Genomic DNA, 57,671 nt, shown 5'->3' with positions numbered 1-57,671 from the left:
TTGGCGGGTTTGACCCAAGCCTCTAGAGTGATGGCCCCAGCAAAATTGAGGTGAGTAGCATTGGGAATGCGCACCAGGTCAGTGCTGCCGTTGAGGGCGATCGCTGTGGTCAGCTCCTCACGCTTCAGCCCCAGCAGGTAGCGAGTATCGGTGGTATTTGCCGCTGGTTGGTAGTGGAGCAGGCGCGATCGCAGACTGGCCTCGGCGATCTGACTGGGGCGCACCCAGGCTTCTAGCGTTAGGTCAGCCTGGGGCGAAAACCGCCGCAGCTGCTGGTCAAAATCGGCCCTGGAGGCCTCCAGCCGAGCGTGGCTGTCTTGGCCATCGAAGGCATAAGTGTGGCCCGGAGCCTCAGAGACCCAGCGGCTAGAGAGCGTCAGTCCGCTGTGCACGGTGCCATTCTTCACCGCTTGGCCGGCGCCGTTGGCGATAAAAGCCAGCAGCTTAGAGCCGGAGGAGAGGTCAGCACCGCCCTGGGTGGTACTGGCCTGCACCGCATAGTCGTATTCCAAAAAGAACACGGGTAGCGGTTCGGTAGTGGAGCTGGCAGCCTCAGTGCGAATGGCCAGCTCCGTTGCGCCCTGATCTACCGCGGTTTCAAGAGTGGCCTTAAAATCACCAATAAACAGCGTGGCCCCAGCCGGTAGCGAGCGGTGAATGCCCCCCGCTACGGTCAGAGTGTCGGCGCGCCCAGGGGTGAGGGCAATTTCGCCGCGACCGACAAAGGTGCGATCGCCCGCCAGGCCATTTAGCACCTTGGCAAAGCCCTCGGGGGCGCGAGGTACTTGGTGCCAGGTTTCAATAATTGTCTGGTCGCTGGCTTTGCTCTGAATGGTGACAATGCAGGTGAAGTCAACTGCCTCCCCAACCACATCGAGGCGAATGCGATCCATCTCGGCCTCGGTGGAGCGGGCAAAACCCACCACCGCCTCTGCCCCCAGGGCATCGTTTAGGGCATAGCGCGCCCGCTGGGTCAGGGTTTTGTAGTAGGCGACAAAGAACTGATCGTCGGTACCGCGAAAGTACATCGCCACGTTGCCCACGGCGCTGTCGAACAGCAGCGGGGTGTCGTCGGCCCAGGCGAAGGTGAGCAGCCCGCCCGCCACCGACAGACCATTGACGTCGCTATGCACCAGCGGCATGGTGGCGGCAAAGCCCTTGTTCAGCAGGTTTTGCAGGGCGGACAGGGCGGTGCGATCGCTAATTACCGCCTGCTCCAGCTGCTGCCGCTGCTGGTCTTGGTCGGTGCGCAGGGCTTCAATGCTGGCGCGAATGCCGCGCAGCTCGTCGAGCAGAGTGCTGAGGTCAGTGGTGAGGGAGTCGAGCGATCGCTGCAGCGCATCGCAGTGATTGCGAAAAGCTGAGTTTTCGGAGATCTCTAGGCTGGAGATGCGATCGTTGAAGTCACGACCGACAAAGGCCGTAGTATCGGTAAACGTGTGGGCAAACCCATTTTGGCCGCTGTTGCGGTTGGCATGCTCGAAAACAGTGACTTGCAGCGCCGGCAAAAACAGCTGCGACCCTCGCCCCACGCGAACAAAAGCCGAAATGCTAATGCTGCTGATCAGGTCGTTGAAGTTGTGCTGATTAAGCTGGGTATAGCCCACAAAGCGGGGCGAAAAGCTGTTGCCAATAGCGTTCAGACCAAAGGATAGAGAGCGGCCGCCAAAGTTAGCGTGCTCGTGCAGGGTGACCCGAGCATTGCGCAGAAAATCTAGCAGCTGCTGCAGCTCTTGCTGGCCATTTGCCTGGAGGTTACGCAGCTCGCGCAGTCGGCTGAGCTTAGCCGGTAGATTGAGGCTATCTAAGCTACCCGCTGGCACGGTGAGCCCGGTGCTGCGGTTGGCAATTGCGTCATCCACAACCCTAAACACCCAATTGAGGTAGTCGATCTCCTCGCTCAGGGTGGTCACGCGCTGGGTCTTTTGGGTAATGGCGCCCTGCAAGGTGCCAATGCGATCGAGTTCGGCGTTGACATCCACGGTGCGAGCTGACTGCTGCTTTTGGCTAATAGCGGCCTGCAACGCCTCAATCTGGGCCAGTGCAACGCTCACATCGGCACTGTCGTCGGCGCTTAGGGTTTGGTCAATCACCTGCTGAATCGATTGGATCTGGGCCAGTTCCGCGCTCACATCCACTGGGTCGCCGTCGCGCTCCACCGCTACGGGCTTGAGCCGCAAGTTGTCGGCGACCTTGGCTAGGCGGCCGTTGGCAGAAACGCCAAAGTCAAGGGTGGCAATTTCTTTGCGATCGCCTCCAGCCGCTTGGGTAGCCACCGCCAGCATCACCCGCGCTCCCTGACGCAGGGGCTTAGCCTGTTGGTCGTAGCCGGTGCGGGCTTCCTCCTGCTGGAAGTAGAGCAGCGAGGCGAGGCCCGACTCGACGGTGCGGCCCTCAAAGCGGAAGCTGTCGCGGTTCACTCCGGCGTTTTCGCCAATGGGTGCGTCGGAGGCTACCCAGGCGCGGTTGGCAAAGCCTGCCGTCATGGTGCCGGGGGCGTGGTTGCTGGTGTGGTCGAAAATTTCGCGGCCAGAGCCTTCATCCAGTCGCCAGTAGGCCGTCAGCCCCAGTTCGTGGCCAGAGAGGCGCAGGCCGCGATCGCTGCGAATTTCTCGCTCCGAGCGCGGCCGATTCCACAGGCGAATCTCGTCGATCAGGCCAAAGAAGCTGCGGCTGGGCGCACCGATCAGCGTGATCGCAGCATCCACCGGCACCTTGCCTACGCTGGTGCCCGTGGATGTGCCTTCCTGCCGCACATCCACGGGCAGACCATTGACGTAGAGGTGATAGCCCGCATCCTCGGGGTCGTTGTTAAATACCACTGCCAGATGGTTCCACTGGTTCGATCGCAACACCTCCCCAGTGATGAAGGACTGGAACTCAGCGCCATCGCCAAAGCCCACCCGCACCCGGCGGTTGTCCACAATCCAGATCGAGGGTGGAGCCGTGGCGGTCTTGTCGTCATTCCCCAGCAGAGCCTGCTCTAGCGCTTCCCCCGGCTCCGGTGCGGTAACGCGGGGGAAAATCCACGCCTCCTGACTAAAGCCCTGGCCGAGGCGAACTCCTGGGGCCAGCACCACGTGGTCACTCTCCTGGCTGAAGTTCAGCGCCGTCTCGGCGGCATCGTTGCTGGAGGCAGATTGAGTGCCTCGGGTGTTGAACAGGCCCTCTAGCGATCGCTCCACGTTGTAGGCGTCGATCATTTCTGTGGCGCTGTTAAAGGCAAAGATCTGCCAGCGCGACACCTCGGCAATGGTGGTGGGCAGCAGCACGATTGAAAACCGCCCCTCCTGCAAGTTGCGAATAAACGACAGCTCCTGGGTGGGCTCAAAGAAGGGCTGATCCTGCATGTCGCGTGCGCCCAGGCTGTCTTTGGTGCTCTGGGGGCGAGTCTTGCTGCGGCTGCGGCGAAAGCGCACCTCTAGATTGAGCTTGAGCTGCGGTACCGGGGCAGCTTCCCCAGCCTGGGATGCGCCCGACGCCCCCGACAGCACAAAGCGATCGACCAGCAGCGTCGAGTCTACGATTGGGATCTGGCGGTTTTTGGGGCCTTCAACGGTGATTTGGTCGGGGTGGTTAGCGGCGATCGCCTGGCGAAACACGTAAACAAATCGCCCATCCGACATCGATTGAAACGGGGCATCTGCCGTCAATCGCGCGGTTCTGGAGAGAAACTTGTCTACTTCGTTGTCGGCTACCACCACACCGGCATCGACCGGGGTACGGCTCCCTTTTTTCACCGTCGGCAGCAGCAGCTGATCGGCGAGGCCAAAGCCCACTTCAGCAATTTCTTTGGGGAACTCCAGCTCCTGGGGCTGGTCAGCCCAGCTATTCACGTCGAGGGAATTTCCCTGACCATTGAGATTCAGCACGGAATAATAGATGCGGCGCTGGTCATCCATCGCCAGGGCAATCACGGTGCCCTGGTGGCGTACCAGCACGGGGTAGCGGTAGTTGCGATCGCCGTAACGCTTGATAAAGCTCTCTAAAACGGGGGCTTGAGCAGTCATGAAGAGGTTCTCCTGTGGGGCTTTGCGATGTCTGGCTAGGAGCAGTGACCAGAGCGCAGCGCTGGATCAACTCTCCCTAACAGTTTTGGGGAACGCAGGAGAAGCTACAGGGAAAACACTGTTGACTACAGCAAGGATTTGGTGATCGTTCTCACCAACCGCAATGATTAAAACCAGTGCCTTGGGGTGACGGGTCGGCTTGGCGAATGCAGGAAAGGCCCATAGCAAAAACCTCCGGCATCCTAACGTTGAGGGATACCGGAGGTCAGTTGTTTTGAGTGTTTGAGGAAACTGTCTAGCGACGGCGGCGGGTAAACCCTAGCCAGGCCAGCGCTCCACCAATCGAGATCACCAGCGGCATGAACGCAGCGGCGGCGCGGTAGTGCACATCTTCAGTCGAGTCGAGGCTGATGCCGTCATAGATGATGCCCTTGTCGCCTACGGGCACAGTCCAGTAGTCAGCATGGCTTTGGGTATCGTCTTCAATCGAGACTTCCCAGTCACCCGGGATCGACTCGTCGGGCAAAAACGCGAAGCGGCCCTCGCGATCGGTGGTGGTCGTCATCCAGGGCTCGTCGGGGTTGTTGGGGGCATAGATGTTAACCGTTGCTCCAACAAAGGGTTCGCCCGAGCTAAACAGCGACTGAAACTCTAGCTGATTGTCGAGGGTGTAAAAGGTTTCAATCTGGTGCGCATCGGCTTGGGCCGGAAACCCCACCAGCGCTAAACACATTACCAGAGCAACAAGCAACCGTTTCATAGCACAAGCAATCCGTAATTCGTGTGGCCTTCATTCTAGCGAGAGTTGCGGCGAGCTGAAGACCACACGCTCAAGTCCAGGCAAGCGACTATACCCAAGACCTGCGCTGGAAACCCCACTATCGGCGCGGATGACTGCTTGTCTTGAAGTCCTACCGGCAAGGAACGGGCTTTGGCCCTAGGAGAGACAAACCGCTAGACGTAGGTGAGGTGAAACGACATGTAGCCCAACACCAACGTTTGAATTTTGCTGGATTCTGCTAGCGCGCCACCTACCTACAACTGGGGTCATTGCACTCAGACGGCTATCACCCATTCTCAGACACCGGGTAGCACCGCCTTTTTGATCACGCCGTGGACGCCCCAGTTGCCATCGACAATTTGGGTGACCCCAAAGTCGGTCGCCACCGACATGAGGCTAATCGCTTCATCTTCGCCCATGCCCTGGGTGGTCATGAGAAAGTGGCGCATTTTGTGAAAAGCATCGCGCATGGCCTTATCGATAGACGACTGGCCAAAGATGTCTTTTTGAGCTGTATCGCCCAGTTCTTCGAGGTAGTTAGCGTAGCTAAAGCCATGGACAACGTACTCTTCGTCGTTCTCGAGCAGTGGGTAGTAGAGGTCTTCGAGGATGGTGCCCGCCAGGTCGCTCTGCTTGTGCACCGTGACCTGAATTTTGCCGGTGAGGGAGGTTTCGATCGCCGTGCCCGACAATTCGGAGTCGCCCTGGGCAGCATGGGGGTCGCCCAGCGACAGCAACGCCCCTTCGACAGCAATGGGGTAATACATAGTGGCCCCTTCGCCTATGCGCCAGTTGTCGATGTTGCCGCCAAAGTAGCTGGGGGGCACCGAGTCGACAAAGTCGGCCTCGCGGGGAGCCAGACCAATCAGGCCAAAGTGGGGGCGAATCGGCACCTTGACGCCCTCTAGCACCTCGTAGTTTTTGTCGATGGTGGCGGGGTCAACGGGCACACCGGGGTAGTCGATGGTCTCGTGGACAACGCCAAAGGGGTCGGTTTGGGGCGTCCAACGGAAGTTGTAGAGGGCGGTGGCGTAGTCTTCGGTTTCGGTGGCGTCTAGCTCGTAGATGGTGATGACTTCACGGGGTTTGGGATCTTCAATCAAGTCTTTGTAGTGGAAGCCCCACCAGGCGGCTGCGTTACTGCCGAAGGTGCGCCCCTGGTATTCGGGGTTGCCGCTGGGGCGCGGTGCCACATCTAGGATTTTAACTTCGAGTACGTCGCCGGGTTCGGCCCCGTTGACGTAGATGGGACCGGTTAGCACGTGTACGCCCGCCCCTTCACCCGCGCCCGTGGTGTAGACCTCGGGGTCAACGGAGCCTGCGCCCCGGCGATCGACGCCTTTGCCCTCAGGAGTCCAGGCGAAGACGCTCTCGGCACCGGGATCGCCCATAACCATGAGGGAGGCGTCGTCGTTGGCGTGGTGGGTGAGGGTCTCGACGGTGACAATGTCGCCGGAGTTGACCGTGAGCTTAGGCTCTAGGGATTGGCTGAAGTAGCCCCAGTGCACGGTGTCGGCATTGGCCGCAAGGTAGTGCTCTTGGGGTGTCTGGGCGATCGCCCGATTGATCATCAGCCCGCTAAAGCCCAAGGCCACTGCCAAGCCCAGCCCCAGCAGGCCAAAACGCCATTGTCTAATCATTCAAAAACTCCTCAATTCTGACCAGGAACGACTTAATCGACGTGGCTACGATGCTACGGGGGGGGATAGGCAAGGGTTGTAGTCTAGGGAACATTCCAAAGGAAAGAATCGAGGCGGTGGGCGGCATCGAGGGGCGATCGCGGAAATCATCACCCCCCAATCTGAGCTGCACATAGTAGATTGCTACAGGATGGCGGCGGGGAAGACGAGCATGGGTTTAGACAGGTTTATTTTGGGGCTAGACGGATTGCTGGGGGTGGCACTGGTGGCGATCGCGGCGTTCTATTTCAAGCTCACCCAGTCGCTGGCGTCGGCTCCTCACCTTCAGCCGGTAGGGACATCCCTGCCCTCAGCACCCTCTGTGGATGTGGTAATTCCGGCCTACAACGAAGCTGATAATATTCGCGCCTGTGTAGAAGCGGTGCTGGCGACTGAACTACTGGGGGCGCAGCGGTTTGAAGTTTGGATTGCTGACGACCAATCTACCGATGCTACCGGGGCGATCGCGGCAGAATTAGCCGCCCAGCATGGCAACATCCACCACTTGGTAGTGCCGCCTCGCCCTAAGGGCGAGGTGTGGCGCGGCAAAAACTGGGCCTGTGCCCAGGCGGCAGATGTTGCCCAGGGCGACTACCTGCTGTTTATTGATGCTGATGTGCGGCTGTCGCCAGGGGCAATACCCGCCGCCCTGGCCGAAGCCCAAACCAGCCAAGCCGACCTGCTGAGCTGTGCGCCCAAGATTGAGTGCAGCTGCTTTTCGGAGTGGCTGGTGCAGCCCATCATTATGAGCGCGATCGCGATCGCCTATGACTTTGAAGCCATTAACGAGTCTACCGCCGTAGACGATGCCTTTGCCGCTGGGCCGTTTATGCTGTTTCGTCGCGCCGCCTACGACAAAATCGGCGGCCACTCTGCCATCGGCGACGTGATTGTAGAAGATGTCGAACTCGCCCGCCAGATTCGGCGCCACGGTCTCAAGCTGCGCTACGTGCTGGGCATTGATCTGCTGAGCGTGCGCATGTATTCCTCCTTTGCGACCCTGTGGGAAGGGTGGACCAAGAACTACTACTTGGGCACCGAAGAAAACCTGCCGCTGACGCTGCTGTCGGCCTTCACCATCGCCATGGTGTTTGTCATGCCCTGGGTCGGGCTGCTGGCGAGCCTAGCCGTGACCCTACTCAAACCCGAACTCTCCTCGTCTATAGCGCTCCTATACGGGTTGACGGTGTCGACCCTGGCAGGTTACGGGCTGCTGAGGATCACGGGCTATCGCCAGGTGGGGGTGCCGCTGCGCTACTGGTGGCTGAGCAGCGTGGGCGGCTTGGTGGTAGTGGCGATCGCCCTCACCTCCATCGTCAAAACCAAGACCGGCTGGGGCTGGACCTGGCGAGGGCGATCGCTCAAACCTCAGCATTAGCGATCGCCTCATCCCTAGGCCACCTGTCGGCGCTTCAACGTCTTTTGCTTAGTAACCCTACGTACCTTGGCGGCAACGGCTACAGCGGCAAACCTCAATACAGTTGATCAAGGGTGACACTAAGCGGTTGACTAATTAATGTACTGCCACTACCCCGTAGGAATGCCGTAGATGGTTAAACGAGTCAGGCCATCAGCCACATACCGCAGACGGTTGCTGCGCTGGTTAGTTGAGTCCGATCGCTCAGGGAAGAGCAGCCACGCGGTGAAACACCCCTGGTGGCAGGTCATGTGCCTGACTGGGGTTGATTACTTCTCCACGCTGGGCTACCAGCCCGGCATTGCCGCTCTAGCAGCTGGGGCGCTATCGCCCATTGCAACGTTGATTCTGGTTTTACTGACTCTGTTTGGAGCGCTGCCGATCTATCGGCGGGTGGCCTCCATGAGCCCCCATGGTGAGGGGTCGATCGCCATGCTCGAGCATTTACTGCCGTGGTGGCAGGGCAAGTTTTTTGTGCTTTGCCTGCTGGGGTTTGTGGCGACTGACTTCATCATCACCATTACCCTCTCCGCTGCCGACGCTACGGCCCACATTGTCGAAAATCCCTTTGTCCACGATTTTCTGCATGGGTACGAAGTGCCACTAACTATCTGCCTCATTGCTTTCCTGGCAGCCGTTTTTTTAAAGGGGTTTCGAGAGGCGATTGGGATAGCGGTTTTTCTAGTCGCGGTCTATCTGCTGCTCAACTTGGTGACCATTGGTGTGGGGGGCTATCAGATTTTGACCCATCCCACAGCGATTGCCGATTGGTGGAGCCTGCTATTTTCCAGAAACAGCAATCCGGTGGTGCTCCTGGCCTTGGCCGCGCTGGTATTCCCTAAGTTGGCGCTAGGCCTGTCTGGGTTTGAAACGGGGGCAGCGGTGATGCCCTTAGTCGAAGGCGATCGCAGCGACACCGAAACTGCTCCAGCTGGTCGCATCCGCAACACCCATAAGCTGTTGACCACCGCAGCGGTGATCATGAGTTTCTTCCTGATTACTAGCAGCTTGGTCACGACGCTGCTGATTCCGCCGCCAGAATTTCAGGCGGGGGGAGCCGCCAACGGACGAGCGCTAGCCTATCTGGCCCACGAGTACCTGGGGGATGGGTTCGGCACCCTCTACGACTTGAGCACGATCTCGATTTTGTGGTTTGCCGGGGCCTCGGCCATGGCTGGGTTGCTCAGCATTGTGCCCCGCTATCTGCCCCGCTATGGCATGGCCCCCAGCTGGACCTTGGCGGCCCGACCGCTAGTGCTGATTTTTACGGCGATCGCCTTTGCCGTCACGATTATTTTTCGCGCCAGCGTTGAGGCCCAGGGTGGGGCCTACGCCACGGGGGTGCTGGTGCTGATGAGTTCAGCGTCGTTTGCGGTGACGCTGGCGGCTCGACAGGCGCGATCGCGGCGGGGCATGGTCGTGTTTGGCACCATTACCCTGGTGTTTTTCTACACCACGATTGTCAATATTTTTGAGCGGCCCGATGGGGTTAAAATTGCCGCCTTCTTTATTGGTGCCATTGTTTTCACCTCACTGATTTCGCGCGTTTGGCGCTCTACCGAGCTGCGGGTTGAGCGGTTTGAAATGGATCCCATCGCTCGGCGTTTCATTTTAGAAGAAAGCGAGCATACCATTCGCATCATTGCTAACCGCAAGCAGGCCGGGGATGAACAGGAATATTCCCTCAAGGAAACCGAGGTGCGGGAAGACAATCACATTCCCTCGACCGATTCCATTCTGTTTTTAGAGATCGAGGTTTCCGATGCCTCAGACTTTATGGAGACGGTGCAGGTAGAAGGGGTGCAGGTGGGCAATTACCGCATTTTGAGAGCTAGGGGGTCGGCGGTGCCCAATACGATTGCTGCTATTTTGCTCTACATGCGCGATGAGACCGGCAAATTGCCCCACGCCTACTTTGGCTGGATTGAGGGCAACCCAATTCAATATCTGCTGCGCTTCATGTTGTTTGGCGAGGGCGATATTGCCGTGGTCACTCGGGAGGTGCTGCGCAAAGCCGAAAAATCTCCCAGACGCCGTCCGGTCATTCATGTGGGGGGGTAGCCACCAGATTGCAGATGGACTCTGCTAGCTGCGAGGGGCGTACATCATCACCAAAACGCCCAGCAGCACCACCCAGCCACCCAGCAGATCAAAGCGATCGGGTTTCACCTGGTCGACCAGCCACCCCCAACCGATAGAAAGCACAATAAATACGCCACCGTAGGCGGCGTAGGCTCGACCAAAATGCGTGGGCTGGAGGGTGGGCACTGCGCCATAGATTCCTAAAACGGCTACCCCAAGCACCGCTAACCAGGGGCTCTTGCCCTCGCGCAGCGCCAGCCACACCAGATAGCCCCCACCGATTTCGCACAGGCCCGCGAGGATAAAAAATAATAGGGATTTCACCATCATGGTTAACGCTGCCCAGGTTGGTCGGCGGCAGTCTGCGTTGGAGCGATCGCGCGTTTTTTGAAAACGACCTTCAGCCCGGATCGCGGCCTCAACGTCGGAATTGGCATCATCTCTAAATTCTGATTGGGCACTAGCTCCCAGGTGTAATGGCGCAGCAGATGGGCCGCCACCAGCTTAATTTCGAGCTGGGCAAAGGCCAAGCCTAGGCAGATGCGGGGGCCGCCGCCAAAGCCCACCAAGCTAAAGTCGGCACGCTTGTGCTCGGCCCGCTCAGAGCTAAAGCGATCGGGGTCGAAGCGATCGGGGTCGGTGTAGATGGTGCGATCGTGGTGGGCAGCATCGATTCTATAGAGCGCCATCCAACCCTTGGGCACGCGATAGCCGTTAAACTCAAAGTCTTTGACCACGCCCCGAAAGCCCCCGGCCACGGGCGGGTACAGCCGTTCCACCTCTTTGACGATCTGGTCGAGGTAGGGCATCTGCCGAATCTGCTCTAGGGTGACGGCTTCGCCTGCCTCCATCAGCCGCGCCTGCTCCTGTCGCGCCTGCTCCCACACATCGGGATGCTGCGCCAGCGACATCACCAGCGAGGTCAGCATCGAGGTAGTGGTCTCGTGGCCCGCAAACAGCATTAGCAGGGCCTGGGCTTTAATTTCTTCTAGGCTGAGGCGATTGCCGTCTTCGTCTTCGCTCTGCACTAGCAGGCCCAGCGCATCTTGGGTGGGGTGGGCCTGGCGTTCTTTGACCACCTGCTCAATGTGGTTGAGCAACTTATCCCGTGCGCTAACGGCTCTGCCAAAGGTCGTCCAACCCCAGCGAATCGGTGGAGCAAACAACCCGTTGGTTAACTCAGTAAACCATTTCGACAGTTGGGCGGTTTCGCTACCGGGTTCGCTACCCAACAGTAAGGTGCTAGCAATATCAAAGGTGAGCTGCTTAAGCTCATCGAACCAGGTGAACTGGCCCAGGTCCTCCCATCGCTGGGCGTAGCGATCGGTGAGAGACTGCATGGTTTCTACGTATCCAACTAGAGCAGGGCCGTGGAAGGCGGGCATGAGCAGCTTGCGATTGCGGCGGTGCTCTTCACCCTCCTGCAAAAACAGCGACTCACCCAAAAGTTGTTTGAATGTGCCGGGCCACCCCTCCCGCCAGGAAAAGCTGTCCATATTGGTGGAGAGCACAAACTGGTTGGCCTCTGCCCCCATTAGCACGACGGTAGGTCGGCCCAGCAGGCGCGTCTTGAAGATAGCTCCGTACCTGGCCTGACGCTTTTTGGCAAACTCGCGGTCAAACAAAAAGTTAAGGGTTTCGCCGACAACCGGCAGGCCAAAACTCCCAGGGGGCAGCGGGGCAGGGGTAGAAGCAACCATAGGAAACGGTGGAATGCAGTGGTCAAAGACCGGTCGCGAAAACTGAAGTCAAAGATCAGTCCCTAAAACCAGTGCATTCTAGAGTAGCGCGGAGCTGCGATCGCAGGCCTTAGACAATCTGGCCGAACCTAGCTAGCAGAAGCTATTTTGTGCCCAGATGCGGTGATCAGCTGCTTGAAGGTTTCTTCGGAGGCTTGAGAGCTAATGGTGACGGTTTTTGCCTGAGTATTAATGTCAATATCGGCCTCAGGTTCAGTGGTCAAAATCAAATCTTTTAGCTCTTGCGCCGATTTCTGATCGCTCAGCGTCGGAACTTGGAACGTCAATGCCATGCTGATTTCTCCACTTCTACGCCCATACTGTAGGCCGCTCACGGCAGCGCTGCCGTCTGTAAAAGGGCAGAATTTGGGGCCGAAGGCGCGAGAACTGATTGATGCGATCGGGGTATGAGGTACAGGGTGTAAGGTCTGCCCCAAACCCTGTACCTCATACCCCTAAATGTTTTTGGGATAGAAAATAGCTGCTGACTCAGTTCAAAACCGGCGGCAATTCTTCACCCTTGTAGTCTCGGGTGGGTACTGGAAAACCGCAGGCGGTGCCGTCTTGATGAACTACCTCATCCTCCCAGGGCAAGCGGTAGCGCTCTTTCACCATGTCCTTCATGTAGGTGTAGGGGCAGTCTTGGGCACCGCCTTTGACCGCTACATAGCCGCGATGGCCAAACTGGTAGATGTTGTTCTCCACTCCCCAGTGAATGCGGGCTTCGCGCACCAGGTCGGGGCGTACCTCAGCGGTAATGATTTCGTCGGGACGGTGACTGCCCATCACCAGCGGTGTGCCGTCGAAATTGACGATCATGCCCTCGCCCATAGAGTCGAAGCTGCCGTCGCTGCCGCACATGCACACCGACGCCGTCACCATCAGGTTGCAAAAGGCGTTGGCCTGGTTAGTAATTTGCCACGAGTGGCGAATGGGGGCCGTGTAGCCCGCCGTGCGAATCATGATCTCGGCTCCCTTGTAGGCGCACTCGCGGGCCATTTCGGGGAACATACCGTCGTGGCAGATGATCAGCGCCAATTTGCTGCCGTTGGGGCCATCACAGACCGGAATGCCCACGTTTCCGGGTTCCCAAGGTTCTACAGGGATCCAGGGGTGGAGCTTGCGGTAGTAGAGCTTGATTGAGCCCTGGTTGTCGATAATCAAGCCGCTGTTGTAGGGGTTGCCCTCGGGGTTGTACTCCATAATCGAGAAGCAGCCCCAGATGTCGTTGTCGATGCAGGCCTGGCGAAAGGCAGCGACTTCGGGGCCATCCAGACTGCACATGATCGCCGGGTTGGTATCCATCGACAGCCCGTGGAGCGAATATTCGGGGAACACCACCAGGTCCATCGTGGGCATGTTGCGGCGGGCTTTGGCGACCATCTCGCAAATGCGCTGGGTCTGGGCGGCGAGATCGTCGGGGGTGACGACGTTGGGCAGTTGCAGTTGCACCATGCCCAGCACCACGCCGTTAGGAGATTTATTTAGGCCACCAAGTCCACTCATGCTGATTTCTCTCTGGAACAACCTGACTCGAAAGTCGAAGAGCACTATAGGTCTAAGGCATTGGGGTGTTGGTGTTCAATATTACGTAATTCTTGCCTCTTCTCTAACTGGGCCGTGCCAACAGCTACAGTTCAGCGGCTGCTACAGTAAAGGCGCTTGTATTGCCGGATCCTTAGCGCTATGCCTACCCCAAAAATTACCCTGGTTGCGCTCGGATCTACGGGCGACTGTATGCCCATGCTCGCCCTGGCCCAGGGTCTTCTGCAAGCCGGATACCAACCTACCGTTGTCACCCACGAGGCCTTCACAGACCTGGTGAAATCCTACGGTGTAGAGGTTGCGCCCTTGGCAGGAGACTATCGGGCATTCTTTCGATCGCAGGAGGGACAGCGGTTTTTGAGGGGCGAGTTTCTGCCCTGGGAACAAGCGCCCCAGTTTGCCAAGAATTTGCCCAGACAGCTAGAGCAGGTTTTGGCGGCGGCCCAAGGCAGTCAGGTCATCATCGCGGGGCCACTGGCGCTGTGGAGCTATCACGTCGCCGAAGCGCTGAATCTGCCGCTGATTGTTGCGGCTAGTCTTCCCATCGTAGAGACCGGGCTGTTTCCGTTTCTTGGGTTTGGCGACATACCAACGAGCGTCAATCCAGTGCAGTCAGCGCTGAATTGGGCTAGCTATCGCCTGGTAGATGTGCTGGGCTGGGTACGCGATCGCTCTACCCTAGAAACCTTTCGGGAGAGACATCAGCTACCAGCGCTGCCGCCGCTTGGCCCTCGGTACCGCGCTCACCATCCCAAACAGTTGCAGCAGGTGCCAATTTTGCACCTCTACAGCGAAGCCGTCATTCCCCGCCCTGCCGACTGGGCTCAGTCATCCCATTCGGTGCATGTGACCGGCTACTGCTTTCCTCAAGCGTCTCAACCCTACCAGCCGTCCCCAGACTTGCAAAACTTTCTCGCCCAGTCTCAGGGAGAAAGTTCTACTCCGACGATTGCCCTTGGCTTTGGCAGTATGGCGGTTGCCGATGAGCAGGCGATGCTTCAGCTGTTGCTAGAAGCGGTAGATCGAGCCAACGTTAGGGCGGTGCTGCTGGCCGGCTGGGGGCTCACCCAAGCGGGGCAATTGACTGACCGGGTTTACGCCGCTCCATCCATTCCCCACGACTGGCTGTTTCCCCAGGTGTCGGCTGTGGTGCACCACAGCGGCTCAGGAACAACCGCGGCTGGGCTGCGGGCTGGTTTACCCGCTATAACGGTGCCTTTTTTTGGCGACCAGCCTGCTTGGGCAAACCGCCTCACTCAGCTTGGGGTTGCGCCGCCGCCCATCCCCATTCAAAATCTGACGGCGCAAAATCTGGCTGCTGCGATCAAGCAGGTATTGAGCAACCCAACCATGGCCGCAAAAGCCAGAGCCCTAGGAGAAACTATTCGCGCTGAGGATGGCGTCAACTGCGCTGTCAGCATTATTCAGGCTTACATAGATTCGGTGGGTTGGTGATTAGATGCTCCGTGGCTCAGCCCACCAACCACTGCCAGCCCCAAAATGCGGCCATGCCGCCCGCGATGGTGAGCAGCAGGTTTTTGCGCCAAAGAGCGAGGACGACGCAGGCGATCGCCCCCACCAGTCGTGCATTCTGCCAGCCCAGCCACAGCGTCTCACCATCGGGCAGCACCACTGCGGGGACGACGATCGCCGTCAGCACCACCGGGGGCACGTAGCCCAGCGCCCGCACCACGGTCGGCGACAGCTGAATGCGCCCGCTAAAGGCCAGCAGCACATAGCGAATAACGAAGGTTACCAGGGCCATGGAGGCGACGAGAAGCCAGTCATTCATGGGGATGTGGGAGGGTAAGGGGGTGGATCAATTGGGTATACCCTTTGTCCTCGGAAGGCGGGTTTCGAGCCAGTAGCCGGTGGTGACACCTGCGATCGCCGCCACCATCAGCCCCAGTTTGTGGGGTAGTCCGTTCGCCAGCACTGCTACCAGCCCGGCGACGGCAATCGCCCCTACCATCGGTCGCGTGGTCGCGTAGGGGACGATCATGCCGATGAACGTCGCTACCATGGCAAAATCTAGCCCCCAAGCGGCTGCATTGGGGATTAGCTGGCCCACTGTTAGGCCCAGCCAGGTGCAAAGAATCCAGTTGCCGTACATCGTGACGGCTGCACCTAGGTAGTACCAGTGCTTATAGGGGCTAGGGTCGGGCTGCACGTAGCGGCGAATGGCGATCGCAAAGGCTTCATCCGTCAAAAAGAAGCCAATCACCGCTTTCCACCGATGGGAAGAGCGCTGCACGTAGGGCAGCAGGCTAGCGGCGTAGAGCATGTGGCGCAGATTGACGACCACCGTGGTGAGCACGATCAACGGCAGAGTGCTGCCCGCCGCCAGCAGCCCCAGGGCAATAAACTGCGACGACCCGGCAAACACGAAGGCCGACATGCCGAGCGTTGCCCCAAACGATAGGCCGCTGCCCTGGGCCAGGGTGCCAAAGATAATCCCAAAGGGAATCGCCCCCACCACCAGGGGAATAATGTCTCGCGCCCCGGCCAGCGCCTCTTGGCGGGGAGAGCGGCTGCTCAAGTCTGACGCTATAGCCAAAAGAAATCTCCGCAAAGCAGGATGACTCTTTCCATTTTGAGTTAGAAGGTAGAAGAGGTATCACGGCTTTTCACTATGGCAGACGCTCCCCAGCAAATTTGTATCCTCGGCGGTGGCTTTGGCGGCCTCTACACCGCTCTGCGCCTCAGCCAGCTGCCGTGGGAGGGCACCCCACCGACGATTACTCTGATTGACCACCGCGATCGCTTCCTCTTCCTGCCGCTGCTCTATGAGCTAGTCACCGACGAGCTGCAAACCTGGGAAGTCGCTCCGCCCTACGCCGAGCTGCTGGCCGGCACTGCGGTGCAGTTTCGCCAGGCAGAAGTCACCGGCATCGACCTCGACCAGCACCGCGTCAGCCTCAGCGATGGGGTGACGCTCACCTACGATCGCCTGGTTCTAGCCCTGGGCGGCAACACCCCAATGCACATGGCTCCCGGTGTGGCCGAGTACGCCCATGCCTTCCGCACCCTGGAAGATGCCTACCATTTGAAGGAACGGCTGCGCCTGCTTGAAGCCTCCAACGCCGAGAAAATTCGCGTGGCGGTGGTGGGCGGCGGCTATAGCGGTGTCGAGCTAGCCTGCAAAGTAGCGGAACATTTGGGGGAACGAGGCCGGGTGCGCCTGATCGAAAGCACCGACACGATTCTCCGCACCTCGCCTGAATATAACCGCGAGGTGTCCCAAAAGGTGCTCTCTGACCTGGGAGTGTGGATCGATCTCGAAACCACCGTAGACAACGTCACCGCCGACACCATCAGCCTCACATTCCGCGAGCAAACCGACATTTTGCCGGTCGATCTGGTGCTGTGGACCGTGGGTACCCAGGTTAACCCCGTCATTGCCGACCTGCCCCTCAAGCACAACGAGCGCCAGCAGGTGGTGGTGAAGCCCACCCTGGAGGCGATCGATGTCCCCGGCGTCTATGCCCTGGGCGATGTGGCCGACTGCCGCGATGCCGAGGCTCAGCAGGTGCCCACCACGGCCCAGGTCGCTCTACAACAGGCCGACTTTGTTGGGTGGAATATCTGGGCCGAGCTCAGCGATCGCCCCCAGCTCCCCTTCCGCTATCGCCACATGGGCGAAATGCTCACCCTTGGCACCAGCCGTGCCACCCTCACCGGGTTGGGCATTCAGCTCGACGGCGAGCTGGCCCACGTGGCTCGCCGCCTGGCCTACCTCTACCGCATGCCAACGTTCTCCCACCAGGTGCGCGTCGGGCTGAACTGGATGACCAAACCCCTGCGGGATGCGCTGGCAGCAAAGTAGGCAGCAGGCGCAAGATCCGGTGTTGCTGGCTTGAAGCATGAACTTGGGTAGGGGCAAACGGCCGTTTGCCCCTACGAGAGACGTTTTTGTGCGAGGACATTAATCCGCTCTAAAAGCGTTCAAATATTTGAGCGGTTAGATTGGGGCAATGTCTCGATTGAGCTGGCGGCGCCTATATCCGGGGCAATGACGTATTGATTGCGCCCAGCCTGCTTGGCGGCATAGAGTGCCCGATCTGCCAGAGCCAGGGCGGCGGTAGCCTGGGTGCCATGCTGGGGCACCGCCGCATAGATGCCAAAACTTAGGGTAAGTCGGTGGGTGGGGGCGTCGGCGATCGCCACTTTAGCGATCGCCCCCTGCATCTGCTCGACCACCCCAACGGCGCCCGCCAGCTCAGTGTTGGGTAAGAGCACCACAAACTCTTCACCCCCATAGCGAGCCACCAAATCGGCGGGGCGCTTCAGGCAGCGCTGAAGCGCCTGGGCCACCGCTACCAGGCAGGTGTCGCCGCTGGGGTGGCCATAGGTGTCGTTAAACTGCTTAAAGTAGTCGATATCGCACAGAATCAGCGCCAGGGATTGTTTCTCCCGCTGTAGACGTCGCCATTCTCGCGTTAGCCGCCGATCAAAGCAGCGTCGATTGGCAATTTGCGTCAGCCCATCGGTATTTGAGATGCGCTCTAGCTCCTGATTGGCCGCGCTCAAGCGCTGATGCAGCTCGGCATGCTGAATCGAAATTTCGAGCTGCTGCACAATCAGGGTCAAGGTCTCGACCTCTTGCTGGGCCCAGGGGCGGGCGCAGGGATCATTTTGCACCACCAAGCCGCCCCATAGCTGGCCCTGTTGGTGAATGGGCAAATACAGCTCTTGGGGAACATCGGACCTACAGGAAGACGCCGCGGTGGGGGGAGGAAGCGGAGCCGCTTCGATCAGGGAAATCTGCTGCTTGGTGAGGTTGGGCACCACCGGAGGGTGGTGCTCTAGATAAGGACAGCCCAACCCTTGAACGCAGAGTTCTGAGGACAGACCGTCGCCAGAAAGCGCCAGCAGTTTGCAACCCTGGGGGTCGCAGGAGCGATAAACCATCACCCGCCGTGCCGTCAGCAACTGCTGAATGGCCTTGACGGTGTTGTTGAGAATGTCTTGCAGATGGATAGAGGCGTGAATGTCCTGCACGATCTGCCGCGAAATCGCCTCCCACTGAGCCTGAAACTGGGCGCGTTTGCGCAGCTGGCTCAGCTCTAAGTGGGTGCGAATGCGGGCTAGCAGCTCGACTACGTTGAAAGGCTTGGTGACATAGTCGACTGCGCCGCACTCAAAGGCCTGGGCCAAATGCTCAATTTCATGGCTAGCCGTCAAGAAAATAACGGGGATATGCGCCGTTGACAGATTTTGCTGGAGCTGGGCGCACACGTCGATGCCGCTCATTTTTGGCATCATCAGATCGAGCAAAATCAAGTCGGGTTTGACGTCGTTTAACCGGTCTAAAACCTGCTGCCCGCGGGTGGCAAAGGTGGTGCGATAGCCCACCGCGTCGAGCACCTTCTGCAAAATCTTGAGATTGGCGGGCACGTCGTCGACGGCCATAATTAGGCACTGAGCGGGCTCAAACACCGGGGGGTTAACCATTAGCGGGAGCCTCACCCAAAGCCGCGACCTGGTGAGTCAGCGTCTCTAGCAGGGGCGCAAACGCATTCACGGTATGGGGCAAATGTTCCCAATCAAACTCTTCTAGCTGCGTCGTCAGAGTGGTCAGGTAGTCAGATAGCGGTGGGTAGGGGTAAACCGCGATCGCCCCTTGCAGCCGTTCGACAAAGGTTTCAAGCGATCGCGTTTCTAGGGTTTGCCGCAGCGGTTGCCAGCAGTCAGCGGCGATCGCCTGGAGCTGGGTAAGCAACGCCAACAGCCGCTCTGGAGTCAGGGTCGCCGGGGCCACCGCACCGGGATCCGCTGCCTGGGCGCTAGCGCGTCTCTCCAAGGCGGGGAGCACCCCAGCGCCAATTACGCGCTGCATCGACTCTAAGAGCTGCTGGCGCTTGACGGGCTTGTGCAGCAGCCCGTCGTACAGATCGTTGGCGAGCATGGTTTCGCCCTCGTAGCTAAGCGAAGCCGTAATCAAAATAATCGGAATCGAGCGGGTTAGCTCATGCTGCTTGAGGGCCAGGGCTGCCGCCTGCCCGTCCATCAGCGGCATGCGGAGATCGAGCAAAATCAAATCGGGCAGGTGCGTCTGCGCCATCTGCACCCCCTCCAATCCGTTCTCAGCAAACAACAGACGATGGTGGGTATTGCGAAAGTAACCCGCGATCAAATCCTGGTTTGACCGGGCATCGTCTACTACCAAAATTTTGAGCGGTGCCCACTGGTTTAAATCGGTTTCGGCCTCGGCCGCTGTCGGCTGGGAGCTACCCTCGGGGGCGATCACAACCCGATTAAACTCACAGATAAATGTGCTCCCCCGCCCCAGCTGACTCTCGACCTCAATGGTGCCGCCCATCAGCTGGGTGAGCCGATAGGTGATCGCTAGCCCCAGCCCGGTGCCGCCAAACTTGCGATCGCTCTGGCCGTAGCTCTGGGTAAAGGCATTAAAAATGCGCTGCTGGTCGGCTTCGGCAATGCCAATGCCCGTATCGGCCACAGAGATCTTTAAATTGACCGAGGATTCACCCTGCACCGCCGGCAGCCTGGTACAGGCCACCTCGATATCGACATGGCCCTGCTCCGTAAACTTCAGCGCATTGCCGACCAAGTTAAACAAAATTTGCCGCAGCCGCACCTCGTCCAGCCACAGCGCCTTGGGCAGCCCCGTGCCCAAAATCATCCGCAGCCGAATGCCTTTCTGCGCCGCCTTCTGCTGAAAAATATGCTGAATATCTTGGATTAACAGCGTAATATCTGTCGGCTCCAGCTTGATATCCATCTGGCCCGCCTCAATTTTAGACAGGTCGAGAATGTCATTAATCAGCGACATCAGAGTCTTGCCGCTAGACGAAATCGCCTCTAGATAGTCAAGCGCCACCGGGTTTTGAATAATGGTTTGCAGCAGATCGGTAAACCCCAGCACGGCGTTCATCGGCGTGCGAATCTCGTGGCTCATATTGGCCAAAAACTCGCTCTTGGCCCGGTTCGCCACCTCGGCGCGCTCTGCCGCCTGCTCTAGGGCCACATTCGAAAAGTGCAGCACGGCCAGCATGAGGGTGCTGCGCAAATCGGCCGCTGCTTCGAGCTGCCGGGGCGACCAGGCCACCGATCGCTCCCTCACCAATTCTTTCCACAGGTCGAAAGAATGGCGGGGGCAGAGCTTGGGTTCTCCGGCCTCATCGAGGGTGACGCTGGCGCTCAGCTCACCCGCCCAGTGCACCGTTTCGATCTGTTCGGGGCGAAACAGCAAAATGTGGTACGACACGGGCCGAGGCTGCTGCAAAAAGATCGAGATCGCCAGCACCCCAGCTAGCTTTACCGACCACTGCTCGCTTGGGGGGTACGCCTGCGCCAGCGCCGGGGTGGCAAACACCTGGTCTTCGCCCTGCTCGGCCAGCCAGTCAATCAGGGCTTTGACCTCGGCCTGGGCCGGAGTAGACCCCACCAGGGCATAGTCCTGATCTAAAACCAGAGCAACCCCCTCGGCCTCAAACATATCCAACAGCAGATTGGCATTGGTGGTGAGGGTTTTGAGCACCGCGTCTTCGGTTTCGTTGATAGCGATGCCGAGCTGCCCCAGCAGGGTTTTGTTTTGGGCTTGGTAATAGCTGCGCTCCTGCTCTTGGTGCCGCATCAGCTCTAGGCTGGCCACCTTGACCAGCATCGTAAACGCCATGCGGGTAATTTTGGGCACCGGCTTGGGCTGGTAATGATGGCAGGCCACCAACCCCCACAACCGCTGATCGTCGGTGAGCGAAAAAGTCATGGAGGTGCTGACGCCCATGCGGTGTAAATAGTCGATGTGGGGTAGCGATACCCCCCGCAGTTCGGCAGCACCCAGGTCTAGGGGGCCTTGGGTGACCGGGTTCTCCTCCGGTACCAACAGCACGGGCACATAGTCGAGATTGGGAATAAACCGGAGCGGGTTTTCATAGAACAGCGATCGCGCCTCGCGGGGGATATCGGTGGCTGGGTAGTGTAACCCTAGATAGCTCTCGTGGTCGCTGCGGTTGACTTCCGCCACCACCACCCCGCTCTGATCGGGCTGAAAGCGATACACCATTACCCGGTCAAACCCGGTCAACCGCTGAATTTCGTGGGCAAAAATCTCGACCAGCGCCTGCAGGTCTGAGGCGGTGCCAAAGGCGGCGATCGCCGTGTTGATTTGGCAGCATAGCTCCTCCGACATGGGTTCATCGGCGGTCTGTGGCTCTAGCTCCATCAGCACAGTCTCTTGCTGCCAATGCAGGCTGACCGCAAAGGACTGCTCGGTCGTCGGGTGGGTCAGGGTGAGGTAGGCCGACGCCTGGGTTTTGTCGAGGCAGTAGCGCAGCAGCTCAATATCGGCGGCGGCAAAGACTACGGTTAAGGGCTGCCCAATCAGCGCCGCGGGGGGCTGGTGCAGCAGCGTCTCGACATTGGCACTCACCTGCAAAATCGTCAGGTCTGGGTAGCTCAGGGAGAGCAACAGACCGTGGGGCTGAATGCTCTTGATGAAGCGGATCGGATAGGGATTGCAGACCTCTAGGGCAAGCAAATCGTCATTGTTGAGCGATCGCAGGGGTCTATAGTCAAGAGTTTCAGCCATGCCAACCTAGCCGAGGAAGTGCTAGCAGCCAGCAGCTGTTAGCGTTTACATCATGTCCAGCTGAGAGTCGTTTTCCTACCGACAGTTACTCGCTATACCGTTCATAATGCCCATAACTAAAGCCACCAGGAGCTAAATTACCCAACCTAAAGTAATTCGAATTATTCGATCGCAGCGTGACGATTTCTGCTCTAACCACATCAAAGGTGCGGCTCCATCATCCCCACAGCAAAGCCACCCTAGCCGGATGCCTAGGGTGGCTTTTACCGCAGTGCCTGAGCTTTTACACGAGAAGCCTAAACCACTGGTAGTTCGCCATTGGCTAGCCAGTAGGCGCAATCTTTGCCGAGCTGGGCCTGGGCCACAGACTCATACCATTCGATATCCTCAGCCGTGAGAATGTCGCGCCAGCGGCCATTGGTGCCTTTGTTAATAAAGGTTTTGGCCCCACCCGCAAAGATTTGACCGGCCAGGGGCGCGACCTGCTCAGCGTGGCACTTCATATACTCGAAGGTGCAATGCTCCACAATGCTGTCCCACTGGGCTTCGTCTACGGGAATTTCCAGAAATTCAGCGATGCGGTGCATTTGACCGGGCAGATCGGCCTTGAGCTGGGCGTAGTGCACCATCAGCACGTTAGGCAAGTGGCGCACCTCCCACCACGATCGCATGTTGTCCCACAGCGACCAAAAGGGGTAACCGTCGCCCTGCAACCAGTCATGGAAGTACTGCCGAATTGAGCTGCAAGGCGGTTCGAGGGGTGGCCCCACTAAGCCTGGTGTGTTGTTTACCAGATCATAGAACAGGTCATTGGCGTTGGCGTGGTGGTTGTAGAGGCTCCACAGCACGTCGCGACCGTCGCGGCCAATGTAGATGTACTTCGCCTGAGGCGAAAAGACCAAGGCATCTACCGGCAGGTGCGTCTTGAGAAAGCGACGGTGGGTTTGGGCCTCCATGGCAGCCAGTTTCACTGGGGCGGGGGGCACCCGCAAATCCATCCAGGGCGACATATCGCCGACATTGAGCCCCTCCTGGCCGTTAAAAATCAGCTGGGCGATAATCTGCTGCATCCAGGTGGTGCCAGACTTGCCGTAGGTGGCAATCACAACGTCGTCGTCGCGAAACTGAAAGTCATTCCAGATGGTGGAGTCGAAGTGGTGGCTGTGCAGTTCGTGGGTCTTGACGGGCCAGTTGTTTGCCCAGGCTCGGTTGGGGTCTGCAACTGGGGTTTGAGCAGGCTTGTGAATGGCTTGGGTCATCGGTGGCTCTCCTTAGCAAGAGGTGAAATGTAGTGGTTGTTACACAGCTTCAATAGCTACAAGCGGCGGCGCAGGCTTTCCTGACAGACGATGATTTCGTTGAGTTAACGTCCGTGGGTAGCATTCCCAACGGGGTCGGCTTAGCTGTGAGAACAGTTGAGCGTTACAGAACAGACAGAACGGCGAGTTTGCGATCGCCCTGCCATACCCTGTTTCTAGGGCTGCCAAAAATCGGTCAGCGCCACGGTATAGGTTTGGTCGGCTTCGTTGTAGGCGATGCGGTAGCGGGTGGGATAAAGCCCTGGCTTGGCGTAGCTTTGGGGGAGGGCAAAGGCTCCTTCAAAATCCTGCTGGCTGCGGAGAAAATCGAAGGACACCATGGGTTCAATAAAAGCGATCGCACCCTCATAAAAACCGTAGATCAGCGTGTGGTCAAAGCCGTGGGGATGGCCCTGAAACTCTGCCGCCGTGGGGTCGGCCCAATGGGCCCCCATGCGGGGTTCGGCACTGTCGGGGGCCATCACGTAGCCCGCCGGAATATACTCTGGGGCCGGAGTTTTGTAGGCTTTCTCCAGGTCGGCCCCCTGGGCGGTGATAGCCTCGCGCTCGGCAGGGGTCAGGGTGTAGGCGTGAATATCGAAGTGGGCATCGCCATAGATAGGCTCAGGGGGGTGACCGTGGGGCCGCCAGTCGATCGCAATGTGGTCGATCGCCGTAGATTCAGCCTGAAAGGGCAGGGGCAAGATGAGTTCGGCGCCCTCCTGGGGCAGACCGGCTAGGGCCGCCGCCGTGATCGTCACCCCCACCTCTTGGGGATGGTTTTGGCTGTCTAGAGCAACATAGGTGCGTACGGTGCCATTGCCCAGGGCTTGGGGCTCGCCTTCGATCACAGACGGGGCGGTGTTGTCTTCAGAGGCTGAGGCCATACCCGCGATCGGCTGGGGATTGCTGTCTAACGCCAGGTTTGATACTTGAGAGTAGCCAGTGGCCGAGAGCAGCACCAAGGCAGCGCTAGTGCTGTAGAGCAGGATTTGAAAGGGACGCATGGGGGCTCCGTGGGGGTAAGGGGGTAGGGGGTGGATGGGTGGGAGGGTAGGAGGGTGGATGGATGGGGAGTGATGGGGTAGGGGGCGGGGGGTTAGTTCGTGGGGGGTGGTGATGGGTTAATCGAGGGGAGTGGGGTTATTGAGGAGAGAGGGGACTCAACTTAGCCGAGGGAATGACTTGCTCAAGGCGATCGCCAGGGGCGGTAAAAGCGGAGGGGGAATCCGGATGGCCTGGACTAGCGGGCTGGGGCGAGGGCGAACTGATCGACTAGGGCGGGCAGATGCTCGGGGCTAAAGACGGCCTGGTATTTAACGGCCATGACTGGAGTGAGCAGCTCTAGCATGAGCCGGTTTTCGACCCAAAATTCGACTACGTCAAACAGGCCGTCGCGGTTGGCAAAGAGTACGCGCCAGCCTTCGCGATCGCCGATTCGCTCAATTTCTTCGAGGCTCATGGGCACTGAAATAGCGGCGTGAAATGCGGAGTACTGAGTTCGCTGTGAAGTTAGCTGAAAGCCTGCCTGACCCTCGTGGCTATCTGGAAAGATCTCTGACCCAGTGGGGTAGACCTCGATCGCTGTGCCATAGACATCGGCGGCTAGGGTCATGTAGCTGCCAGGGTTTGGCGGAAAGGGAATCACATAGCCCTGAAAAACTTCGGCCATGACGGTGGCTACGTGGAGCGGATCGTTAGCGCTGATAGAAATGTGGTGAATCATTGAAATCTCCTTGGTTGCTAGGGATGGCAGTAGGCGAGTTAGCGCAGTTCTAGACCGTACTTGGTGCAAATTTCCTGCATGGTTTCCATATCGGTAGTGAGATCGGAGACGCGATCGCTCACTTCGAGATAAAACGCTTCGGCAGAGGCCGGGGCAATCAAGAGCAGGGCACGACCCACCGGGGAGAGAATCTTAAAACCGTGCACCGCACCGGCGGGCACATGGGCAGTGCTGCCTGCGGGGCAAATCTGCTGCTGGTTGCCGATCAGCATTTCGAACTCCCCTTCAAGGACGTAGAACGTTTCTTCCCAAGGGTGGCTGTGCAGGGGAGCACCGCTACCGGCGGTATCGGTAAGTTCAGCTAGAGCGTAGTAGCCGTTGGTGTCTACGGCGGTTAGTTTGCGAGTGATGGTGTGGGTGAGCATTTGGTAGGCTCGACCCTCGTCAGACTCCAAAAAGATAGGACGTTGGCGTTGCAGAGTAATCGTCATGGGGGTTCTCCTTACAGCATAGGAAAGGGGGTTGGGAGGCTTGGTGAAGCAGGGACGCAACCTACACGGCCAGTCTTGGTTGGCGCTGCTTCACTCAGCCGACCTGGTGTTTAACCATGTCCCCAATATCGTCAGAAAGCCCCGCTGTCACCAGAGAAGATACGGATAGTTAGGCGATCACTTAGACCCCTTAGTTAGGCATCAGTTTTGAGTTAGTCGGGCCTGCTCAAGGAGCGGCGCATTCAGGGTTGTGCAATGGTCAAGGCCAGCCCGAGATCATCGCCCTAGCCCATGCTTAACTCGAACTTATCTCGGTTAACTGACGTAAAATAAGTAACATTCTTGGGTTTGCGGCTGACCGTATGCCTGATTGTCATTTGATCCACCTTGACCCGCTATGCCCGCTAAAAAGAGTCGCCGTCGGGGAGTAGTTTTATCGCTAGCGGGCCAGCGCAAACTGGATGCAGCACGCCGACAGCTAGAGGCAACTCTTAACAACGGCGATCGCTTCACCCTCGAAGAAATTAGCGATCGCACCCGCCTCGCCCTCAGCACCGTCACCCGCGTGCTCGACGGTCAAAACGGCGTTGACAAACAAACCCTCGACCAATTCTTCGCCGCCTTCGACCTACTCCTAGAGCGCACCGATTACCAACACCCCAACCCTGGCGAACTCCCCCCACCCGAAACCCCAGCAACATCCCACCCCCCTACCGCCCACCTATCCACCCCCTACCCCTCCACCCCTTCACCCCCTACCCCCCTTACCCTTGACTGGGGCGAAGCCATCGACGCTTCCCTCTTCTACGGCCGCGCCACCGAGCTTGACACCCTAGCCCAGTGGATTCAACGCGATCGCTGCCGCCTAGTCGCCATCCTCGGCATGGGCGGCATCGGCAAGACAGCGCTGTCGGTGAAGCTGGCCCAGCGGCTGAGTGAGTGGGAGAGTGGGGGAGTGATGGAGTGGGAGGGTAGGCGGGTGGATGGGTGGATAAGTCCGCTAAAAGCCGATGCCTTGGAAAACCAAGCGACAAATTCCCTCCCTACCCCCCTACCCTCCCACCCGCCTACCCATCCACCCGCCTACCCATCCACCCATCCACCCTTCTCCGCCATCATCTGGCGCACCCTCCGCAACGCCCCGCCCCTAGAGCTGCTCTTGACCGATCTGATCCAGTCACTTTCGGGTCAGCAGGAAAGCCCTTCGACGCTGGCGGTTGCGCCGCTGCTCTCACGATTGATGCACTACCTGCGGCAGCAGCGCTGTCTGCTGGTGCTCGACAACGGCGAAACGCTGCTGCAAGAGGGCAAACTGACCGGGGCCTACCGCGAAGGCTACGAAGCCTACGGCGAGTTGCTGCGCCAGGTGGGCGAGCTGCCTCACCAGAGCTGTGTGGTGCTGACCAGCCGCGAAAAGCCCTCGGTACTAGCCGATATGGAGGGGGCGACGCTGCCGGTGCGATCGCTGACTCTGCCCGGCCTACCGCCGGCGGATACTGACCAAATTTTTGATGCGATTGGGCTGTCGCGATCGCCCACCGGACGCTACCAGCTGCTCAACAGCTATAGCGGCAACCCCCTAGCGCTCAAGATCGTCGCCACCTCCATTCGCGAGCTGTTTGGCGGCGATGTCGATGCGTTTGTGCAGGAAGAAACTACCGTTTTCAACGGCATTCGCCGCCTGCTCGACCAGCAATACCAGCGCCTCGCGCCCCTAGAGCAGCAGATCATGGGCTGGTTGGCGATCAACCGCGACTGGGTAACCATTGCCGATTTGCAGACCGACATCGTGCCCGCCATCCCCAAGCAGCGCCTGCTCGAAACCCTAGAGTCGCTGGCGCGGCGCAGCCTGATCGAGCAAAAGCATGCCCGCTTTACTCAGCAGCCCGTGGTGATGGAGTATGTGACCGAGCGCCTGATTGAGCAGATCAGCGACGAGATTATCGCTATGCCCCAGGTGGCCCCACCCGAGGGGCTGCTGATTGACCGCTACGCCCTGCTCAAAGCCACCGCCAAAGAATATATCCGCGACAGCCAGACCCGGCTGATTTTGCAGCCCATTGCTCAGAACCTCTGCGCTCGCTTTAATTCGACCGCTGCCCTCGATCGCCAGATGCGGCAACTGCTGACCCTGCTGCGGCAGACCTTTACCCAGAGCTATAGCTACGGGGTCGGCAACCTGCTCAACCTGATGCAGTACCTCAAGCTCGACCTCACCGGCTACGACCTCTCGGGGCTGACCATTCGTCAGGCCGGCCTGCAAAAGACGCCTCTGCAACAGGTCAATCTGGCCCACGCCAACCTAATCGCCTGCCGCTTTGCCGAGCCAGTGCCCCACCCCAACGCGCTGATTGCCAGTGCCGACGGTGACTTCATTGCCATGGGTGGTGAAGACGGCATGGTGCAGGTGTGGCAGGCCTCTACCGGGCTGCCGGTCTTCATCATGCAGGCCCACAGCACCTACATTTTTGCCCTAGCCTTTAGCCCAGACGGGCAAGTGCTGGTCACCGGCAGCATGGATACAGGCGTCAAATTTTGGGATATGACTACCGGCCACTGCCTGCAAACCTGGCACTACGACCACCCTTGGGGGCTGACCTTTAGCCCTGACGGCACCGTGCTGGCCGGCAGCCTGGGCGACACCAGCCGCTCCATTCTGCTGTGGAACTGGCGCACGGGTGAGGTGCTGCAATCGCTCACCGGGCACAGCGGCCCCGCCAACGGCATTGCCTTTGCCCCCCACCCGCTCGCCATGGCCCCTGGCGAACCGCCCCGCCACATCCTCGTCAGCTGCGGCCAGGATGGCCTGGTGAAAGTGTGGGATATCGACAGCGGTGAATGCCTGCACACCATGACTGAGCACATCGGCATGTGTTGGACGCTGGCCATGCATCCAGGGGGCGATCGCTTTGCCACCTCCAGCTTTGACCACACCGTCAAGATTTGGGACATCGCTACCGGCACCTGCCTGCATACCCTGCGCGGCCACACCGCCGAAGTCTGCGGCGTTCACTTCAGCCCCGACGGCCAGCTGGTCGCCAGCGCCAGCAGCGATCGCACCCTCCGCCTCTGGGATGTCGCCACCGGCCAGTGCCTCACCGTACTCACCGGCCACACCGACAGCGTCTGGGGCACAGCCTTCATCAACGGCAACACCCCCGACGGCCAGTGGCTCCCCGGCCAAGCTCTAGTCAGCATCGGCATCGACCAAACCATCCGCTTCTGGGACGTTAGTCGCCCAGTAACTCCGTCTTCTCCCCAGCCGCCTGAACAGACACGCAAGTCTGCCCCTACGGTCTCCCCCACCCCTTCACCCTCCTCATCTCCTTCACCCTCCCACCCTCCCACCCTCCCACCCTCCCACTCCCCAATCTCCGGCCACTGCCTCAAAACCATCCAAGGCGGCAACGCCGGACTGCGCTCCATCGCCTGTCACCCCCACCGGCACCTGCTCGCCAGCGGCGGCCTAGGCGGCACCATTCGCCTGTGGAACGAGGCCGGTGAATGCGTGCAAACCTTCACCGGCTACGAGGGCAGTATTTGGAAGGTCGCCTTTCATCCCCGAGGCGATCTGCTGGCTAGCGCCAGCCTCAACGGCGAAGTACATATTTGGGAGTTGGCCACGGGCCGCTGCCGCTACACCCTGCGCCGCGAGAACAACTCGTGGATTCAGGCCTTTGGCTACACACCCCAAGGCTACCTGCTCAGCGCCACCAGCTCCGACGCCACCATTCGTTATTGGGACAGCGACAGCGGCGAATGCCTGCGCAGCATCGTGCTCGACCCCGACGCCTATCTGTTGGGCTTGGCTGTAGAGCCCCAGGGGCAATATTTTGTCACCGTTGGCAACGACGGTGCTCTGCGCTGGTGGGATGTAGAAACCGGCGCAAGTCTGCGGGTGGGCGGCGGCCAAGAGGGCCACACCTGGGGGGTTACCATTCACCCTCACGAGCCGCTGATGGCCACTGTGGGCAACCTATCCGACATCAAGCTTTGGAATGTGGAAACCGGGGAATTCCTCCGCAAACTGGAAGGGCACACCGGTATTCACGGCGGGCTAGTGTTTAGCCCCGACGGGTCGCTGCTAGTGAGCGGTCGCAGCGATCGCACTATCCGCGTCTGGGATGTCGCCACCTGGAATTGCCTGCGGGTGATCGAGGGCCATACTTCAATCGTCACCGCCGTCATTTTTCTGCCCACCCCCGCCCCCGGTAGCCGCTACCCCATGCTGGCCAGTTGCAGCCTTGATGAAACCATTCGCCTGTGGAATGTAGAAACTGGGGAATGCCTCGCCATCATGCGCCCCGATCGCCTCTACGAAGCGATGAATATCACGGGCATCACGGGTCTCTCTCCTAGCGAAATCGACATTCTCAAAAGCCTGGGGGCGGTGGACCTGTAACCTGAGTTGCGGGGCTAACCAGCCTAGGGGTAGGCAACGGTGAAATCAGCCCGATCCTCTGTTAGCGGCGACAGTGCCGCTTTAGCAGTACCGCTTTAGCAGTGCCACTTTGAACGAGCGTCTATTTCAACCCACTGCTCCGTATGGCCTAGGACAAGATTGACAGTATAGCCACCGCTCCGGCCCAACCGGTGGCGGCCACGGCTGACCAGGTGGTATTTACCGCTCCGCTGCTCGCAGAGTTTAGTCAGTGCGCGGGCAGCGCCAGCTCTGAGCAAATGGCCATGTATCAAGCCGAGTTTGCCGGGGGTCAGGTGCGCTTTACCCTCAATCTGCTCGGCGATGGCACGCGAGAGGTGCTGGCCTCTGGGGTCTCTGTGGATCGCCCCTATGTCTTTTGGCGAGCGGTTGAATAGACCTCGCGATCGCTCACTCTTCCCTCTGACCCAACCATTCTCTGGCTAACCATGATTCGCTCTATTCAGTCGGTTTTGTTGTTGGGTGTGCTGGCGATCGCGCCTTTGGAAAACGCCATCAACCCCATTTATGTAGCTCAGGCTCAGGCGGCTACTGCCGTTTGCGAACCCAATGCTCCCCTGCAAAACCGGCTGGCTATGGCGGAGGATCAGTCGCGGTCTGCCCTGGAAAGCGCTCAACTCGATACGGCCCTGTCATCGTTACAAGAGACTTTGACGATCGCTGGGCAGCTGCAAGACGGGCGACGGCAGGCAGATCTACTACAGCAGTGGTTGCTAGATACCAACGAGGGCTACCCAACGACGCGGTGGCAGCGATTGACCCAGGGCGATCAGGCGGCGCGTTGGCGTAGCCTCCCGGAACGGGAATCGCCCCAGCTTCGGGCCACCTTGGATCAGTTTTTGGCGTTGGCCAATCAGCTGCCCTCGGGCTACAGCTATGTCAAAGCGCGATCGCTCGCGGCGATCGCCCACTACTATACCGTTCTCGAGCAGCGTGAAACCCCAACGGCCAGGCAGGCCCTGGAACAGGCACGGCAGGCAGTAACCTTGATTCGGGGCAGCGATTTCACCGCCAGCGCGCTAATCGACATTGCCGAAACCTACGCATTCATGGGCGATACAACCTCGGCGCTGGTAGTGCTGATCCAGGTGGGTGGAGCGGTTGAGCAAATTCCGCCCGGCACCTCTGAGTGGCTGAAGTTGACTATTTTGCAGCGCATGGCAACCACCTATGCCCACATTGGCCACTTTGCACCCGCCGAAGCCATTGCCGCCGATTTGCCCGATGAGTATGAGCTGAAGTCGATCGCCCTGCGGGGGATAGTGGAAGGAGCAATTACCGTTCAAAGTTGGCTGGGGGCAGAGTCGACAGCGCAAGCCATCCCCGCTGCAACCCAACGCATTTTGGCCCTGGGCAAGGTGGCGATCGGCTACCACAACGCCAACCAACCCGCCCAAGCCGCTCGGGTGATGGCCCAGGCCAGGGAGCAGGCCGAGTCGGCTACGGGCTTAACGGATCCAGAGTTCGTCTTTAGAACCTTAGTTGACACCTACCTTCAGCTAGGGCAACGGGACGAAGCCCTGGAGCTGGCCCAAACTCAGCTCAAGGTCACTCAACAGGAGGCGATTAAGTCGGTGATGGTGGCCTACAGCCAGGCCGGGCAGCAGGAGGTAGTTGAGGCGTGGCTGTCAGACCAGTTGAGTGACCTGCAGGCGATCGCTGACCCCTGGGAACAAAGCTTTTCCTTGGGAAGCCTGCTGGAACTGGCGATCGACATCCAACAGTTTGACTGGATTCGCCAATCCTGGAGCCAGCTTGCGGCCATCGGCTACGGCCCTCAAGATGAGCAAATAGTCAATGTCGTCACCGCCTACGCGGCCACAGGGCAATACGACCAGGCGGCGGCGTGGGCCAAACAGCTGCCCCTGGCCAATCGGCCCGTCTTGCGGGTTCGGCTGCTAGCGGCGATCGCGCTGAGCGCCCATCAGGCCGGTCAAACCACCTGGGCCAACAATTTGCTCCAGGAAACGTTGCAGAGCATAGAGGATCTGGTCGCCACTTATCAGCGCCAGTTCCCCGAAGAGGTGACGCAAAGCGCGGCGATCGAGCCCGGTGCCCTCGCCGCCATTGCCGTTGTATATGCCCAAATGGGGCAAGCCGACCTCACCCGCGACCTGCTGCAGCGGGTCGGCATCATCGAACAACCCTTTGAGGTATTTATGGCGGCGAGGCAGTATGTCGGGGCGCTACAGATCGCCCGCGCTACCTCTCCCGCAGAGGTGCGCATTGAGCGCTTGCAGAGAAGTGCAACGGCTCTGCTGCAACAAAACCGCTTTGACCTGGCCCTGCCTGTAGTCAACGAACTCTCTGAACCCAGCCGTCAGGCTCAGCTCCTGCTGGCGATCGCCCAACGCTATGGCGATTTGCAGCAGGGCGAGGCCGCGCTGCCCGTTTTGGCCCAAGCCTTCCAGGTAGCCCAGACCATTCCTGGCGAAGAATCTCAGGTCGATCGCCTAGGGGTTGGGGGCTACACAGTCATCGATAGAGAGGACGATCGAGGCAGTTTGCTAGAAGCGATCGCCCTGCAATACGCCCAGCTGGGACAGGGTGATCAAGCCCAGCAGGTGGCCAATCAACTTCAGTCAATTCATTTGCGCCAGCAAGTCATGGCATCCATTCGCTGCATTCTATAGCTGTAGCCAGTTCGGTTCTGACCTTTTCTGAGCGAACACTGAAACATTTGAACGTTTTGGCGTTGCTGAACTGAGGCAGGAATTTAGGTAAGGGCGCGCAGCCAGGTCAAAGGTTTTATGGCCGCTTGCCCTGACAGACAATGCCACATCAGCTTCAAGCGCTACTGCATGTTTTGCCAAGGGTTTGTACCCTTGGCCAGGGTGGTTGTGTTGTGGCCGTTGTAAACCGCAGTCATAACCATACAATTTGGCAATGGTCAACTACGGGCCTGCTCCCTGGTCAATGAGGGTATAACTTGACAACGCAGGGAGCTGCGGGCAGTAGAGCGAGGGTGCGTGAGTAGTCAGAGCAAACTGATTGTGGCCAAGCTGCGGCGGAAGAATCGGCGGCTAGGCCTATTTCTGTCGCTGGGGACGCTCGGCGTATTGGGACTGCTGTATTTGATTTCGGCGGCCTTCGTCACCCAAAGCTTGGGTCGGCTGGAGACCGTTACCGTTCGGCAGGATGTGCGTCGGGCCATTGATGGGGTTGACCGCGAACTCCGAGGGCTGTTGGTCAACACCTGTGACTATGCTCGCTGGGACGAGTTTTATGCCTACATGACTACCAGCGATCGCACCTTTGAGCGCGAAAACTTTGCTTCCAGCAGCCACTTCACCAACCTGCTGAATGTCGATGTGCTAGCCGCCGTACGGCCTGACGGGCAGCTGCGCTACGGGCAACAGCTCTCTCGACAGGGTATTGCGCCGACCCCGCTACCGACATCGGTGAAGACTTACCTGCAAAACTGGGCTCAGCAGCAGAGCACTGCTCAGACCCGAGATACCCAGACCGGTTGGCTTGCCAGCGAGTCAGGCCCAATGCTGCTGGCCATTTGTTCCGTCACCAACAGCGCCGAGACAGCGCCGCCCCAAGGGGGGTTTGCTATGGGCAGAGTGCTCAGCCGTTCTCAGATTCAACGTCTGGAGCAGCAACTGCAAGTGCAGATGAAACTAGTGGATCTGAACGGCTCCCTCAGCCCCAGCGAGGCCGAGATCCGCGATCGCCTGATCCGCCAACCCAAAATTGGTGACAGCGCCCTGCCCAACGATGCGATCGCAGTTGTCCCAATCACAGGCGATCGCATTGCTGGCTATGCCCGCATAGACGACATCAACGGCACCCCCCTAGCGTTGTTGCGGGTGGAGCTAAACCGCGACCTACACCAACAGGGCTGGCTGGCCAGCCAGCTGTTGGGCGGGGTGTTGCTGCTGGCCGGGGTGGGGTTTGGCTTGCTGGGCCGGTGGCTGCTAAAACAACTCATGCAAGAAAGCCAGCGTTTGGCACGGGCCGAGCAAGCCCTAGCCCACGAGAGCGTCCTGCGCCTGGCCAACGCCCGCTACCAGGAAAAGGCTGTGGAGCTGGAAATTGCGCTGAAGGAGCTGAACAAAGAGAAAGAGCGCTCCGAGCAACTGTTGATCAACATCCTGCCCGAGTCGATTGTGCAGCGGCTGAAAGAGAACGACACCTCAATTGCTGAGCACTTTGACGAGGTCACGATTCTGTTCGCCGACATCGTCAACTTCACCCCCATCGCGGCCCGCCTGCAGCCCTTCGAGGTTGTAGAGCTGCTCAACGGCATCTTTTCCGAGTTCGACGACCTGGTAGAAGAATTTGGGTTGGAGAAGATCAAAACCATTGGTGATGCCTACATGGTGGCAGCAGGGTTGCCTGTGCCGCGCACCGACCACGCAGAGGCGATCGCCAATATGGCCCTGGCTATGCAGCAGCGGGTTGCCGACTTCCGCTCAAAGACAGGCGAGGCGTTTCAAATTCGCGTTGGCATCAACACTGGCACCGTGGTCGCCGGAGTGATTGGGACCAAGAAGTTTATCTATGACCTCTGGGGCGACACGGTCAACGTGGCCTCGCGGATGGAATCGACCGGTCTAGCAGGCGGTATTCAGGTAACAGCAGCGACCTATAACTGGCTGAAAGACCGCTATGACTTTGAGGTGCGCGGCACAGTGCAGGTGAAGGGGAAAGGGGCAATGGAGACCTACTGGCTGCGGGGCAAACAGTCCACTGAAGAGGGATAGAGCCCAGCACGCATTGAGCTAGGCGGTCTGTCATAATAAATATTGGAATTTTGGGGGCTAGAACAGGCCTGTGAAAATTAACGGCGAGCCGACACGAAGCATTCGTTTACACCCAGACAATCCTCGCGTTGTGCAGGTGATTGACCAGCGCCAGCTGCCCCACCAGCTCACCTGGATGGACCTGAGCTCGGTGGATGAGGCGGCCTATGCCATCAAAGATATGGTGGTACGCGGTGCTCCGCTAATTGGGGCCACCGCCGCTATGGGCATGTATTTGGCGGCCCTGGATGCGATTTCTGAGCCAGACTTTCGCGAGGTTTTGACCCGGGCTGCCAACGCTCTGGGCCAAACTCGCCCCACGGCGGTCAATCTGCATTGGGCGCTGACCTCCCAAATGAAGGCCCTACAACAGGCGACAACGGCCTCAGAAGCAGTCAATTGCCTGCGGCAAAACGCTGAGGCTATCCTCGATGCCGACGAAGAACAGTGCCGCCAGATCGGGCTGCACGGGGTGCAGCTAATTGAAGATATCTACGCCCGCACCGGGCAGCCCGTCAACATCTTGACCCACTGCAACGCTGGCTGGCTAGCCTGTGTCGACTGGGGCACCGCCACCTCGCCCATCTACCAGGCCCACGATCGCGGCATCCCCATTCACGTTTGGGTCGATGAAACCCGCCCCCGCAACCAGGGGGCCAAGCTCACCGCATGGGAACTGGGGCAGCATGGCGTGCCTCACACAGTAATTCCTGACAATGCCGGGGGCCACCTGATGCAGCACGGCATGGTAGATCTGGCGATCGTGGGCACCGATCGCACCACCCGCCAGGGCGATGTCGCCAACAAAATCGGCACCTACCTCAAGGCCCTAGCTGCCCACGACAACGGCGTGCCCTTCTATGTTGCCTTGCCCTCCTCCACCCTCGACTGGACTCTGCGCGACGGAGTGAAAGAGATTCCTATTGAGCAGCGCAGCCAGGATGAAGTGAAGTACATCGATGGGCTGTCTCCCCACGGGGTTACCTCGGTGCTGATCTGCCCCGAATCTTCCCCCGCCGCTAACTACGCCTTTGATGTCACCCCCGCCCGCCTCGTGACGGGCTTGATCACCGAACGGGGCATTTGCCCCGCCTCAGAGGCCGGGCTGCTCAGCCTGTTTCCAGAGGCGGCCTAGCGGCGATCGCAATGATTCCCGATGAAGGCGTAATCAAGTACGTCGGCCACTGGACACCTGGTGCGCCGCTGGATACGGCTGAGCTAACAGAGCTGATGGCGTGGCGCGATCGCATGTGGCAGGCGCAGCAAATTGGGCTCTACCCCAACGGCATTGGCTACGGCAATATCAGCCTCCGGCGATCGGCCCGCAGCTTTGCCGTTTCGGGCACCCAAACCGGGCACCTGGCCCAAACTACGGCTCACCACTACACCCTGGTCGACGCCTGGGATATCGATCGCAACACCTTGCACTGCACCGGCCCGATTCAGGCCTCCTCAGAATCGCTCACCCATGCGGCCCTTTACGACTACAGCAGCGCCATTCAAGCAATTATTCACGTTCATAACCGCCCGCTGTGGCAGCGGGGCCAGGGAGTGTTGCCCACCACCGCCGCCAGCGTTCCCTACGGCACCCCAGCGATGGCCTACGAAATGATGCGGCTGCTAGATCACGACGACCTAATGCAAACTCGCATTTTGATCATGGCAGGGCACGAGGAGGGGGTCTTGGTATTTGGCCCTACCCTAGAGTCTGCGGCCCAGGTGCTGCACCAGCATATAGACAACTAGTGTTTCGTCACATTTAAAGCCAAGGGTCGCACTAAGTCTGTGTGCTAATGCATAGAGCGAGATCCCCCACTTCACCGCCCCCTACCAAAGGGGCTCTCAAGACCCTACCACCCCCTTTCAAGAGGGGAGGGGGTCGGTGCAAGACAATTTGTAGGGTGCATTCGCGAAGCAATGCACCGCACCCAAGGAAAGGCTAAAAGCAGCCATAATCTCAATTTTTAGGATCAACAAACGACTAGCAGCCCCCGTTCCTCACTCCTCAGACCTCTTGAGCTATACAGCTACCGCTGCCAGCGCCTGTCGTCCCTGAGCTATAATCTCGTCATAAACTGCTTCTAGGGCTGGATTGCAGCCTCGGCACCCGGCCACGACTCGATCAGCCCAGTCTAAATATTCGCGCTTTCGCTCTAGCGACCAGCCGTCGGGGGGCGAGGTGGTAATGTTTTGCACATTGGCGGCTTTGTCGGCGATTTTAAGCTGCTTCGCCTGGGGCGACAGGTGGGGGGCGTGCTCCACTTGCTGTTGTTTGCGCTCTGCCTTGGGCAAAGTTTTATCGTCAGTGACTTCTTCCACCACTCGCCGCACCTCGGGGCCAAAGTGGCGCTCGATCTCCTCTGGAGTGGTGTCGGTATCTTCTACCGTGTCGTGGAGAATGGCGGCTTGTAGGGTCACCAGATCGGTCACGCCGCCCTCGCTAGCTAAGAGTTGCGCGACTCGAATGGGGTGGTTAATGTAGGGCGAGGCTTCTTTGTCTTTGCGGCGCTGGTCGCTGTGTTTGGTGGCTGAAAAGTGCAGAGCCTCTAGCAGAGCGGTGGTAGCAGGGGCGGAACCCACAGATGAAGTCATGGTTGTGCAGAAAATCGCTTTCGTCCAGCATGACCGATCGCGATGGGCAACGACATCAATTTGGGGTGTAGCCAAAGCGATGGTTCAGCACCCACAGAATTAGATAAGTGCGCCTTACCTAGTTCGCTAATCGCCATTGGCATCGCGAGTCACTGATTTAATAAACTCTACCTGCCGAGACCGCAACACTAGTCGGCAGCGATCGCCGCCTGACGCACCGGTTCAAACCCCAGCTCACGCAGTAGGCTTTAATCAGTGTCCTAAACACAAATTAAATTTAGTCAATTTGTCATTCTGCCTACTAAATTGTCGCTAAGTTGAACACTAATCTCATGGCCCGTGGGTACACGTTTTTAGCCGCATAAAGCACCTGTGACTCAACAACTCGACATTCAACTCAGTTTTACGGTTAATGGAGAGCCTGTCTCTGTTAAAGACGTTTCGCCCGCGATGACATTGCTGGAGTATCTGCGCCTGAGCGGACGAGCAGACACCAAAGAAGGCTGCGGTGATGGCGACTGCGGGGCCTGCACCGTAGCCCTGATTGGTGAAGGGGCTAACGGCCAACCCCAATATCAAGCGGTGAATAGCTGCCTAATTCCCCTAGGGGCGGTGGTGGGGCGGCAGGTCTTGACCGCCGACGGCATTACCCAGTGCCAAATTCCTAAAAATGCATTTGTCAAGGAGCCCGTCACCGTCGACCAGCTTCACCCTGTGCAGGCCGCCATGGTCGAAACGGGCGGCTCTCAGTGCGGGTACTGCACCCCCGGCTTTATCATGAGCCTGTTTGCCGCCTACTACGACGGCACCCCTAACGACCTGTCGGTGGAGGGCAACCTCTGTCGCTGCACGGGCTACATCCCCATTCGCCGCGCCGCTCAAATGGTGGCCAATGCCACCGTTCAAGACCAGTTCTCAGAACGGCTGGTCTCTGCCTCGACAGAACTGCTGCCCCTGGCCTACACCACCCAAAACAACGGTCATAGCGAGCAGTTCTACCGTCCCACTCAGCTGTCAGAGGTGTTGGACTTGTTGCAGCAGTACCCCGACGCCACCTTGGTCGCTGGGGCCACAGACCTGGGCTTGGAGATGAGCTGGCATCGGCAGCACTACCCCACGTTGATCTCCTTGGAAGCGATCGCCGAACTCAAGCAGATCCACCAAACTGAGGACTGTGTTGAAATTGGTGCGGCGGTGCCCCTCAGCCACATTGAGGCCAACCTGCACGGCATCTTCCCCAGCTTGGATGAGATGATCCACTGGTTTGCCGCTCGTCAGGTGCGCAATCGGGCCACCCTAGGAGGCAACATCGGCACTGCTTCCCCGATTGGCGACCTGCCCCCAGTTCTCCTGTCGCTGGATGCGATTGTGAAGCTGGCTGGCCCTGAGGGCGAAAGAACGCTGCCTTTATCAAACTTCTTTGTCGGCTACCGCCAAACCGAATTGCGACTTGGTGAAGTGATTGTCTCCGTCCAAATTCCTAAAGCCCTGACGACCGGTACCGATCGCCGCCTGAGCCAGTCCTACAAAATTGGCAAGCGCGGCACCGATGACATCAGCATTGTGGCAGCGGCTTTTGTGGTGGATGTGGATAGTAGCAATCAAATTCTCCATGCGCGGTTGAGCTATGGCGGGGTGGCGGCGACTCCGGCCAGGGCGATCGCAGCCGAAGATTTCCTTGTGGGCAAACCCTGGAGTGCTGACACCATTCAGGCCGTGAAACCTATTCTTCGAGAAGCGTTTACGCCCCTTACCGACCTGCGGGGCAGCGCCGAGTACCGCCAGCGCCTGGTGGTGAATTTGTTCGAGAAGTTCTTTGTGGAGTTTTCGTAGCATAGACCCTGCTTCCCTCTCCCCAGCCCCTCTCCCAGGGAGGAGAGGGGAGCCAGTTCACAGTCAAAAATCCCCAGCGAGATGCCCCCATGAGCCCAGTCGGTAAGCCCAAAAGTCATGAAAGCGCCGTGGCTCACGTCAGCGGCACAGCAGTCTACACCGACGACCAACGCGAACCAGCGGGGATGCTGTCGCTGTATCCGGTGCTCTCACCCCACGCGCGGGCGAGAATCACCAAGCTAGATGTGGCCCCAGCAATGGCGGTGGCAGGCTGCGTTACCGTGCTCACTGCCGCTGACGTGCCGGGAGAAAACAATACTGGTGTCATCATCCGCGACGAAGTGCTGCTGCCAACTGACGAAATCAGCTACTACGGCCAAGTCGTAGCCTGGGCTGTGGGTGAAGACGAAGCAGCCGCCAGGGAAGGAGCCGCCAAGATTGTGGTGGAGTACGAGCCACTGCCGGCGATCAAGACGGTGAAAGAGGCGATCGCAGCCAACAGCTACCACAACGATCCCCAAATCATTCGCCGAGGTGACCCCGATGTGGCCCTGGCCGAGGCCGAGCATACCTTTACGGGCGAAATTGAAATCGGCGGCCAAGACCACTTCTACCTCGAAACCCAGGTCAGCTGGGCCATTCCCGATGGCGAAGGCAACCTTCAGCTCTACACCTCGACCCAACACCCGACCGAAACCCAGGAGATCGTCGCCCGCATTCTTGGCCTGCCCAAAAACCGGGTGGTCTGCACCTGCCTGCGCATGGGCGGTGGCTTTGGCGGCAAAGAATCCCAGTCGAACCCCTTTGCCGCGGCGGCCGCCCTAGCTACCTACAAAACCGGCCGACCCGCCCGCTGCCGCCTGCGCCGCCACCACGACATGCTGATCACCGGCAAGCGCCACGGCTTTTTAAGCCAGTATGAGGTGGGCTTCAACAGCGACGGCACGATTACCGCTATGAAAGCCGTGCTGACCGCCGACGGCGGCTGGAGCCTGGATCTATCGCCCCCAGTGCTGGGTCGGGCCATGCTGCACGTGGATAACGCCTACTACGTGCCCAACCTAGTGATTGAAGGGCACATCGCCAGAACCAACCGGGTGTCGAACACCGCCTATCGCGGCTTCGGCGGTCCCCAAGGCATGATCGCGATCGAGGAAGTATGCGATCGCATTGCCCGCACCCTCAACCTGCCCCCCGACCTAGTGCGCGAGCGCAACTTCTACCACGGCGAGGGCGACACCAACCGCACCCACTACGATCAAGACATCGTTGACAACCGCATCGCCCGCGTCTGGCAAGAGGCTAAGGAAGGGGCTGACTATATGGTGCGGCGGGCGGCGATCGCTGCTTTTAACGAAACCAGCCCCTACAAAAAGCGCGGGCTGGCCATCACCCCGGTCAAGTTCGGTATTTCCTTCAATAACGTGCAATACAACCAAGCGGGAGCGCTGGTGCTGATCTACACCGACGGCAGCATTCAGCTCAACCATGGCGGCACCGAAATGGGGCAGGGGCTGCACACCAAAATGATTCAAATTGCTGCCAAGGCTCTGGGAGTGAAGGTCGATCGCCTGCGCATGATGCACACCAGCACCGACAAGGTGCCCAATACCTCGGCTACTGCTGCCTCTAGCGGATCAGACTTGAATGGCCAGGCGGTCAAGAATGCTTGTGAGATTTTGCGCGATCGCCTCGCTGCCGTCGCCGTGCACATGCTGAATCTCGATGCCCCCGAAGACATGGTCTTTGAGGACGACTGGATCTACTGCCGCACCTACCCCAGCGCCCGCATCACCTTCGATGAAGTGGTGAAGCAGGCCTACAGCGAACGCATCAGCCTCTCCGCCACCGGCTTTTACCGGACCCCCAACATCTTTTGGGATGCAAAGCTCAGTAAAGGTCGCCCCTTCTACTACTTCGCCTACGGTGCCGCCGTTTCTGAGGTCGAAGTTGATGGCTTCACCGGCACCTTTAAGCTGCGCCAGGTTGACATCGTTCACGACGTGGGTGAATCCCTCAATCCTTTGGTAGATAGAGGCCAGATCGAAGGGGCCTTTGTGCAGGGCATGGGCTGGCTCACCATGGAAGAGCTAGTGTGGGACGCGGAAGGCCGCCTGCGCACCTTTGCCCCCAGCACCTACAAAATTCCCACCATCAGTGAAGTGCCCGAGCAGTTCACCGTGCATCTGCTAGAGCGCGCCGCCCAGGATGGCGTGATCTACGGCAGCAAGGCCGTGGGCGAACCGCCTTTTATGCTGGCGATGGCCGTGCGGGAAGCAATTCGCGCTGCGGTAGCGGCTTTCGGCAATGCCGACTATGTGCCCCTGGCGCTACCGGCGACCCCGGAAGCAACGCTGTGGGCGATCGAGGCGGTGAAAGCAGCGGTGAGTCACGAGCAACCTGTGGAAGTTGTGTCGTAATTTGCTGAGTGGAAATGGGAGGTACTGGGGCGATCGCCTGTTCAAACAGCAACCCCGTTTTTGCCATACAAAGTTTGTCTAACTCATGGTGAACTGCTTTCAACAATTGGCACAGGCTCTCGCCTATGGCCCGGCGGTTCTTGCCACCGTTACCAGCGTGAGTGGTTCCGTTCCCCGCGAAGTAGGAGCCAAGTTAGTCGTTGATGTTAATGGCCAAGCCTTCAACACCATTGGTGGCGGTGCCGGAGAAGCTAAGGTGCTGCGCCAGGCTAAGGAGGTGCTGCAGACTGGCGAAAAGCAGTTTGTGGACATTGACCTTTCTGGCGCTCCCCAGCGACAAACTCAAGGAATCTGTGGGGGCCACATGCAGGTGTGGCTTGAACAATGGCAGGGAGAAGCAGCGAAATCCTTAGTGCAAACGATTTTGCACCGACTCCATCAGGGGCAGTCGGCAACGCTGGTGACGCCCTTAGATGGAGTTCACAATCCCTACCTAGAAGACAAGCCTATTTCCATAGATGCGGCGATCGCCTTTGTAGAAACCCTCGAACCGCCGCCCACGCTGCTGATTGTCGGGGCAGGCCACGTTGGCATTCAACTTGCTAAAGTTGCTGCTCTAATCGGCTTTCAAATAGTTGTGCAAGACGATCGCCCCGAGTGGGCCAACCTAAAGCACTATCCCCAAGCCAGCCAAATTTTGAGGGGAAAGATTGAGGGTGCGATCGCCGCCCTAGCTGCCCACCAAAACCTCTATGCTGCCTTGCTAACGCGCGGCTACACCTACGATCTCGAATCCCTTCAGCAGTTGCTTCAGCTCCCTATCCCCTGCCGCTACATCGGCATGATCGGCAGCGAAAAACGGGTGCGTCAGGTCTACGGGGCGCTCGCGCAGGTAGGCATTGCTAAAGAAAAGTTGGCTAACATCTACGGCCCCATTGGGCTAGATATTGGGGCACTCACCCCAGCAGAAATTGCGGTCAGCATCAGCGCTGAGCTGATTCTGGTGCAGCGGGGGGGTACAGGGCGATCGCTTTCTGAAGGGTTTCACTAAAGCTTGTTTAATAACTAAAACTGTCAAACTATTATGGGCAAATCTTGTCTAGCAACATCCAAATCAACAAAGCATACCTTTAAGACAGTAGCTCTTTTCAGATCAGAAATACTAAGCATAATTTTAATGCTAGCTACAGCAGGCAAAATGTGAATTAAGACAGCGCAAAATGTCAGGATTCCAGCCTGTCGAGCATGTTTTAATTCTTCGTTATTCTATTTTAGTTCATATAAAATAAGTGGGCAAAACTACGACCTTGAATTTAGTCGCAGCAATGCCCACTCCACATTTAAAAGCTCCAGCCAGAAGCCAGTTTAAGCGGCACCCATATCACGACTGTGCAGAACGCCAACTCTCAAACAAGCCTAGTTACCGGGCATTGTACCTGTGCTGCTTCTGGCATCACGGTCTTCAGCTCTGAAGTACCACTCGCCATTGCTATCTTGGGCAAAGGTGTTTTTCACCGAACTCCAAGCCACATCGCGGGCACCGTCTTCGCTAAAACCGTCGCTCGAAGCAGCATTAAAAGCTGCCATGAAAATCTGCTTAGCCTCTTGGGGCAGCGACTGAGTATCTTGGGGCAAAGCTTCTACATTTTCGTAAGGCATGGGATTGTCTCCTTAGTCATGCGGTAGTTCTTGCATAGACCTTAAAGCACTCGAAGCGGCCTCAACCTCCTTCTTCAGCTGTAAAATCCCCTACTTCTAACCGCTCCTTAGGATGGAAATTGCAACCGCTTTGAGTAGTGTCTCAATTTTCTCTTGTCAAACTAAATTACAGACTGATTTGACTGATCGCACCGTTGCTAGCGTTTTGTCTCAGACAAGTGCTAGGGGTTTGAATCATAGTGACCGCTCAAAGTGCTGGCGTCCAAGCGAGCACCCCTCCTCACCCTGGCCAAAGCCGAACTCCGCCTTCAGACCGCAAGCTCCCTAGAATCCGAGATGATGGTGGTCTTGACCCCGCGCAACGGCATTAGGCTGCCCTACGGTTCGGTCGTAGCGGTGCAGACCGTCTACCAATTTGAAAACCTCTAGTCAGAGCATCCGACTTTGACGGTTCCACAAATGCGATCGCTGTTTAAAGAGCTGGAAATAATGTTTGATGAACTACCTGACCATCTTGGGCCAGGCAAAATTCAAAATCGACGAACTGCCCAAAACTGCAAGACGCTAAGAATGCTGTCCATACTCAATACCGACAGCACACTACCGGCACTGCTAACGCTCAAAATGCTGCCTACACTGCCAATGCTCAAGATGCTACCCGCGCTGCCGATGCTGAGAATGCTGCCGGTGCTGCCAATGCTGAGAATGCTGCCAGCGCTGCCCAGACTTAACAAGCTAAAGTAACTCCCTCGACTTAGAATGGCCCGGTGCCGTGGGGGAACAGCATGCCCATTAGCAGTAGTCGGGGAGGTTTGCTGCCTTTCAAACATACTTCAATCACCTAATCAAGCTTGGGTGTGGGGGAGTTTCTCTCACCATGATGATTCCTCAGTTGCCCTCAATGCGCCCCGACTTCACCGTCAAAATCTGCGATGAGGTCATCCACTGACTGCCGAAGGCGCCGAGGTGAGTGGTGGTAATGATGGTTTGAAAGCGGTCTTGAATGGCTTCTAGAAGCTGGTTTTGGCGGTTCAAATCTAGCTCGGCCAGCACATCGTCAAGCAGCAGCAGGGGCGGTTCGCCAACCACCTCGTCAATCAGGTGCAGCTCCGCCAGCTTGAGCGCCAGCACCAGGGTGCGCTGCTGCCCCTGGGAACCATACTGACGGCTGGGGGTGTCATTGATGGTGAATTCAATGTCGTCGCGGTGGGGGCCAACCAAAGTGGTGCGCTGGTGCTGTTCTGCGATCGCCCTCAACTTAATCTTCTCCAAAAAGCTGGCCTGAATCACCTGGGGGTCATCCTCTGCCATGGGCACATTGGGCTGGTAGTGCATGCGCAGGTCTTCTCGCTGACCGCTGATCGCCTGGTGCCACTGGTGGGCGATCGGAGCGAGGCGATCGATCGCCCTGGCCCGCCGCCGAATCACCCGCGTGCCCAGGGCCGCCAGTTGGGCATCCCACAGAGCAAACTCGGTGGCGTCTAAGGCCGGGGCAGGCTCACTATCGTCATCACCAAAGGATTTTTTGATCAGGGCGTTGCGCTGCTTGAGCACCTGATTGTACTGGCTGAGAATGTGGGCATAGACCGGCTCTAGCTGGATCAGCAGCGTATCGAGCCAATCGCGCCGCCCTCCCGGCCCGCCCCGCACCAGGTCGAGATCGAGGCTAGAGAACTGCACCGCGTTGAGAGCGCCGAGAAAGTCGAGCTGTCGCCGCAGCTTTTCGCCGTTAAGAACGGCCGTGCGCCGCCCGGCCTGACGGAGTACCAGGGAGAGATCGGCTATGCCCAAATCTTTGCGCACCGAAGCGGTGATTTGGGCCATGGGCTGATCTTGCTGCACTAGATCGCGATCGCGGCTGGTGCGGTGCGACTTCAGCGTCGCCAACAGCTCCACCGCCTCTAGCAGATTCGACTTGCCCTGGGCATTTTCCCCCACCAAAATGGTCTTGGGAGCGGCAAAGTCGATCTGCTGCTCGCCGTAGTTGCGAAAGTGCCTAAGCGATAAATGGGTGAGGTACAAGGGAGAAAGCCAAGGCTGATCTGGGTTTAGGATACAGGACAGCGTAGAGGATCTAAGCATTGAGCCTGCCGAGCCATGGAACGCTAACCCTGCGGCCGGCTCATTAGCACTACGGTCGATCGCGGCCCCACCGGGTATCGATTGCTTTCAAACACCGGGGCTTCCTCGGGGTAGCAGAAGTCGCGGGGGGGCGGCACGGCGGTATCGACAATGCGATGCCAGCGATCGTGGGGACCAAGCCCCGGCAGGTCAAACATCAGCGCCTCCCAGTAGGCATTGAGCATGACGTGAATTTGCTCCTTGGCGTCGGGGTAGCGCAGGGTAAAGGCTAAGGTACGGGAGTGCTCCGACCAGTCGGGCTGGTTGAGGGTAGTGCCGTGCCAGACAATGTGAGGTTCGTAGTGCCAGGTGGTGGTTACCCGCAGCAGGTGCTGGAGCTGAAACACCTTCAGGTTTTGAATGAAATGAATTAGCCCCTGGGTAAAGCGCAGCAGCGGCTGTTCTTTCTCTACGGCATCCCAGTTAAACCAGCTCAGGTCGTTGTCTTGGCAGTAGGCGTTGTTGTTGCCGCGCTGGGTGCGGCGCACCTCGTCGCCCATCAGCAGCATGGGGGTGCCCTGGGACATAAACAGCAGGGTAAGAAAGTTTTTGATCTGCCGCTGGCGCAGCTGCTCGACCTCAGGCGGGGCAGTGAGGCCCTCTACCCCGCAGTTCCAGCTGTAGTTGGCGTCGGTACCGTCGCGGTTATGCTCGCCGTTGGCCTCGTTGTACTTGTGGTCGTACGAAACCAGGTCGTTGAGGGTAAAGCCATCGTGGCAGGTGACAAAGTGAATGCTGCGGTTGGGCTCGCGGTTGGGCTTTTGGTAAATGTCGGGGCTACCCAGCAGGCGGGCGGCCAGGTCGGGCACCACACCCTCGTCACCTTTAACAAACTGGCGTACGTGGTCACGGTAGGGGCCATTCCATTCGGCAAAGCGATCGCCAATAAAGCTGCCCACCTGGTATAGCCCCGCCGCATCCCAGGCTTCAGCGATGATCTTGGTGCCCGCCAAAATCGGCTCCGACTCAATGTTCCACAAAATCGGCGGGTCTTCCAAGGGGTTGCCCGCCATATCGCGCGACATCACCGAGGCCAGGTCAAAGCGAAAGCCATCCACGTGCATCTCCGATACCCAGTAGCGCAGACTGTCGAGAATCATGCGCCCAACGACGGCGTGGTTGGGCGACAGCGTGTTGCCGCAGCCGCTGTAGTTGGAGTAGTAGATGGGGTTGTCTTCGAGCATGTAGTAGGTTTCGTTGTCGATGCCCTTAAAGCTCAGGGTGGGGCCTTCGTGGTTGCCCTCGGCAGAGTGGTTAAACACTACGTCGAGAATGACTTCGATGCCGGCCCGGTGCAGCGCCTTGACCATGTCGCGAAACTCGTTTACCGGCCCCAGCGGGTCTTTGCGGGAGCTGTAGGCGCGGTGGGGGGCAAAAAAGCCCAGGGTGCTATAGCCCCAGTAGTTGTCCCTCCCAGGCATGGCGTCTTGGGCATCGAACTGGTGGATGGGCAGCAGCTCCACGGCGGTGACGCCAAGTTCTTGCAGGTAGGGGATTTTTTCGATTAGCCCGGCGTAGGTGCCCCGCTGCTCGTCGGGCAGGCCAGAGGAAGGGTGGTGGGTAAAGCCGCCCACATGCATCTCGTAGATGACGCTGCTGGAATAGGGAATGTGCAGGGGGCGATCGCCCTGCCAATCGTAGTTGCGAGTGTCCACCACCACTCCTTTGAGGGCGGTGGCACAGTTGTCGCCGGGGCCAATGGCGCGGCTGCGATCGTAGATGTCGTCGCCGACCACGGCGCGGGCGTAGGGGTCGAGCAGCACCTTGGTGGCGTCGAAGCGGTGGCCGCGGGCTGGGTCAAAGGGGCCGTGGACGCGGTAGGCGTAGACCTGGCCACTCTTTAGCCCCGGCACAAACAGGTGCCAGTAGTAAAACGTGCGGTTCCACAGCGGGTCTAAAGCAATCACCCGGCTGGGTTCGGTGAGGTCGTCGGCGTCAAACAGCAGCAGGTCTATACCGGTAGCGTGTTTGGAGTACAGGCAAAAATTCACCCCCACAGCGTAGACGGTGGCCCCCAAGGGGTAGCTTTGGCCAGGGAGAACTTTTGGACTCATAGCGCGACCTGTGTGCTGAATGCTGACAGTACCTCTGCCGATGTTGCCTAGACTGTCCTACCAATCCTGAAGCAGAAACCGGCCTATGAGGGCGACTATTCCCCCAGAGATAGCCTTAGAACGTCAGGCTTTACCTTATCACCGAGAGTTTGTCAGATACCCAGGCTCAATACTTAGTTAAGCTCTAGGCTCTGGCTCACTGGGGCCGATCGCTCTAGCTGCCACAGGCCGAGCGGGTCATCTAAATCCAGCGGCGTCCACCGGGGTGGGGCGCCCAGGCTAGCCTCAGTGCCAAACAGAGCCTGCCAGGTGCCCTGCCGATACTCCCAGGCGGTGGCAGAAAACGCGCGAAAGTTCTCAGCATCCTGCAAAGAGGCAATGGTGGGCGATTCTCCACTGGAGACGCTGCGCGATCGCCATTGATGCACCAAGACGGCCCAGTTGCCAACCCTGAGGGCCTGCCCCTGCTGATCTGACCGATCCAGACGCCACACCTGCACCGGGCCGGGGTGAAGGCGATACCAGTGCTCAACAAAAGGGTGGAGGCCGCCCTCGTCATCCTCACAGGTGCCATGCTCTAAAAAATCGTCTGGCCCCAGCCATTGATAATTGCTGGTGTCGGGCCACTGCCGTGGGGTAAGGGCAAGGCGATGGTGCCAGGTGCAGATCGGGGGGGACTCAGTCCAGCTAAAAGTGCCGGCAAAGCCCAGCAGGTCGGCGTCAAAGCGCGATCGCCAATCCATCGCCCGATACCGCTCTGGCGTCAACCGTCCTGCAAAGGGAGCACTGCGCACATCGGCAAAGTAGGTTTCGGCTTGAATCCACAGGACCGATTGGCTGGTTTCGATGGGGCCTTGGTCAAACTGGATGGAGCGGCGTTGCCAGACGCCGAGGAAGGGGTTGGAGGGCATGGGGTGGGAGGTGGATGGGTGGGAGGGTGGATGGGTAGGGTGGGCACTGCCCACCAGCGGAATCCTAGCGCTATACAACCAGGGTTCCGCGTAGGGGCGAACGGTGGTTTGCCCGTGCTTAAGCCGTGCTGTTATTCGGTACTACCAACGGCGACAAGGGCGTCCCAGATCAGTTTTTGCTGGTGGATAATTCGCGTTTCTAGGCCATTCACTGGGCCGGGGGTGTAGGCACCACTGGCGTAGCCCTGCTGCACGCTTTCGGTGAGCACCATGTCTTCCTGCATAAAGGCTTCAAATTCGGCTAGCAGGGTTTCGGTGGGTGGACAAAATGCGGGGTCGCCGTAGAGGTCTAGGGAAACTTGGCAAGACTCGACGGTGAGCGGCTCAATGTGCAGCCAGGCTAACAGACCGTTGGGTAGCCCTAGCAGGTGCAGGTTAGGGTAAATGCCGTAGGTAAAAAATCCCTCGCGGCTGCGGCCCTGGAGGGCCGGTGAAATAGGGTTTTCGGCCTGCCAGTCGGCAGTAGTGGGTGTGTAGAGCAGGTTAACGAAGGCTTCGAGCTGGTGCTGGTAGCGGCGAATGGGGCCTTGCACTTGGTTTAGGGTGGTGCGGTGGGCGATCGCCACGTGGTAGTCGCACAGGGTGTTGTCGTGGTAGTTCTTCCAGTTGCAGGCGACGGTGTATTGCTTGGCCGCCAGGGGTTGGGTGGCGGGGGTGCGGTGCTGCCCTAGGTGCTCGGGGATGCTGCCGAGAAACTCGACTAGCGGCGGCGCACTGTCGTCGAAGCAGACAAACATAAAGCCCGACCAGGTCTCTAGCCGCAGCGATCGCAGGGGGAAATTCTGCTTCTCAAACGACTCCGGAAACTGATTTTGGGAGGGCACACCCACCAAATCTCCAGAAAGGTCATACACCCAAGCGTGGTAGGGGCAGACCAGCTTTTGACAGGGGTGAATGCCCGCTTGGGGCGACAAAATTGCGGCCCGGTGGGGACAGAGGTTGTAAAAGGCCCGTAGCTCGCCATCGTTGTCTCGAACGAGCAGCAGGGGAGCGCCCGCCACCGACTTGGCCCACACCATGCCTGACTGAAGGCGATCGCCATCGCCCGCGTAGAGCCAAGTGCGACGAAAGATCGCCCGCTGCTCTATCGGAATCCATTCAGGATTGGTGTAGTGGTCAGCGGTGAGTAAAAATTGTTCTGGCAGCCCGTGAACGTCGGGAGGAACCGGTGAGGACCCTTGGGGGCCGGTCTTCGACCATTGCAGCGGCAGACTGGAAACCATCAGCGTTCACTCCCCATCAGCTCACTAAGGCTGGCGTCGTCTTTCCCCGCAGCAGATCCATAATGCCTTCGCGGTAGTCTTGAAAAGCGCGATCGCGGCGAATGGTGTAGGTGCGATCGCTGGGCAAGTCCACAAACACCTCCCGCTGAATGGTGCCGGGGTGCGCTGTTAGCACGTAGATCCGCTGGGAGAGAAACACCGCCTCATCGACATCGTGGGTAATCATCAAAATGCTCACCCCGGTACGGTTCCACAGGTCGAGCATGAACTGCTGCATGGTCTCCTTGGTCTGCACATCTAGCGCGCCAAAAGGCTCATCCATCAGCATAATTTTGGGCCGCGAGGCCAGGGTGCGGGCGATCGCCACCCGCTGCTTCATGCCACCAGAGAGCTGCTTGGGCAACGATCGCGCAAACTTGGTCAGCCCCACCACGTCTAGATAGTAGGAGGCCATCTCCCGCCGCTCCCGCGGCCCCACGCCCTGAAGCTTGAGACCAAATTCGACATTTTTCTGCACCGACATCCAGGGGTACAGGGTGTAGCTCTGGAAGATCATGCCGCGATCGGATCCTGGCCCCGTCACCACTTGGCCATCCACCGTCATTTCCCCCGCCGTGGGCATATCTAGCCCTGCCACCAGCCGCAGCAGCGTAGATTTTCCGGAGCCTGAGGCTCCGACCACGCAGACAAATTCGCCCGTTTCTACGTGCATGTTGATGTCGTCGAGCGCCAGCACCGGTCCCTGGCGGGTGTCGAACTGTTTGCTAAGGTTGTTGATTTCTAAGTGCATGGTGGGGAGTGGGGGTAGGGGTGGGCGGGTGGATGGGTAGGAGGGTGGATGGGTAGGAGGGTGGATGGGTACGCCGTAGGGTGGGCAGTGCCCACCAAAGCTAGATTGAGTCGGCTCAAGGATGAATAGAGAAGGTGGGATACCCTGGTTGATCCCCCCTGCCCCCTTTTTAACGGGGTTACGGAGTGAATCTTAGAACGCGAGAATCTCGAGGGATCTATCGCGCACCTCACAAGCTGAGGGAACGCCAGCGCTCAATCTATCGCCCATTTACAAGTGGCTTTCATCAACCCTCGCAGCGATAAATCTAGGGCAAAGCCGATTACGCCCAGAATGATCAGGCAGGCAAAGATTTCGTCGGTGTTGAAAAACTTTTGGGCCAGCACGATCCGTTTGCCCAAACCGTTTTCCGCCGCCACCAGCTCCGCTACCACCACCAGGTTCCAGGAGGTGGCAATGTTGATGCGAAAGGTGTCAATAATGTTGGGCACCACGTAGGGCGTAATCACCTGAAACAGCGCCTGTCGCCGCTGCCCGCCCAGGGTGTAGGTGGTTTCGAGCAGGGCCTTGGGCACAAACTTCACCGCATCCATGATCATCAGGATGTTGAAGAACACGGTGCCCATAAAGATCAGGGCGATTTTGGGTGCTTCGCCCAGGCCCAGATAGATCAGCAGCAGGGGAATGAAGGCGGGGGCGGGCATGTAGCGCACCACGCCAACAATGGGTTCGAGCAGCGATCGCACACTAGCAAAGGCTCCCATCGCAATGCCGATGGGGATCGACACCAGCGCCGCCAGCAAAAAGCCCACGGTCACCCGCATAATGCTGGCGGCGGTATCTTCCAGCAGAAAGCCATCCGTCCAAAGCCGCCCCAGCGCCTGGGCCACCTGAATCGGTGAGGGCAAAAACTTGTCATTCACCAGATCCAGGCTGGCCACTATCCACCACAGAGCAAAGGGCACCGCAATGGAGAGCACCATTAGCGCCGTGCTCATCGGTTTGGGAATGTCGTCGGCCAGTCGCCAAAAGACACTAGGCTTCATGCCCTGGGGGGCGGTGGGCGCGGTGGAAAAGGAAGGGGAAGCGGGAGTCACAGGGGTTAGCCCAAACGTACAACAAACCTGAAAAGCATTAGCCCCCATCATCCACAGAACGGCGATCGGGGCTTGCATCAACGGCTACTTCTTGGCGGTGTAGGCCTTAATAAATTGGTCATCGAGAATGGCCTCTAGGTCAGGGGACTCGGGGATAAACTTAAGCTCCACCATGAATTCGGCCATTTTCTGAGCGGCGTAGGGCATGTATTTCATGTCGTCACCGCCTGCGCTAAAGGCTTCTAAGTTTTCATCTAGAGTGAAAATTTTGGTGCCCTCGGTATACTTCTCAAACTCGGTGTCGCTGACGCTGGCTCGCTTGGCCATGATCTCGTTGGCCCGCTCAGGGTTTTCCTCAATAAAGGCCAGAATGTCGAACCAGGTATTCACCAGGGCTTGCACCTGGTCAGGGCGGCTGTCGATCAGCTTCTGGGTCACCACCAGCAGGTCAGGAATCGCGCCCGGGTAATCTGCCGAGCTCGCCAGCTCTTTGCTGCCTTCGCGCGAAAGCGCCGTTTCCCAGAAGGGTACCCAGCCGGCAAAGCCATCTACCTGCTCGGCAGCAAAGGCCGTGGCTGCAGCCCCGGTTTCCAAATTCTTGATTTCTACATCGTCTCGGGTTAGCCCAGCATCTTCCAACGCCAGGCTGAGCAAAAAGTCGCCCACTACGCCCTCCTCTAGGGCTACGGTTTTGCCAGCCAGATCGGCGACGGTGTCGATGCCCTCAGCCCCAATTACCTTGTCGTTACCGGCGGAGTTGTCGTTGACCAGCACCGCCACCATGCCGTTGACGGCATCCCCGGCAAAGGAGATGGTGTCGTTGAGGGTTTGGCTGTTGGCATCGAGTTGCCCGGCGGCTAGGGATTGGATTGATTCTAGGTAGCCGTCAAACCAGATCAGCTCGACGTTGGCCCCATTCTTTTCAAATAGGCCCTCTTCTTCGGCGATCGCCCAGGGCCACCAGCCCGCCCAGCTGCTGTAGCCGAGCTTTATGGGTTCCCCCGCTGTAGCAGTCGCAGGGGCATCGGCGGGGGCATCGGCCTGGGGCGCGTTTTGAGCACAGCTAACGGTAATCAGCAGGCTGCAAAAAAAGGCAAACAGCGTGGGTAAAAAGGTACGTCGTTTCATGGCGGTGGATGTTTGAGACTCAAAAACTACAGGGAAAGCTGTGGGTGTTTGGGACACCCTGGAGCGAGGGGCGAGCGCTAGAAAAACTTGAGATACCGCTTAATTTCCCAGTCAGAAATGTGGGTGTGGTACTCCTCCCATTCCCGACGGCGAAAATCAATGTAGGTCTGGTACATCAGCGGCCCCATCACGGCCTGGCTGAGCGAGTCGGCCTCAAAGGCGTCGATCGCCTCTTGCAGCGTGCGAGGCAGCATGTCGATGCCCATCGCCTGCAGGTCAGCTAGGGAGTAGTTGTACATGTTTTCGGTGTGGGGGTCACCGGGATCAATCCCCTCAGCAATGCCCTCTAGCCCGGCGGCGAGAATCATTGCGGCCCCCAGATACGGGTTGGTGGCAATATCGGCAGCGCGGCACTCGACCCGGCCTCCCGCCAGGGGAATGCGCAGCATGTTGGTGCGGTTGTTGTTGCCGTAGCAGATGTAAACCGGGGCCCAGGTAAAGCCCGACATGCTGCCCTGGCGCAGCAGCCGCTTGTAGCTGTTGACCGTGGGGCAGGTGACGGCGCAGATCGCCTTGGCGTGGCGCAGCACCCCAGCAATAAACTGGTAGCCCAGCTTAGAGAGCTTGCAGCCGCGTGGGTCGTCCGGGTCTTCAAACAGGTTTTGCCCGGTCTGGATATCGGCCAAAGACATGTTGTAGTGGGCGCCGCTACCGGTGCGATCGCCGAAGGGCTTGGGCATAAAGCTGGCGAAATAGCCGTGTTTGCGGGCGATCTCCTTCACCATCAGCCGAAAGAAGGTGAGGCGATCGGCCATGGTCAGGGCGTCGCTGTAGGCAAAGTCGGTCTCAAACTGGCCGTTGGCGTCTTCGTGGTCAAAGGAATAGACATCCCAACCGAGCTGGTTCATGTATTCCACCAGTTCGCTCAGCCAGGGGGCGTTGTCGAGCAGGCTGGGTAGGTCGTAGCAGGGTTTGGCGAGGTGGTCGCGATCGCTCACCGGCCCAAAGCTACCGTCAGCGTTTTCCTTGAGCATGAAAAACTCGGTCTCGATGCCCAGGTTAAAGGTAAACCCCATCGCCGCTGCCTTGGCCAGCATTTGCTTGAGAATGGTGCGGCAGCATGCCTCAAAGGGTTGTCCCTTAAGGTACAGATCACTGGCAAACCAGGCGACTTCGGGTTTCCAGGGCAGCACCGTAGCCGAGGCCGGGTCGGGCATTGCCGCCACTTCCTCATCGCTAATCTCCTGGGGCACCCCATCGAGGGCCGCGCCGGTAAACAGCTCTGAACCCGCCATCATTTGACCCAGGTGAGCCAGAGGCACCATTTTGGCCTTGCCCATGCCGTGGATATCCACATAGCTGGCCAGGGCGTACTTGACGCCTTTATGCTCCAAAGAGGATTTCAGCGCTTCGATTTCAGGAGTTAGCGGGTGGGCCATAGGTGGGTAGGGGTAAATGGGTGGATGGGCGGATGGGTGGTGAATAGGTGCTACAGGAGAAAAAACGTTATGAAACACAGCAGCCCGAGAGAATGGCCAAGCAATGCTTCGCTATCCTCCCGGGCTTTTATCCCGCCGTGTACCAGATGCCGTGAGCCCTGCTGTTGAAGCGGGGCCAGTGACTGATCTGGCGGTTTCTCTCGGACCAGACGCTCCACCGCAGCGGCGGCAAGCCGGAACCCTAGAAACCGTTTGGCTATTAGAACTGGTTGAGTGACTGGCGACTTAAGTCGACGGTTGATGCACTAATAGGCTTAGCAATTGCTCAACCATTAGAAAGTAACCGCTGTTACTAAATCCTCCTTTAAACCAAATTCAGGTCCAAAAGTAGAGTTTTTCCCGTAAAAACTACGGATCCTGAGCTGCACTTAGATCTATTCGGACAGGCAGAATTCTTCGCCGTTTTTCGCCCGACTGACGGTGAAATAAACCTACAATTTAAGGCAGTCACATTTTCTAAACCCATGGCCCCAGTTGAGTCTGATTACGCCATTGCCCTTCGCTATCCCCGGCGATCGCTCAAGCGGGCCGAACGCGCCTTTCGGTGCTCTTCTTTTCGGTTAGATCTGCTAGCGGATATGCGATTGCAGAGCATTTCCATTCGCCAGGTGAGTGGACCAGCCGGGGTCAAAAGCCGCTACAGCCGTCGAAATCTAGCCGAGCTCCAGGCCGAAAACGAGATGATGTGGCTGATCGCCGTGGGCATCTTGCGTCGCGAAGTCGACGGCCAGGGGCTCACCGACAGCTTTCGTCTCACCCCCATGGGGCGGCAGGTGTTTGAGCACCTATCCCCCCTGAGTCCGGCTCAGTATCGCCCCACCCTGGGCGATCATCTTTATAATGCATGGTGCCGGTGGGTGCGCTGGCCCTTCTAGGCCGGTTATCATCGCCCAGCTGGTAGCAGGGCTATATCGTCCTGATGGGTTGCGTTGTTCCTGAAGAATCTGCATAGACAGTGGCTACGGCTCGGCAAGTAAATTTACTCCGGCTCTGGCCCTACCATCGAACTCATTCAACTTTGGAGACGCTCCATGAGAGCAATCATGGTAGTGGGAACAGCCTCCCACGTGGGTAAATCATTGATTACCACGGCCCTTTGCCGCATTCTTAGCCGGCGGGGCTGGCGGGTCGCCCCCTTCAAAGGGCAAAACATGGCCCTCAACTCCTACGTCACCGCTAACGGTGGCGAAATGGGTTATGCCCAGGCAGTACAGGCCTGGGCCGCAGGCGTGCCTCCCCAGGTTGAGATGAACCCCATTCTGCTTAAGCCCCAGGGCGACATGACCTCTCAGGTCATTCTCAAGGGCCGGGCCGTGGGGCGCACCACCGCCATGCAGTACTACGAAAACTTCTTTGACCAGGGTTGGCAGGCCATTCAAGAAAGCCTCACCCGCCTCAGCCAAGACTTTGACTTTTTGGTTTGCGAAGGGGCCGGTAGCCCCGTGGAGGTCAACCTCAAACATCGCGACCTCACCAACATGCGCATCGCCAAGCACCTCAACGCCCCCACCGTGCTAGTGGCCGACATCGATCGCGGTGGCGTGTTTGCCCACATCATCGGCACCCTAGAGCTGATGGATCCTGAGGAGCGCGCCCTGGTAAAAGGGATCATCATCAACAAGTTTCGCGGACAGCGTGAGGTGTTAGAGCCCGGTCTAGCCTGGCTCAAAGAGCGCACCGGCATTCCCGTCCTCGGCGTCGTGCCCTGGATTGAAAATGCCCTGCCTGCCGAAGACTCCCTCAGCCTGCTCGATCGCACCCCCGGCAGCAAAAAGCAGGCCGACATTACCATCGCCGTCATTCGCCTGCCGCGCATCTCTAACTTCACCGACTTTGACCCGCTGGAAGCCGAGCCTAACGTGCGGGTCGTCTATCTCAGCCCTAAAGAAAAACTCAGCTACCCCGACGCGGTGATTATCCCCGGCACCAAGACCACCATCGCTGACCTGCTAATTTTGCAGCGCACCGGCATGGCCGAAGAAATCCAAAACTATGTGGCTGCTGGGGGCACGGTGATGGGCGTCTGTGGCGGCTTCCAGATGATGGGGCAGTTCTTAGCCGATCCCGAAGGCATTGAGGGCCACGAAGGCCGCTTCCCCGGTCTCGATCTATTCCCGCTGAGAACAGTCATTACCCAGCAAAAGATTGCCCGCCAGCGCACCGTCAGCTCCCGATTTCCCCAGGAGGGGCTGCCGGTGTCGGGCTACGAGCTGCACCAGGGCCGCACCCAACTCCTCCTCTCCGAGGGGCAAGACGAAAAGGGCACCAAGTTCGAGTTTCTATTTGAGGACCGCAGTCTAGGCGTAGTCGATGTCAGCCAGTCGCTGTGGGGCACCTACCTGCACGGCATCTTCGACAACGGCCCCTGGCGGCGGGCTTGGCTCAATCGTCTGCGCCAGCAGCGGGGTCTGGGGTCACTGCCCACCGGCATCCCCAACTACCGCGAACAGCGCGAGGCCATTCTCAATGAACTCACTGAAGCGGTCAGCGAGCATCTAGATCTGACGCCGCTGTTGAACTAGTCAACCCGCGACGGGATCCGACTGGTCTTCTACACCCGTGCTCTGTAATCAAACGCCCCACCGCTGAAAGGCCTTGATTTCGGCGATGTTGAGCTGCCGTCTGCGCTGCTTTTGGGTATACATGGCGGCATCGGCCTGGGAGACCAGCTGATTCAACGTTAGGTTGCTACCCTCCCTCTGGCTTACCGCTTGGCCCACACTCATTGAGAGGGGATAGGGTAGATCATTGTCTGCCCCCTAGCCGCGCCAAAATATCGCCCTCGCGGAAGGTCTTGTGCAGGCTGGCGGCGGCGCCCAAAATCAGCCAGTCGCCTGCTTCGTGGCCGTAGTGGTCGTTGACCGGCTTGAGATAGTCAACATCAATAAAGAAGACTGTCACTGACTCTTGCTGACGATGGGCCTGCCGCAACAGTGGATTGGCCAGCAGAAAAAAGCCACGACGGTTATACAAGCCGGTTAAGCCATCGGTGAGCGAAAGCCGCGTTAGCTCGGCTTCGATGGTGTGGCGCTGCAAGACCTCAGCCCGCAGTTTGGCATTGGTATGCTCAAGCACTTCGAGCTGCGATCGCGCCTCCACCTCTGGCAACTCTTGACCGAGGAGGCGATCGAGCACAGTGGCGGTGGTGTCGGCCAAGACTTGCAGCAGCTCAACTTCCTCGGTCAGGGGTTGATGGCGTTCAGCCCAGTACACACCGATCACACCCACCGGATTGTCCTGACGCATAAGCACCACGGTCAGGCTTTTCACAAAGGTTGGAGCATAGGCCTCTACCGGAATCCGCGCATCGCTGTACACGTCTTCAATGATGGCGGCCTGTTTGTGGTTAATCGCCCAGCCACAGATACAGCTACAGAGCGGAAACCGCTGCCCCTTCCACAGGGGGGCCACTGCGTTTTCGTGGGCGTAGAAGCACTGATCCCCTTCCTTGAGTACAAAAGTAGCCCCGTCAGCATGGGTGAGTTCGCGAGCAGCTACCCCCACCAGGGTCATCAGAATGTCTAGGCTAGGGGCAAAGCATAAATCCCGAATAATCTCAACTAAGCGTTTTGTGGCCTGTAGATCGTTAGCCATTGGTGTCCTCCACCACAACAGTAGGTGGCTCGATGGAGGCGTTTAGTAGGGCTGTAGATGGGGCTTTGATGTGTCGTTTCGCGCTATATTGCTGGTCGACGTGGCAAGGTAGTCGCTACATAAAACGCCCTCACCTTCATTAATCCCGAGCTCCAAGGCGATCTAAACCCCTAAAA

General features: G+C 58.6%; 44 protein-coding genes and 1 riboswitch (1 of these 45 cut by a window edge). Of the genes, 16 read left to right on the top strand and 28 right to left on the bottom strand.

Going from position 1 to position 57,671, the window contains the following annotated elements:
- The 3 genes from NC979_RS19515 to NC979_RS19505 form a co-directional block, all read right to left on the bottom strand.
- Positions 1-4,010, bottom strand: partial view of a LamG domain-containing protein gene (locus NC979_RS19515; RefSeq protein WP_190516736.1) — the start only. The gene continues 7,426 nt to the left of window position 1, outside the view; 4,010 of the gene's 11,436 nt are visible here — the first part of the coding sequence; it begins with the start codon at positions 4,008-4,010; the stop codon falls past the left edge of the window.
- Positions 4,011-4,305: 295 nt separating this feature from the next.
- Positions 4,306-4,770 carry a carboxypeptidase-like regulatory domain-containing protein gene (locus NC979_RS19510; protein ID WP_190516734.1) on the bottom strand — a complete coding sequence of 155 codons (465 nt, stop codon included), beginning with the start codon at positions 4,768-4,770 and terminating at the stop codon, positions 4,306-4,308.
- 317 nt (positions 4,771-5,087) lie between these two features.
- Complete coding sequence (locus tag NC979_RS19505) at positions 5,088-6,431, bottom strand: acetamidase/formamidase family protein (RefSeq protein ID WP_190516732.1); 1,344 nt, start codon at positions 6,429-6,431, stop codon at positions 5,088-5,090.
- Between the two features lie 211 nt (positions 6,432-6,642).
- Between NC979_RS19505 and NC979_RS19500 the strand changes: the two genes are divergently transcribed.
- Positions 6,643-7,848, top strand: coding sequence for a glycosyltransferase family 2 protein (locus NC979_RS19500; RefSeq protein WP_190516730.1), 1,206 nt, complete (start codon positions 6,643-6,645; stop codon positions 7,846-7,848).
- A 171-nt stretch (positions 7,849-8,019) separates the two neighbouring features.
- Entirely contained in the window at positions 8,020-9,948 is a 1,929-nt protein-coding gene (locus NC979_RS19495) for an APC family permease (protein ID WP_190516728.1), read from the top strand.
- A 24-nt stretch (positions 9,949-9,972) separates the two neighbouring features.
- Here the strand turns inward: NC979_RS19495 and NC979_RS19490 are convergent, their stop codons facing one another.
- The 4 genes from NC979_RS19490 to NC979_RS19475 form a co-directional block, all read right to left on the bottom strand.
- Positions 9,973-10,299 carry a YnfA family protein gene (locus NC979_RS19490; protein ID WP_431191092.1) on the bottom strand — a complete coding sequence of 109 codons (327 nt, stop codon included), beginning with the start codon at positions 10,297-10,299 and terminating at the stop codon, positions 9,973-9,975.
- Positions 10,300-10,301: 2 nt separating this feature from the next.
- The gene (locus tag NC979_RS19485; protein ID WP_190516726.1) at positions 10,302-11,669 is read right to left on the bottom strand and encodes a cytochrome P450; all 1,368 of its coding nucleotides are present in this window, start codon (positions 11,667-11,669) and stop codon (positions 10,302-10,304) included.
- Positions 11,670-11,797: 128 nt separating this feature from the next.
- Complete coding sequence (locus NC979_RS19480) at positions 11,798-12,001, bottom strand: heavy metal transport/detoxification protein (RefSeq protein ID WP_190516723.1); 204 nt, start codon at positions 11,999-12,001, stop codon at positions 11,798-11,800.
- Positions 12,002-12,197: 196 nt separating this feature from the next.
- Positions 12,198-13,214 (bottom strand): formamidase, encoded by a 1,017-nt coding sequence (locus NC979_RS19475; protein WP_190516721.1) that lies wholly within the window; start codon positions 13,212-13,214, stop codon positions 12,198-12,200.
- A gap of 180 nt (positions 13,215-13,394) precedes the next feature.
- On the opposite strand from NC979_RS19475, the gene NC979_RS19470 reads away from it, so the two are divergent.
- Positions 13,395-14,708 (top strand): glycosyltransferase, encoded by a 1,314-nt coding sequence (locus NC979_RS19470; RefSeq protein ID WP_190516718.1) that lies wholly within the window; start codon positions 13,395-13,397, stop codon positions 14,706-14,708.
- Between the two features lie 16 nt (positions 14,709-14,724).
- On the opposite strand, the gene NC979_RS19465 is transcribed toward NC979_RS19470, so the two are convergent.
- Both NC979_RS19465 and NC979_RS19460 read right to left on the bottom strand, forming a co-directional pair.
- A complete protein-coding gene (locus NC979_RS19465) occupies positions 14,725-15,045 on the bottom strand; it encodes an AzlD domain-containing protein (protein WP_190516716.1) in 321 nt (106 codons plus the stop codon).
- Positions 15,046-15,072: 27 nt separating this feature from the next.
- On the bottom strand, positions 15,073-15,810 hold the full coding sequence (locus tag NC979_RS19460; RefSeq protein WP_190516713.1) for an AzlC family ABC transporter permease: 738 nt from the start codon (positions 15,808-15,810) through the stop codon (positions 15,073-15,075).
- Positions 15,811-15,885: 75 nt separating this feature from the next.
- Between NC979_RS19460 and NC979_RS19455 the strand changes: the two genes are divergently transcribed.
- Complete coding sequence (locus NC979_RS19455) at positions 15,886-17,079, top strand: NAD(P)/FAD-dependent oxidoreductase (RefSeq protein WP_190516711.1); 1,194 nt, start codon at positions 15,886-15,888, stop codon at positions 17,077-17,079.
- A 119-nt stretch (positions 17,080-17,198) separates the two neighbouring features.
- Here NC979_RS19455 and NC979_RS19450 read toward each other — a convergent pair whose 3' ends face one another.
- From NC979_RS19450 to NC979_RS19425, 6 genes are all read right to left on the bottom strand, one after another.
- Positions 17,199-18,707, bottom strand: coding sequence for a diguanylate cyclase domain-containing protein (locus tag NC979_RS19450; protein ID WP_190516708.1), 1,509 nt, complete (start codon positions 18,705-18,707; stop codon positions 17,199-17,201).
- Positions 18,700-21,807 (bottom strand): ATP-binding protein, encoded by a 3,108-nt coding sequence (locus NC979_RS19445; protein WP_190516699.1) that lies wholly within the window; start codon positions 21,805-21,807, stop codon positions 18,700-18,702. Before NC979_RS19445 ends, NC979_RS19450 begins: the two co-directional genes overlap by 8 nt.
- A gap of 296 nt (positions 21,808-22,103) precedes the next feature.
- Positions 22,104-23,066, bottom strand: a complete 963-nt coding sequence (locus NC979_RS19440; RefSeq protein WP_190516696.1) for a sulfotransferase domain-containing protein — start codon at positions 23,064-23,066, stop codon at positions 22,104-22,106.
- A gap of 215 nt (positions 23,067-23,281) precedes the next feature.
- Positions 23,282-24,112 (bottom strand): DUF5602 domain-containing protein, encoded by an 831-nt coding sequence (locus tag NC979_RS19435; RefSeq protein ID WP_190516694.1) that lies wholly within the window; start codon positions 24,110-24,112, stop codon positions 23,282-23,284.
- Positions 24,113-24,348: 236 nt separating this feature from the next.
- Positions 24,349-24,831, bottom strand: coding sequence for a hypothetical protein (locus tag NC979_RS19430; protein ID WP_190516691.1), 483 nt, complete (start codon positions 24,829-24,831; stop codon positions 24,349-24,351).
- Positions 24,832-24,869: 38 nt separating this feature from the next.
- Positions 24,870-25,322: a cupin domain-containing protein gene (locus NC979_RS19425; RefSeq protein ID WP_190516689.1), complete on the bottom strand. Its 453-nt coding sequence runs from the start codon at positions 25,320-25,322 to the stop codon at positions 24,870-24,872.
- A gap of 397 nt (positions 25,323-25,719) precedes the next feature.
- Between NC979_RS19425 and NC979_RS19420 the strand changes: the two genes are divergently transcribed.
- The 6 genes from NC979_RS19420 (at position 25,720) to NC979_RS19395 (ending at position 36,260) form a co-directional block, all read left to right on the top strand.
- The gene (locus tag NC979_RS19420) at positions 25,720-29,724 is read left to right on the top strand and encodes a WD40 repeat domain-containing protein (protein WP_190516687.1); all 4,005 of its coding nucleotides are present in this window, start codon (positions 25,720-25,722) and stop codon (positions 29,722-29,724) included.
- Between the two features lie 191 nt (positions 29,725-29,915).
- Positions 29,916-30,140, top strand: a complete 225-nt coding sequence (locus NC979_RS19415) for a hypothetical protein (RefSeq protein ID WP_190516684.1) — start codon at positions 29,916-29,918, stop codon at positions 30,138-30,140.
- 51 nt (positions 30,141-30,191) lie between these two features.
- A complete protein-coding gene (locus tag NC979_RS19410; RefSeq protein ID WP_190516682.1) occupies positions 30,192-32,396 on the top strand; it encodes a hypothetical protein in 2,205 nt (734 codons plus the stop codon).
- A gap of 336 nt (positions 32,397-32,732) precedes the next feature.
- Positions 32,733-34,475: an adenylate/guanylate cyclase domain-containing protein gene (locus NC979_RS19405; protein ID WP_199308720.1), complete on the top strand. Its 1,743-nt coding sequence runs from the start codon at positions 32,733-32,735 to the stop codon at positions 34,473-34,475.
- A gap of 70 nt (positions 34,476-34,545) precedes the next feature.
- Positions 34,546-35,649: an S-methyl-5-thioribose-1-phosphate isomerase gene (gene mtnA, locus NC979_RS19400; protein WP_190516679.1), complete on the top strand. Its 1,104-nt coding sequence runs from the start codon at positions 34,546-34,548 to the stop codon at positions 35,647-35,649.
- A complete protein-coding gene (locus NC979_RS19395; RefSeq protein WP_206755246.1) occupies positions 35,598-36,260 on the top strand; it encodes a class II aldolase/adducin family protein in 663 nt (220 codons plus the stop codon). Before mtnA ends, NC979_RS19395 begins: the two co-directional genes overlap by 52 nt.
- Positions 36,261-36,533: 273 nt before the next feature.
- Here NC979_RS19395 and NC979_RS19390 read toward each other — a convergent pair whose 3' ends face one another.
- The gene (locus tag NC979_RS19390) at positions 36,534-37,106 is read right to left on the bottom strand and encodes an HD domain-containing protein (protein WP_190516675.1); all 573 of its coding nucleotides are present in this window, start codon (positions 37,104-37,106) and stop codon (positions 36,534-36,536) included.
- A 372-nt stretch (positions 37,107-37,478) separates the two neighbouring features.
- Here NC979_RS19390 and xdhA point away from each other — a divergent pair, with 372 nt between their 5' ends.
- The 3 genes from xdhA to NC979_RS19375 all read left to right on the top strand — a co-directional run bounded on the left by xdhA (position 37,479) and on the right by NC979_RS19375 (position 42,410).
- The gene (xdhA, locus tag NC979_RS19385) at positions 37,479-38,939 is read left to right on the top strand and encodes a xanthine dehydrogenase small subunit (protein ID WP_190516672.1); all 1,461 of its coding nucleotides are present in this window, start codon (positions 37,479-37,481) and stop codon (positions 38,937-38,939) included.
- An 89-nt stretch (positions 38,940-39,028) separates the two neighbouring features.
- A complete protein-coding gene (gene xdhB, locus NC979_RS19380) occupies positions 39,029-41,359 on the top strand; it encodes a xanthine dehydrogenase molybdopterin binding subunit (RefSeq protein WP_190516670.1) in 2,331 nt (776 codons plus the stop codon).
- Positions 41,360-41,465: 106 nt separating this feature from the next.
- Positions 41,466-42,410, top strand: a complete 945-nt coding sequence (locus tag NC979_RS19375; protein WP_242023919.1) for an XdhC family protein — start codon at positions 41,466-41,468, stop codon at positions 42,408-42,410.
- Positions 42,411-42,775: 365 nt separating this feature from the next.
- On the opposite strand, the gene NC979_RS19370 is transcribed toward NC979_RS19375, so the two are convergent.
- Positions 42,776-43,018 (bottom strand): ChaB family protein, encoded by a 243-nt coding sequence (locus NC979_RS19370; protein ID WP_190516665.1) that lies wholly within the window; start codon positions 43,016-43,018, stop codon positions 42,776-42,778.
- A 252-nt stretch (positions 43,019-43,270) separates the two neighbouring features.
- Here NC979_RS19370 and NC979_RS19365 point away from each other — a divergent pair, with 252 nt between their 5' ends.
- A complete protein-coding gene (locus tag NC979_RS19365; protein WP_190516663.1) occupies positions 43,271-43,447 on the top strand; it encodes a hypothetical protein in 177 nt (58 codons plus the stop codon).
- A gap of 101 nt (positions 43,448-43,548) precedes the next feature.
- On the opposite strand, the gene NC979_RS19360 is transcribed toward NC979_RS19365, so the two are convergent.
- From NC979_RS19360 to glnT, 9 genes are all read right to left on the bottom strand, one after another.
- Positions 43,549-43,848, bottom strand: a complete 300-nt coding sequence (locus tag NC979_RS19360) for a hypothetical protein (RefSeq protein WP_199308719.1) — start codon at positions 43,846-43,848, stop codon at positions 43,549-43,551.
- 58 nt (positions 43,849-43,906) lie between these two features.
- A complete protein-coding gene (gene recF / locus NC979_RS19355) occupies positions 43,907-45,040 on the bottom strand; it encodes a DNA replication/repair protein RecF (RefSeq protein WP_190516661.1) in 1,134 nt (377 codons plus the stop codon).
- Between the two features lie 83 nt (positions 45,041-45,123).
- Entirely contained in the window at positions 45,124-47,193 is a 2,070-nt protein-coding gene (glgX, locus tag NC979_RS19350) for a glycogen debranching protein GlgX (RefSeq protein ID WP_190516658.1), read from the bottom strand.
- 173 nt (positions 47,194-47,366) lie between these two features.
- The gene (locus tag NC979_RS19345) at positions 47,367-48,104 is read right to left on the bottom strand and encodes a hypothetical protein (protein ID WP_190516656.1); all 738 of its coding nucleotides are present in this window, start codon (positions 48,102-48,104) and stop codon (positions 47,367-47,369) included.
- Positions 48,105-48,235: 131 nt separating this feature from the next.
- A complete protein-coding gene (locus NC979_RS19340) occupies positions 48,236-49,387 on the bottom strand; it encodes an aromatic ring-hydroxylating oxygenase subunit alpha (protein ID WP_190516654.1) in 1,152 nt (383 codons plus the stop codon).
- Positions 49,388-49,403: 16 nt separating this feature from the next.
- Positions 49,404-50,177 (bottom strand): ABC transporter ATP-binding protein, encoded by a 774-nt coding sequence (locus NC979_RS19335; RefSeq protein ID WP_190516652.1) that lies wholly within the window; start codon positions 50,175-50,177, stop codon positions 49,404-49,406.
- A gap of 254 nt (positions 50,178-50,431) precedes the next feature.
- A complete protein-coding gene (locus NC979_RS19330; protein WP_431191091.1) occupies positions 50,432-51,274 on the bottom strand; it encodes an ABC transporter permease in 843 nt (280 codons plus the stop codon).
- Positions 51,275-51,358: 84 nt separating this feature from the next.
- Positions 51,359-52,402, bottom strand: coding sequence for an ABC transporter substrate-binding protein (locus tag NC979_RS19325; protein ID WP_190516649.1), 1,044 nt, complete (start codon positions 52,400-52,402; stop codon positions 51,359-51,361).
- A gap of 77 nt (positions 52,403-52,479) precedes the next feature.
- The gene (glnT, locus tag NC979_RS19320) at positions 52,480-53,841 is read right to left on the bottom strand and encodes a type III glutamate--ammonia ligase (protein WP_190516647.1); all 1,362 of its coding nucleotides are present in this window, start codon (positions 53,839-53,841) and stop codon (positions 52,480-52,482) included.
- A 114-nt stretch (positions 53,842-53,955) separates the two neighbouring features.
- Positions 53,956-54,097: riboswitch (guanidine-I (ykkC/yxkD leader) on the bottom strand.
- A 268-nt stretch (positions 54,098-54,365) separates the two neighbouring features.
- Between glnT and NC979_RS19315 the strand changes: the two genes are divergently transcribed.
- Both NC979_RS19315 and cobQ read left to right on the top strand, forming a co-directional pair.
- The gene (locus tag NC979_RS19315) at positions 54,366-54,776 is read left to right on the top strand and encodes an Npun_F0494 family protein (protein WP_190516644.1); all 411 of its coding nucleotides are present in this window, start codon (positions 54,366-54,368) and stop codon (positions 54,774-54,776) included.
- Between the two features lie 156 nt (positions 54,777-54,932).
- Positions 54,933-56,423, top strand: a complete 1,491-nt coding sequence (gene cobQ / locus NC979_RS19310; protein ID WP_190516642.1) for a cobyric acid synthase CobQ — start codon at positions 54,933-54,935, stop codon at positions 56,421-56,423.
- Between the two features lie 48 nt (positions 56,424-56,471).
- Here cobQ and NC979_RS19305 read toward each other — a convergent pair whose 3' ends face one another.
- Both NC979_RS19305 and NC979_RS19300 read right to left on the bottom strand, forming a co-directional pair.
- Positions 56,472-56,627 (bottom strand): nucleotidyl cyclase domain-containing protein, encoded by a 156-nt coding sequence (locus NC979_RS19305; protein WP_199308718.1) that lies wholly within the window; start codon positions 56,625-56,627, stop codon positions 56,472-56,474.
- 19 nt (positions 56,628-56,646) lie between these two features.
- Positions 56,647-57,495, bottom strand: a complete 849-nt coding sequence (locus NC979_RS19300; protein ID WP_199308717.1) for a GGDEF domain-containing protein — start codon at positions 57,493-57,495, stop codon at positions 56,647-56,649.
- Between the last annotated feature and the right edge of the window lie 176 nt (positions 57,496-57,671).

Source organism: Leptolyngbya subtilissima AS-A7 (assembly GCF_039962255.1).
Taxonomy (GTDB): domain Bacteria; phylum Cyanobacteriota; class Cyanobacteriia; order Phormidesmidales; family Phormidesmidaceae; genus Nodosilinea.
The sequence above is the reverse complement of the archived record's forward strand: the minus strand, read 5'-3'. Positions and strand labels throughout refer to the sequence as shown.

Coding starts and splice junctions, on each gene's coding strand:
- NC979_RS19455 (WP_190516711.1), top strand. CDS start 15,886: ATGGCAGACGCTCCCCAGCAAATTTGTATCCTCGGCGGTGGCTTTGGC.
- NC979_RS19500 (WP_190516730.1), top strand. CDS start 6,643: ATGGGTTTAGACAGGTTTATTTTGGGGCTAGACGGATTGCTGGGGGTG.
- NC979_RS19420 (WP_190516687.1), top strand. CDS start 25,720: ATGCCCGCTAAAAAGAGTCGCCGTCGGGGAGTAGTTTTATCGCTAGCG.
- NC979_RS19490 (WP_431191092.1), bottom strand. CDS start 10,299: ATGATGGTGAAATCCCTATTATTTTTTATCCTCGCGGGCCTGTGCGAA.
- NC979_RS19475 (WP_190516721.1), bottom strand. CDS start 13,214: ATGAGTGGACTTGGTGGCCTAAATAAATCTCCTAACGGCGTGGTGCTG.
- NC979_RS19370 (WP_190516665.1), bottom strand. CDS start 43,018: ATGCCTTACGAAAATGTAGAAGCTTTGCCCCAAGATACTCAGTCGCTG.
- NC979_RS19510 (WP_190516734.1), bottom strand. CDS start 4,770: ATGAAACGGTTGCTTGTTGCTCTGGTAATGTGTTTAGCGCTGGTGGGG.
- NC979_RS19335 (WP_190516652.1), bottom strand. CDS start 50,177: ATGCACTTAGAAATCAACAACCTTAGCAAACAGTTCGACACCCGCCAG.
- xdhB (WP_190516670.1), top strand. CDS start 39,029: ATGAGCCCAGTCGGTAAGCCCAAAAGTCATGAAAGCGCCGTGGCTCAC.
- NC979_RS19485 (WP_190516726.1), bottom strand. CDS start 11,669: ATGGTTGCTTCTACCCCTGCCCCGCTGCCCCCTGGGAGTTTTGGCCTG.
- cobQ (WP_190516642.1), top strand. CDS start 54,933: ATGAGAGCAATCATGGTAGTGGGAACAGCCTCCCACGTGGGTAAATCA.
- NC979_RS19440 (WP_190516696.1), bottom strand. CDS start 23,066: ATGACCCAAGCCATTCACAAGCCTGCTCAAACCCCAGTTGCAGACCCC.
- glnT (WP_190516647.1), bottom strand. CDS start 53,841: ATGGCCCACCCGCTAACTCCTGAAATCGAAGCGCTGAAATCCTCTTTG.
- NC979_RS19465 (WP_190516716.1), bottom strand. CDS start 15,045: ATGAATGACTGGCTTCTCGTCGCCTCCATGGCCCTGGTAACCTTCGTT.
- NC979_RS19450 (WP_190516708.1), bottom strand. CDS start 18,707: ATGGTTAACCCCCCGGTGTTTGAGCCCGCTCAGTGCCTAATTATGGCC.
- NC979_RS19470 (WP_190516718.1), top strand. CDS start 13,395: ATGCCTACCCCAAAAATTACCCTGGTTGCGCTCGGATCTACGGGCGAC.
- NC979_RS19425 (WP_190516689.1), bottom strand. CDS start 25,322: ATGACGATTACTCTGCAACGCCAACGTCCTATCTTTTTGGAGTCTGAC.
- NC979_RS19445 (WP_190516699.1), bottom strand. CDS start 21,807: ATGGCTGAAACTCTTGACTATAGACCCCTGCGATCGCTCAACAATGAC.
- NC979_RS19300 (WP_199308717.1), bottom strand. CDS start 57,495: ATGGCTAACGATCTACAGGCCACAAAACGCTTAGTTGAGATTATTCGG.
- NC979_RS19340 (WP_190516654.1), bottom strand. CDS start 49,387: ATGGTTTCCAGTCTGCCGCTGCAATGGTCGAAGACCGGCCCCCAAGGG.
- glgX (WP_190516658.1), bottom strand. CDS start 47,193: ATGAGTCCAAAAGTTCTCCCTGGCCAAAGCTACCCCTTGGGGGCCACC.
- NC979_RS19430 (WP_190516691.1), bottom strand. CDS start 24,831: ATGATTCACCACATTTCTATCAGCGCTAACGATCCGCTCCACGTAGCC.
- NC979_RS19325 (WP_190516649.1), bottom strand. CDS start 52,402: ATGAAACGACGTACCTTTTTACCCACGCTGTTTGCCTTTTTTTGCAGC.
- NC979_RS19505 (WP_190516732.1), bottom strand. CDS start 6,431: ATGATTAGACAATGGCGTTTTGGCCTGCTGGGGCTGGGCTTGGCAGTG.
- NC979_RS19495 (WP_190516728.1), top strand. CDS start 8,020: ATGGTTAAACGAGTCAGGCCATCAGCCACATACCGCAGACGGTTGCTG.
- NC979_RS19345 (WP_190516656.1), bottom strand. CDS start 48,104: ATGCCCTCCAACCCCTTCCTCGGCGTCTGGCAACGCCGCTCCATCCAG.
- NC979_RS19390 (WP_190516675.1), bottom strand. CDS start 37,106: ATGACTTCATCTGTGGGTTCCGCCCCTGCTACCACCGCTCTGCTAGAG.
- NC979_RS19360 (WP_199308719.1), bottom strand. CDS start 43,848: ATGTTTGAAAGGCAGCAAACCTCCCCGACTACTGCTAATGGGCATGCT.
- NC979_RS19435 (WP_190516694.1), bottom strand. CDS start 24,112: ATGCGTCCCTTTCAAATCCTGCTCTACAGCACTAGCGCTGCCTTGGTG.
- NC979_RS19315 (WP_190516644.1), top strand. CDS start 54,366: ATGGCCCCAGTTGAGTCTGATTACGCCATTGCCCTTCGCTATCCCCGG.
- NC979_RS19480 (WP_190516723.1), bottom strand. CDS start 12,001: ATGGCATTGACGTTCCAAGTTCCGACGCTGAGCGATCAGAAATCGGCG.
- NC979_RS19305 (WP_199308718.1), bottom strand. CDS start 56,627: ATGAGTGTGGGCCAAGCGGTAAGCCAGAGGGAGGGTAGCAACCTAACG.
- NC979_RS19410 (WP_190516682.1), top strand. CDS start 30,192: ATGATTCGCTCTATTCAGTCGGTTTTGTTGTTGGGTGTGCTGGCGATC.